This is a genomic window from Ideonella sp., from assembly GCF_044358605.1.
Lineage (GTDB): Bacteria > Pseudomonadota > Gammaproteobacteria > Burkholderiales > Burkholderiaceae_C > Ideonella.
On sequence record NZ_JBIKNQ010000017.1, the window covers coordinates 1 to 56,529 of the forward strand.

General features: G+C 63.5%; 51 protein-coding genes (1 of these 51 only partly in view). 16 read left to right on the forward strand and 35 right to left on the reverse strand.

What is annotated here, in order from left to right:
- Both ACIQ3Q_RS08100 and ACIQ3Q_RS08105 read right to left on the reverse strand, forming a co-directional pair.
- On the reverse strand, positions 1-672 hold a 672-nt coding region (locus ACIQ3Q_RS08100; RefSeq protein ID WP_396268539.1), incomplete at its 3' end, for an amidohydrolase family protein.
- A 42-nt stretch (positions 673-714) separates the two neighbouring features.
- The gene (locus tag ACIQ3Q_RS08105) at positions 715-1,419 is read right to left on the reverse strand and encodes a substrate-binding domain-containing protein (protein WP_396268540.1); all 705 of its coding nucleotides are present in this window, start codon (positions 1,417-1,419) and stop codon (positions 715-717) included.
- A 141-nt stretch (positions 1,420-1,560) separates the two neighbouring features.
- Here ACIQ3Q_RS08105 and ACIQ3Q_RS08110 point away from each other — a divergent pair, with 141 nt between their 5' ends.
- From ACIQ3Q_RS08110 to ACIQ3Q_RS08135, 6 genes are all read left to right on the forward strand, one after another.
- Positions 1,561-1,812, forward strand: coding sequence for a CopG family transcriptional regulator (locus ACIQ3Q_RS08110; protein ID WP_396268541.1), 252 nt, complete (start codon positions 1,561-1,563; stop codon positions 1,810-1,812).
- Between the two features lie 16 nt (positions 1,813-1,828).
- Positions 1,829-2,263: a TA system VapC family ribonuclease toxin gene (locus ACIQ3Q_RS08115; protein ID WP_396268542.1), complete on the forward strand. Its 435-nt coding sequence runs from the start codon at positions 1,829-1,831 to the stop codon at positions 2,261-2,263.
- Positions 2,263-3,183 carry a LysR substrate-binding domain-containing protein gene (locus tag ACIQ3Q_RS08120; RefSeq protein WP_396268543.1) on the forward strand — a complete coding sequence of 307 codons (921 nt, stop codon included), beginning with the start codon at positions 2,263-2,265 and terminating at the stop codon, positions 3,181-3,183. The genes ACIQ3Q_RS08115 and ACIQ3Q_RS08120 overlap by 1 nt, the downstream gene beginning before the upstream one ends.
- 142 nt (positions 3,184-3,325) lie before the next feature.
- Positions 3,326-3,751 (forward strand): HI0074 family nucleotidyltransferase substrate-binding subunit, encoded by a 426-nt coding sequence (locus ACIQ3Q_RS08125; protein WP_396268544.1) that lies wholly within the window; start codon positions 3,326-3,328, stop codon positions 3,749-3,751.
- Entirely contained in the window at positions 3,751-4,080 is a 330-nt protein-coding gene (locus ACIQ3Q_RS08130) for a nucleotidyltransferase family protein (protein ID WP_396268545.1), read from the forward strand. Before ACIQ3Q_RS08125 ends, ACIQ3Q_RS08130 begins: the two co-directional genes overlap by 1 nt.
- Positions 4,081-4,125: 45 nt before the next feature.
- Positions 4,126-4,485 carry a methylglyoxal synthase gene (locus tag ACIQ3Q_RS08135; RefSeq protein ID WP_396268546.1) on the forward strand — a complete coding sequence of 120 codons (360 nt, stop codon included), beginning with the start codon at positions 4,126-4,128 and terminating at the stop codon, positions 4,483-4,485.
- Here ACIQ3Q_RS08135 and ACIQ3Q_RS08140 read toward each other — a convergent pair whose 3' ends face one another.
- From ACIQ3Q_RS08140 to ACIQ3Q_RS08200, 13 genes are all read right to left on the reverse strand, one after another.
- Positions 4,486-4,845: a PspC domain-containing protein gene (locus tag ACIQ3Q_RS08140; protein ID WP_396268547.1), complete on the reverse strand. Its 360-nt coding sequence runs from the start codon at positions 4,843-4,845 to the stop codon at positions 4,486-4,488. It abuts the gene before it with no gap.
- Between the two features lie 146 nt (positions 4,846-4,991).
- Positions 4,992-6,428 carry an ATP-binding protein gene (locus ACIQ3Q_RS08145; protein WP_396268548.1) on the reverse strand — a complete coding sequence of 479 codons (1,437 nt, stop codon included), beginning with the start codon at positions 6,426-6,428 and terminating at the stop codon, positions 4,992-4,994.
- Positions 6,425-7,102: a response regulator gene (locus ACIQ3Q_RS08150; RefSeq protein WP_396268549.1), complete on the reverse strand. Its 678-nt coding sequence runs from the start codon at positions 7,100-7,102 to the stop codon at positions 6,425-6,427. Before ACIQ3Q_RS08150 ends, ACIQ3Q_RS08145 begins: the two co-directional genes overlap by 4 nt.
- Before the next feature lie 1,034 nt (positions 7,103-8,136).
- Entirely contained in the window at positions 8,137-8,598 is a 462-nt protein-coding gene (locus ACIQ3Q_RS08155; RefSeq protein WP_396268550.1) for a cupin domain-containing protein, read from the reverse strand.
- 82 nt (positions 8,599-8,680) lie between these two features.
- Complete coding sequence (locus ACIQ3Q_RS08160; RefSeq protein ID WP_396268551.1) at positions 8,681-9,688, reverse strand: amidohydrolase family protein; 1,008 nt, start codon at positions 9,686-9,688, stop codon at positions 8,681-8,683.
- Positions 9,685-10,257 carry a 3-hydroxyanthranilate 3,4-dioxygenase gene (locus tag ACIQ3Q_RS08165; RefSeq protein WP_396268552.1) on the reverse strand — a complete coding sequence of 191 codons (573 nt, stop codon included), beginning with the start codon at positions 10,255-10,257 and terminating at the stop codon, positions 9,685-9,687. Before ACIQ3Q_RS08165 ends, ACIQ3Q_RS08160 begins: the two co-directional genes overlap by 4 nt.
- A gap of 99 nt (positions 10,258-10,356) precedes the next feature.
- Positions 10,357-10,851 (reverse strand): DNA-deoxyinosine glycosylase, encoded by a 495-nt coding sequence (locus tag ACIQ3Q_RS08170; RefSeq protein WP_396268553.1) that lies wholly within the window; start codon positions 10,849-10,851, stop codon positions 10,357-10,359.
- Positions 10,844-11,665, reverse strand: coding sequence for a TatD family hydrolase (locus ACIQ3Q_RS08175; RefSeq protein ID WP_396268554.1), 822 nt, complete (start codon positions 11,663-11,665; stop codon positions 10,844-10,846). The genes ACIQ3Q_RS08170 and ACIQ3Q_RS08175 overlap by 8 nt, the downstream gene beginning before the upstream one ends.
- Positions 11,665-12,351 (reverse strand): lipoprotein-releasing ABC transporter ATP-binding protein LolD, encoded by a 687-nt coding sequence (lolD, locus tag ACIQ3Q_RS08180; protein WP_396268555.1) that lies wholly within the window; start codon positions 12,349-12,351, stop codon positions 11,665-11,667. Before lolD ends, ACIQ3Q_RS08175 begins: the two co-directional genes overlap by 1 nt.
- Positions 12,344-13,615, reverse strand: coding sequence for a lipoprotein-releasing ABC transporter permease subunit (locus ACIQ3Q_RS08185; RefSeq protein ID WP_396268556.1), 1,272 nt, complete (start codon positions 13,613-13,615; stop codon positions 12,344-12,346). The genes lolD and ACIQ3Q_RS08185 overlap by 8 nt, the downstream gene beginning before the upstream one ends.
- A gap of 51 nt (positions 13,616-13,666) precedes the next feature.
- Positions 13,667-15,838: a hypothetical protein gene (locus ACIQ3Q_RS08190; RefSeq protein WP_396268557.1), complete on the reverse strand. Its 2,172-nt coding sequence runs from the start codon at positions 15,836-15,838 to the stop codon at positions 13,667-13,669.
- Between the two features lie 72 nt (positions 15,839-15,910).
- Positions 15,911-16,312 (reverse strand): hypothetical protein, encoded by a 402-nt coding sequence (locus ACIQ3Q_RS08195; protein ID WP_396268558.1) that lies wholly within the window; start codon positions 16,310-16,312, stop codon positions 15,911-15,913.
- A gap of 161 nt (positions 16,313-16,473) precedes the next feature.
- Positions 16,474-16,794: a hypothetical protein gene (locus ACIQ3Q_RS08200; RefSeq protein ID WP_396268559.1), complete on the reverse strand. Its 321-nt coding sequence runs from the start codon at positions 16,792-16,794 to the stop codon at positions 16,474-16,476.
- A 262-nt stretch (positions 16,795-17,056) separates the two neighbouring features.
- On the opposite strand from ACIQ3Q_RS08200, the gene ACIQ3Q_RS08205 reads away from it, so the two are divergent.
- The 3 genes from ACIQ3Q_RS08205 to ACIQ3Q_RS08215 are packed head-to-tail and all read left to right on the forward strand — an operon-like array spanning position 17,057 to position 20,444.
- Positions 17,057-18,010, forward strand: a complete 954-nt coding sequence (locus ACIQ3Q_RS08205) for a hypothetical protein (protein ID WP_396268560.1) — start codon at positions 17,057-17,059, stop codon at positions 18,008-18,010.
- Positions 18,011-18,036: 26 nt separating this feature from the next.
- Positions 18,037-19,770, forward strand: coding sequence for a single-stranded-DNA-specific exonuclease RecJ (recJ, locus tag ACIQ3Q_RS08210; RefSeq protein ID WP_396268561.1), 1,734 nt, complete (start codon positions 18,037-18,039; stop codon positions 19,768-19,770).
- Positions 19,767-20,444 (forward strand): DUF502 domain-containing protein, encoded by a 678-nt coding sequence (locus ACIQ3Q_RS08215; RefSeq protein WP_396268562.1) that lies wholly within the window; start codon positions 19,767-19,769, stop codon positions 20,442-20,444. Before recJ ends, ACIQ3Q_RS08215 begins: the two co-directional genes overlap by 4 nt.
- 73 nt (positions 20,445-20,517) lie before the next feature.
- Here the strand turns inward: ACIQ3Q_RS08215 and ACIQ3Q_RS08220 are convergent, their stop codons facing one another.
- The 9 genes from ACIQ3Q_RS08220 to ACIQ3Q_RS08260 all read right to left on the reverse strand — a co-directional run bounded on the left by ACIQ3Q_RS08220 (position 20,518) and on the right by ACIQ3Q_RS08260 (position 27,434).
- Complete coding sequence (locus ACIQ3Q_RS08220) at positions 20,518-21,357, reverse strand: hypothetical protein (RefSeq protein WP_396268563.1); 840 nt, start codon at positions 21,355-21,357, stop codon at positions 20,518-20,520.
- 423 nt (positions 21,358-21,780) lie between these two features.
- Positions 21,781-22,182, reverse strand: coding sequence for a type II toxin-antitoxin system VapC family toxin (locus ACIQ3Q_RS08225; protein WP_396268564.1), 402 nt, complete (start codon positions 22,180-22,182; stop codon positions 21,781-21,783).
- Positions 22,179-22,412 carry an antitoxin gene (locus ACIQ3Q_RS08230; RefSeq protein ID WP_396268565.1) on the reverse strand — a complete coding sequence of 78 codons (234 nt, stop codon included), beginning with the start codon at positions 22,410-22,412 and terminating at the stop codon, positions 22,179-22,181. Before ACIQ3Q_RS08230 ends, ACIQ3Q_RS08225 begins: the two co-directional genes overlap by 4 nt.
- 95 nt (positions 22,413-22,507) lie before the next feature.
- Positions 22,508-22,999, reverse strand: coding sequence for a DUF456 domain-containing protein (locus ACIQ3Q_RS08235; protein ID WP_396268566.1), 492 nt, complete (start codon positions 22,997-22,999; stop codon positions 22,508-22,510).
- Positions 23,000-23,073: 74 nt separating this feature from the next.
- Positions 23,074-24,129: a hypothetical protein gene (locus tag ACIQ3Q_RS08240; RefSeq protein WP_396268567.1), complete on the reverse strand. Its 1,056-nt coding sequence runs from the start codon at positions 24,127-24,129 to the stop codon at positions 23,074-23,076.
- A gap of 95 nt (positions 24,130-24,224) precedes the next feature.
- The gene (locus ACIQ3Q_RS08245; RefSeq protein WP_396268568.1) at positions 24,225-24,857 is read right to left on the reverse strand and encodes a nucleoside/nucleotide kinase family protein; all 633 of its coding nucleotides are present in this window, start codon (positions 24,855-24,857) and stop codon (positions 24,225-24,227) included.
- Positions 24,858-25,454 carry a nitroreductase family protein gene (locus ACIQ3Q_RS08250; RefSeq protein WP_396268569.1) on the reverse strand — a complete coding sequence of 199 codons (597 nt, stop codon included), beginning with the start codon at positions 25,452-25,454 and terminating at the stop codon, positions 24,858-24,860.
- Between the two features lie 100 nt (positions 25,455-25,554).
- A complete protein-coding gene (locus ACIQ3Q_RS08255) occupies positions 25,555-27,291 on the reverse strand; it encodes an alpha-amylase family glycosyl hydrolase (protein WP_396268570.1) in 1,737 nt (578 codons plus the stop codon).
- Between the two features lie 83 nt (positions 27,292-27,374).
- On the reverse strand, positions 27,375-27,434 hold the full coding sequence (locus tag ACIQ3Q_RS08260) for a hypothetical protein (protein WP_396268604.1): 60 nt from the start codon (positions 27,432-27,434) through the stop codon (positions 27,375-27,377).
- On the opposite strand from ACIQ3Q_RS08260, the gene ACIQ3Q_RS08265 reads away from it, so the two are divergent.
- Positions 27,433-30,192 carry an alpha-1,6-glucosidase domain-containing protein gene (locus ACIQ3Q_RS08265; RefSeq protein WP_396268571.1) on the forward strand — a complete coding sequence of 920 codons (2,760 nt, stop codon included), beginning with the start codon at positions 27,433-27,435 and terminating at the stop codon, positions 30,190-30,192. The genes ACIQ3Q_RS08260 and ACIQ3Q_RS08265 overlap by 2 nt on opposite strands.
- Positions 30,193-30,297: 105 nt before the next feature.
- Here the strand turns inward: ACIQ3Q_RS08265 and ACIQ3Q_RS08270 are convergent, their stop codons facing one another.
- The 5 genes from ACIQ3Q_RS08270 to ACIQ3Q_RS08290 all read right to left on the reverse strand — a co-directional run bounded on the left by ACIQ3Q_RS08270 (position 30,298) and on the right by ACIQ3Q_RS08290 (position 33,636).
- The gene (locus ACIQ3Q_RS08270) at positions 30,298-30,450 is read right to left on the reverse strand and encodes a hypothetical protein (RefSeq protein ID WP_396268572.1); all 153 of its coding nucleotides are present in this window, start codon (positions 30,448-30,450) and stop codon (positions 30,298-30,300) included.
- The gene (locus ACIQ3Q_RS08275; RefSeq protein ID WP_396268574.1) at positions 30,447-30,860 is read right to left on the reverse strand and encodes a hypothetical protein; all 414 of its coding nucleotides are present in this window, start codon (positions 30,858-30,860) and stop codon (positions 30,447-30,449) included. Before ACIQ3Q_RS08275 ends, ACIQ3Q_RS08270 begins: the two co-directional genes overlap by 4 nt.
- Positions 30,861-31,111: 251 nt before the next feature.
- Positions 31,112-31,360, reverse strand: coding sequence for a hypothetical protein (locus tag ACIQ3Q_RS08280; RefSeq protein ID WP_396268575.1), 249 nt, complete (start codon positions 31,358-31,360; stop codon positions 31,112-31,114).
- Positions 31,347-31,748, reverse strand: coding sequence for a hypothetical protein (locus ACIQ3Q_RS08285; protein WP_396268576.1), 402 nt, complete (start codon positions 31,746-31,748; stop codon positions 31,347-31,349). Before ACIQ3Q_RS08285 ends, ACIQ3Q_RS08280 begins: the two co-directional genes overlap by 14 nt.
- A gap of 25 nt (positions 31,749-31,773) precedes the next feature.
- Positions 31,774-33,636, reverse strand: a complete 1,863-nt coding sequence (locus ACIQ3Q_RS08290) for a phosphoenolpyruvate carboxykinase (GTP) (protein ID WP_396268577.1) — start codon at positions 33,634-33,636, stop codon at positions 31,774-31,776.
- Between the two features lie 762 nt (positions 33,637-34,398).
- Here ACIQ3Q_RS08290 and ACIQ3Q_RS08295 point away from each other — a divergent pair.
- The 3 genes from ACIQ3Q_RS08295 (at position 34,399) to ACIQ3Q_RS08305 (ending at position 37,115) form a co-directional block, all read left to right on the forward strand.
- Complete coding sequence (locus tag ACIQ3Q_RS08295) at positions 34,399-35,241, forward strand: hypothetical protein (protein ID WP_396268578.1); 843 nt, start codon at positions 34,399-34,401, stop codon at positions 35,239-35,241.
- A gap of 731 nt (positions 35,242-35,972) precedes the next feature.
- Complete coding sequence (gene lysM / locus ACIQ3Q_RS08300) at positions 35,973-36,482, forward strand: peptidoglycan-binding protein LysM (RefSeq protein WP_396268579.1); 510 nt, start codon at positions 35,973-35,975, stop codon at positions 36,480-36,482.
- A gap of 66 nt (positions 36,483-36,548) precedes the next feature.
- Positions 36,549-37,115, forward strand: coding sequence for an MOSC domain-containing protein (locus ACIQ3Q_RS08305; protein WP_396268580.1), 567 nt, complete (start codon positions 36,549-36,551; stop codon positions 37,113-37,115).
- A gap of 112 nt (positions 37,116-37,227) precedes the next feature.
- Here ACIQ3Q_RS08305 and ACIQ3Q_RS08310 read toward each other — a convergent pair whose 3' ends face one another.
- A complete protein-coding gene (locus tag ACIQ3Q_RS08310; protein WP_396268581.1) occupies positions 37,228-39,840 on the reverse strand; it encodes a S8 family serine peptidase in 2,613 nt (870 codons plus the stop codon).
- Between the two features lie 220 nt (positions 39,841-40,060).
- A complete protein-coding gene (locus ACIQ3Q_RS08315) occupies positions 40,061-41,164 on the reverse strand; it encodes an alkene reductase (protein WP_396268582.1) in 1,104 nt (367 codons plus the stop codon).
- 83 nt (positions 41,165-41,247) lie between these two features.
- Between ACIQ3Q_RS08315 and ACIQ3Q_RS08320 the strand changes: the two genes are divergently transcribed.
- Positions 41,248-42,135, forward strand: coding sequence for a 23S rRNA (adenine(2030)-N(6))-methyltransferase RlmJ (locus ACIQ3Q_RS08320; RefSeq protein ID WP_396268583.1), 888 nt, complete (start codon positions 41,248-41,250; stop codon positions 42,133-42,135).
- Between the two features lie 48 nt (positions 42,136-42,183).
- On the opposite strand, the gene aqpZ is transcribed toward ACIQ3Q_RS08320, so the two are convergent.
- The gene (gene aqpZ, locus ACIQ3Q_RS08325; RefSeq protein WP_396268584.1) at positions 42,184-42,870 is read right to left on the reverse strand and encodes an aquaporin Z; all 687 of its coding nucleotides are present in this window, start codon (positions 42,868-42,870) and stop codon (positions 42,184-42,186) included.
- A gap of 140 nt (positions 42,871-43,010) precedes the next feature.
- On the opposite strand from aqpZ, the gene ACIQ3Q_RS08330 reads away from it, so the two are divergent.
- Complete coding sequence (locus ACIQ3Q_RS08330; protein ID WP_396268585.1) at positions 43,011-44,195, forward strand: CaiB/BaiF CoA transferase family protein; 1,185 nt, start codon at positions 43,011-43,013, stop codon at positions 44,193-44,195.
- A gap of 53 nt (positions 44,196-44,248) precedes the next feature.
- On the forward strand, positions 44,249-46,282 hold the full coding sequence (locus ACIQ3Q_RS08335) for a M61 family metallopeptidase (protein ID WP_396268586.1): 2,034 nt from the start codon (positions 44,249-44,251) through the stop codon (positions 46,280-46,282).
- A 102-nt stretch (positions 46,283-46,384) separates the two neighbouring features.
- Here the strand turns inward: ACIQ3Q_RS08335 and ACIQ3Q_RS08340 are convergent, their stop codons facing one another.
- The 3 genes from ACIQ3Q_RS08340 to ACIQ3Q_RS08350 form a co-directional block, all read right to left on the reverse strand.
- On the reverse strand, positions 46,385-52,531 hold the full coding sequence (locus tag ACIQ3Q_RS08340; RefSeq protein ID WP_396268587.1) for an Ig-like domain-containing protein: 6,147 nt from the start codon (positions 52,529-52,531) through the stop codon (positions 46,385-46,387).
- 393 nt (positions 52,532-52,924) lie between these two features.
- Positions 52,925-54,922: an ATP-binding protein gene (locus ACIQ3Q_RS08345; RefSeq protein ID WP_396268588.1), complete on the reverse strand. Its 1,998-nt coding sequence runs from the start codon at positions 54,920-54,922 to the stop codon at positions 52,925-52,927.
- Positions 54,912-56,529, reverse strand: the 3' portion of a protein-coding gene (locus ACIQ3Q_RS08350) for an ATP-binding protein (RefSeq protein ID WP_396268589.1). 404 nt of this gene lie beyond the right edge of the window; 1,618 of the gene's 2,022 nt are visible here — the last part of the coding sequence; its start codon lies beyond the right edge, outside the window — the gene reads right to left on this strand; its stop codon occupies positions 54,912-54,914. The genes ACIQ3Q_RS08345 and ACIQ3Q_RS08350 overlap by 11 nt, the downstream gene beginning before the upstream one ends.

Consider the following 56,529-nt stretch of genomic DNA (forward strand, 5'->3'; position numbering starts at 1 on the left):
GCCATGGGGAATCAAGAACTTCAGCGTTGGGAAGTCTTTGAACAAATCAGAGGTGAGGCACTGCATGAAGGCCGTGGTGTCGGCGTTCAAGTAGTGAGCACCCGTGGTGTGGAAGCAGGCGTTGCAACTGGTCGAGACATGGATCATGGCCGGCAGGTCGTACTCCACCATCTTTTCGTAGAGCGGGTACCAATGCCGGTCCGACAGCGGCGGGCTGGTCCAGTGGCCGCCAGACGGGTCAGGGTTCAGGTTCAGGCCCACATTGCCGTATTGCTCCACGCACTTCACCAACTCGGGGATGCAGGTGGCAGGGTCCACACCGGGTGACTGCGGCAGCATGGCCGCCGGCACAAAGTGCTCGGGGAACAACTGGCTCACGCGATAGCACAGCTCATTGCAGATGGCCGCCCAGGTGGCCGAGGTGTTGAAGTCCCCGATGTGGTGGGCCATGAAGCTGGCGCGCGGGCTAAAGATGGTCAGGTCGCTGCCGCGTTGCTTCATCAGCTTGAGCTGATTGGTCTCAATCGACTCGCGAATCTCGTCGTCACTGATCTTCAACTCACTGGCCTTGGGCGCACGGCTGGGGTCTTTGAGGCCGGCGATCTGCAAGTCGCGCCAGGCGCCCAGGGCAGCGGGCGCGGTGGTGTAGTGGCCGTGAACGTCGATGATCATGACGGTGGTGTCCTCTTGTCTTGATGTGTTGGAACCGTGGGCTCAGGCAGGCGTCATGCCCTGGCGCGCTGTGGCCTGGGCCGCAGCGTCCGACGCCAAAAAGCTCAGCAGGGCCTGGGCCTGCTCAGGCTGAGCGCTGGTGCTGGCCACCGCGCCGCTGAAGGTGGAGATGATCTGTGCGCCTTCGGGCATCGTGCCTAAGCGGGTGATGCCCTGCACGGGCAACAACTCGCTGAGCTGCTGAAAGCCCAGGTCTACTTGGCCTGTGGCCAGCATCTGGCCCACGGGCACGCCGGGGGGTGCTTGAATGAGATGGTCTTTCAGCAGCGCCAGCAGCCCCCAGCCCTCCAGCAGCTTGAGCAAGGCCGTGCCGCTGGGCCCGGTGGAGTAGCCGATGCGCGCGGCTTGTGCCACGGCGCGGCGCAGTGCCGCCTCGGTGGAGATGTCCGGCGTGGGCCGACCGGCTGGCACAGCCACGGCCACTGGCGAATGCACCAGCGCGCGCACGCTGCCGGGGCGCACATGGCCTGCCGCAGCCAGCTTGGCCAGCGCATCATCGGCCAAGACCACTAGGTCAAAGGGCTCGGCCGCCTGCACGCGCTTGGCAGCATCCACGCCACCCACCGAGGTCAGCGCCACCACCACGCCGCTGTGCTGGGCATAGGCTGCCAACAACTCTTCCAGCAACAGCCGGGTGGCCATGGAGGAGATGCAGCGCAGCGGGGCGGAGGTGGAAGGGCTTGGCATGGGGGCATTGTTGGCGGCGATGGGCGAAGCTCCAAGCCGGGTCAGACACTAGCTGCTATAACAATTCAGCATAGCTGCTGCGGGTTTACACGGTGATGCGCGATGCATTAGCATCACGCATCACGTTGAAAGGACGCCGCGATGCGCACCACCCTGGACATTGCCGATGACGTGCTCTTGGCCGCCAAGGCCCGTGCCGCACGCGAGAAAAAGTCGCTGGGCCAAGTCATCTCCGAACTGGCGCGGCAGGCCTTTCAAAACCCCACGGTTCCTGGCGCCGTCCATGCCGCCGAGCCGCTGGCGGCCTATGGCATCTGCCCCCTGCCTTCGCGCGGGTCGCCCGTCACCACAGACCTGGTGCAGCGCCTGCAAGACCATGAAGGACAAGGATGATGGAGGGACGCAAGACATGACACGCTGCGCCTTGCTCGACGTGAATGTGCTGATTGCCCTGCACGACCCCGACCACGTTCATCACGCTCGCGTAGTGGAGTGGATGCTGGAGCAAGCCCCCCACGGCTGGGCCACCTGCACGCTGACCCAACTGGGCATGCTCCGCATCATGAGCCAGCCCGCCTACCCCAACGCGCTGCCCCTGGCCCAAGTGATGTCCGCCTTGGCTCGCTCCACGGCCCACGCAGTCCACCACTTCTGGGCCTGCAACCTGAGCGTGCTGGACCCGCAGCGCGTGCGCGCCGACCGCCTGCACGGCCATCAACAGCTCACCGATGTCACCCTCTTGGCCCTGGCCGTCGCCCACGAAGGCAAGCTCGCCACGCTGGACCAGCGCATCCCCTTGAGTGCCGTGCACGGCGCACAAGCCCACCATCTGGAAGTACTCTGATGGACCTGCGCCAACTCCGCACCTTTGTCCAAGTGGCCGAAGCCGGCAGCTTCAGCAAGGCTGCGCTGATCTTGGACGTGGCCCAACCGGCCCTGTCACGTCAGGTGCGCCAGTTGGAGACCGAGCTGCGCGAAACCTTGCTGCTGCGGCATGGCCGGGGCGTGGCCCTGACGGAGGCGGGCCAGCGCCTGCTGGCCCATGGCCGGGCCATCTTGCAGCAGGTGGAGGTGGCCCGTAGCGAGCTGGCCGCCGGGCGCGACGAGCCTGCCGGGCAGATTGCCATTGGCCTGCCGCCCAGCCTGGCGCGGCAATGGACGCTGCCGCTGATCCAGGCCTTTCAGATCCAGATGCCCAAGGCCCGCTGCGCCATCATCGAAGGCTTTTCCATGCACATCAGCGAGTGGCTGATTGAAGGGCGGCTGGACTTAGGCCTGCTCTACAACCCCGAGCCCTCGGCCCAGGTCAGCACCCGGCCTTTGATTGAAGAGGCGCTGTGCTTGGTGAGCCCCTTGGCCGCCGATGTCGGCCAAGAGACCCCTCAGGGGAGCAGCCAAGACATGGCCGGGCCTATCCGCTTTGCCCAGCTCTCTGGCCTGCCCCTGGTGATGCCCCAGCGCGGCCATACTTTTCGCAAGCTGATGGAAACCCAAGCCGCCTTGCATGGCGTGGAACTCAACGTGGTGTGGGAGGTCTCCAGCGTGGGCGTCATTCCCGACCTCGTCCGCGCGGGCCTGGGCCACGCCGCCTTGACAGCCGGTGCCGTACGCGCCCACGGCGCCCTGCAGCACCTGCGCGTGCGCCCCATCGAAGCCCCGCAGATCATCAGCATCCTGTGCCTGGCTGAACCGGCCCAGCGCCGCAGCACGCCGCTGGCGCGGCGCACGGCGCAGTTGCTAGAGGCGATGGCGCGGGCGGGGTGAGCGCCCTTCGCAGACTCTGCACGTAAGATGGTGGCAACGGGAACTCTTTGAAGCAAACGCCGGGCCGCCCCAAGTTTTCTTGCGCCCCCGAGGGGGCCGGGACGGGCAAAGCCCGGCCCTTGGGGGCTCAATAGGAACGGACATGGCCATTGACATCAGCTCCTTCAGGAATGCCATCGCTCAGCTGGAGAAAGCCCTCAGCTACGCCCACTCGCCCATGGCCAAGGCTGACCCTGGCCTGCGTGAACAGTTGCGAAATTCGGTCATCCAGTGTTTTGAGTTCACCTACGAGCTGAGCCACAAAATGCTCAAGAGACACCTGGAGAGCACCGCCGCCAGCCCCGAAGAGATTGACCAAGCGACGTTCCAAAACTTGATCCGCACCGGCAACGAAAAGGGCTTGCTCCGCTCAGACTGGGAGATGTGGCGCACCTACCGGCAAGCCCGGACCGACAGCAGCCACACCTACGACCAAGCCAAAGCAGAGGCGGTGTTTGCCTTGGCGCCTGACTTTCTAGAGGAAGCCAAGTTTCTGGCCGCCAAGCTCACCACGGACCCCACGCTCTGATGCCAGCTCAGCGGCATCACCCCGTGGATCTCTTGCCGCATCACCTGCAAGAGGTCTTACAGATTCTGGCGCGACACGTGCCGAACATAGAAGTCCGCGCCTTTGGCTCCCGCGTCAAGGGCACAGCCAAGCCTTACTCTGACCTCGACCTGGCCTTGATGACCACGCAGCCCTTGCCCTTGGCACAAGAGGCCGCCCTGAAAGAAGCCTTTGACGAGGCGAGCCTGCCCTTCAAAGTCGATGTGCTGGATTGGGCCAGCACAGCGCCCGCATTTCGGCAGCTCATTGCGCAAGATGGCGTTTGCTTGCGGCCAGCGTCTGCGCCGTAACCCATTCGAAACCCACACCCGCGCAGGGCGCCAGACAATGCGCGCATGCACATCGCCCTGATCGCTCACGACCGCATGAAAGACACCCTGGTGGCGCTGGCGCGCGAGTTTGCGCCGCAGCTGGGCCAGCACCGCCTGATGGCCACCGGCACCACGGGTGGGCGGCTGTGCAAAGAGGTGGGGCTGCAGGTGGAGTGTTTGCTCTCCGGCCCTTTGGGCGGTGACTTGCAGATTGGGGCCCGCTTGGCGGTTGGCGAGGTCCAGGCGGTGATCTTTTTGCGCGACCCGATGACACCGCAACCTCATGAACCCGACATCAATGCCCTGCTGCGGGCGTGCGATGTGCACAACGTGGTCTGCGCCACCAACCCGGCCAGTGCCCGGTTGGTGTTGCAGAGCCTTTGATCAGCTGCCCAACTGACGCGGCGTCATGGTGACGACGGGCTCTTCAGGCACAAAGATCCACAGCAGCAGATAGACCAGCACACCGCTGCCTGCGCACAGGGCCAGCAGGGCGAAGCTGATGCGCCAGATCCAGGCGGCCACGCCGGTCATTTGGGCCACGCCGGCACACACACCGCCCAACCAGCGGTCGCTGCGGCTGCGGCGCAGGCCGTTCAAAGCCTGAACCACGACGGCATCGTTGCGCGCTGGCGTCTCGCCACGGCTCAACACCTTGGCTTTGGCTTGCGCAAACTCTTCATCAGACAGGCCACCTTGGCGGTGCAGTTCGTCCAAACGGCTGAGGTCTTCGGCGAGTGACATGAGAGGCTCCGGTGAGTTGATGGCTGGACTGTAGAAGCATTGGGTGCGGCCTACTAGGCCGCTGCGACGAGATGCTGCGGCATGGGCATGAACGGACGATTCGGGCGATGAAGGGCACCGCTTCGAACCGCTGCCACGGCCGCCTCTCACCCCAGCCGCACACTCACCCTCAAGCCACCCAACTGCGCCGAGCGCTGCACCGACAGCTCTGCGTGATGCAGCGCCGCGATGCGCCGCACGATGGACCAGCCCAGGCCGCTGCCAGTTTGCTCGGTGCCCAGCACCCTGAAGAAGCGCTCGCCCAGGCGGGCGATGTCGGCGTCCGTCATGCCGGGGCCGCTGTCTTCGACGCAAAGCACGGCACCACTGGGCAAGGGCTGAATCTGCACTTGGACTTGCGCACCGGCGGGGGCATAGCGGATGGCGTTGTCCACCAGATTGCGCAGCAAAACCTCCAGCAAGGCTTCCAGGCCTTGCACGGGCACGGGAGGCAGCGGTGCGTCTTCATCATCATCGCCGCCCTCACCGACCTGCAGCGACAACTGCTGGGACTTGGCCAGGGCTTGCGGCGCGGCTTGGGCCAACACGCGTTGGGCCACTTGGGCCAGATCGAGCGGCACCAAGCCCGCTTTGCCCGCAGCCTCCAAGCGCGACAAGGTGAGCAACTGCGTCACCAAGTGGGTGGCGCGGTCGCAGCCCTCGAGCGTGGCCAATAGGGCATGGCGGCGCGGTGCGTCGCCCTGCGCCCCCAAGGCCACTTGCGCCTGGGCGCGAATGGCAGCAATCGGTGTGCGCAGCTCATGCGCCGCATCGGCGGTAAAGCGGCGCTCGGCCTCCATCAGCCCGGCAATGCGGCCTAACAGGCCGTTGAGGGAGTCAACCATGGGCCGCATTTCTTGCGGGGCATCGTCGGCCAACACCACCGGGTGCAGCGCATCGGGCGCACGGCCGGCCAAGGTGCTGCTCAGGTCGCGCAGCGGGGCCATCGCGCGGCGAATCACCCACCACAGGCCCAAGCCCCAGATCGGCAAGGCCAGGGCGGCCGGCCAAAAGGCACTGCGCAACACCGCGCGGCCAATGGCGGCGCGGGAGTCGACCATTTCGGCCACATAGACCTGCACGTCTTGCTCGGCGCCACGGGTGGTGAAGACCCGCCAAAGCTCGCCGTCCAAGGTAATGGTGTCGAAGCCCCGAGGGAAGTGCCGACCCTCTGGTCCCATGGGCTGTGCCGGCGCACCAGACGAGCGCAACACCAGTTGCCCCTTGTGCCAGACCTGGAACGCAGCCTTTGGCGCATAGCGGTGCAAGTTGGGCGCGTCGACACCGCGCAGCGAGTGGTACTCCTCTTGGCTATCTTCTAGAAGCTCTTCGATCTCGTGGGTTTGCTGGACCACCAACAGGGCTGCGGCCTGGGCCAAATGGCCATCCAGCAGTTCGTCCAGCTCGTGGCGCGCATCGACCCAAGTGGCCAGGGCCGTCGCACTCCACACCACCACCAGCAAGGCCAGCGCTGCGGCCATCAAGCGCCCCTGTAAAGAGCGCGGCCAAGCCCAACGAGGCGGAGAGAAGGAGGTGCCGATCATGCAGCAGGATTGTCCTCTTTGCGCAGGACGTAGCCCACGCCGCGCACAGTCTGAATGAGCTCACTGCCCAGCTTGCGGCGCAGGTGGTGAACGTGGACCTCGATGGCATTGCTTTCCACCTCTTGGCCCCAGGCATAGAGGTGCTGCTCCAACTGCTCGCGCGAGAGCACGCGGCCGGCGTTGAGCACCATGGCCAGCAGCAGATCAAACTCGCGGGTAGAGAGGGTGACGGCCTGGCCGTCTTTGGCCACACTGCGGGCCGAGGCGTCCAAAGTGACGCCACCCCAGGCGCGCAGCACTTCAGTGGGCTGGCCATGCGCACGGCGCACCAAGGCCCGCAGCCGGGCGGCCAACTCGTCCAGGTCAATGGGCTTGACCACATAGTCGTCGGCCCCCAGGTCTAGGCCCTTGATGCGGTCGGGCACGCCGTCGCGCGCGGTCAGCACCAGCACGGGCAGAGTCACCCCGGCTTGGCGGATCTGCGCCAGCACGTCCAGCCCATCTAGGCGCGGCAGGCCCAGGTCCAGCACGGCGGCGGCATAGGGCTGGGCGCGCAGCTCGCGCTGGGCGGCTTCGCCGTCGCGCACCCAATCCACCTGAAAGCCATGCTGGCGCAGGCCATTGCGCAGGCCATCGCCCAACAGGGCATCGTCTTCAGCCAACAAGATTCGCATACAACCCTCTACCCTCGTCAGTCGTCGCCGTTGCCATTGTCATCCTGCTGCTTCAAAGCGGTCACCGAGCCAAACACGCTCAGCCTACGCAAGGCTGCCCGCTAGGGCGGAGTAGACCACTTGCAGGTCAACCGAGGTAGCTGCCTGCGCTGCCATGCTGGCTGCGGCTAAACCGGCAAGGAGAAGGCGTTGACGCATGACCGGAAAGCTGCAAATGCAGTGAACAGGGTGTCATGGTCGGGGGTCGGGCTGAAGGAAGTCTTAGCGGGTGGATGTGTGGCTGGCTGTGAGGATGCAACTGGGTTTGGGCGTCGGCCCTGGCGGCAGTTGGGCCCGAGGCTCACGGTCGGCTCTCTATGGGAACGCCTTTGGCTGCCTGCTAGCCCTGTCGCGGGGTAGTCTCCAGGGCGGTGAGTGGGGTGGCACGGGTCAGTCTATGGAGGCCAGAGACTCATCTGGCAGGTTACACCACCAAGCGCAGATTCCTCAGATGCAAAGCCCGAGCCATCCGAGCGCTCGCCTCGACAGGCCACCAACGATGGACTTGCGCTGGTGCAGGCCATGGATCGGGGCGATTTTGAGGTGCCGAGGCGCGCAGGGAGATGGCATGGCGCGTGTATTCACGCGCTTCAAGAACATATTCGCCGTCATTGTTTGACCATAGCGAGCCGGGCGACGCCGAAAAAGCCCCCGCAGGTGTGCGGGCCTCGATTCAGGATGGGCTGTTAGGCGCAAAGCGCAGAGATACCAGAGGTATCGCGAGCATTTGCAACGACACAGACCGCCCGAAGTCGAGGATGCGCGCGCTGCGAGGGGCTTATTCGGCGTCGCCTTGTGAGCGGAGGGCGTTTGACGGCGCACGCCCTTGACCGAGCACCGCTGGGAAGTCGGCGCAAGCCGACCACCGGGACATGAGCCCCGGGCCATGGCCTGCGCCAGCGCACGCAGCAACGCAAAAACGCAGACACACAGGCAGGCACGTACGCAAGCACCCCAGCACGCAGGCTGGGAGACAAGCGCGCCAAAGCGCCATCTCAGAACGGACTCTCCACCGCCCTGCCCTGCCCGTCTTCCCACAGATCATCCGGCAAAGACCGATCACGCACGCACACGCGGTCCAGCCCGGGGTAGGTGATGCGGTCTTGCGGTGCGCGGGTGCCCACCACCAAGCAGCGCGTGGGGGCGGCGCTGCGGTTGTGCAGGCAGTGGCCCACGGGCACGCCGGCTTTGAAGGTGGCGGCGTCACCAGGGTGCAGCAGGGTTTCGGTGTCGCCCTCGACCAGGGTGATGCTGCCCTCCAGCACATAGACCATTTCATCTTCGGCGCTGTGCCAATGCGGGCGAGCGGAAACGGCGCCGGGTTGAAGCACTTCCACATAAGCTCCGAACTGCGTCAGGCCGCCGGGCTCGGAGATCCATTGGCAGCGGTTGGGCTCAGCGGGGTTGGGGCTGGGTGAGGTTTCGCAGAGCGACTGCGCGGGCGTGAATGCGGGCATGGCGGGGTGTCTCCACAAAGACCAAATCGGCCTGGGCGGATTGTCCGGCAGCGGCGTGTGCTGAGCCTGCGGCGCAGGCTCGCTACCCCAAGCCAAAGAAGCGCTGTGCATTGCCGCCCAAGATCGCCTCGCGTTCTGCGGGAGTCAGGCCTGGTGTGGCCTCCACCACTTCGCCAATCGGCGCTTCGCCCAAGGGGAAGGGGTGGTCGGAGCCCAGCATGATGCGCTCGGTGCCCATCACGTCCACCAGCAGCCGCAAGACGCGTGGGTCGAAGACGCAACTGTCCACATGAAAGCGCTGCAGGTAATGCGAAGGTGGGTGCGGGCAGTCGGCCCGGACGATGTCGCGGCGGTGCCAGGCGTTGTCGGCCCGGCCCAGCAGGGCGGCAAAACTGCCGCCGCCATGGGCAAAGCACAGGCGCATGTCGGCGGGCAGGCGCTCAAAGCTACCGCTCAAAACTAGCCTCAGCAGGCTCAGGTGAGTCTCGGCGGGCATGCCCACCAGCCAGGGCAGCATCCAGCCTTGCATGCGCTCGGGGGCCAGCATGTCCCAGGGGTGAACCACGACGGGAATGCCCTGCTCGGCGCAGTGGCGCAGAAAGGCCAGCATGTGCGGGCTGTCCAGGTCGCGTTCACCCAGATGGTTGCCGATCTGCACGCCCACGCAGCCGCTGGCCATGGCGCGGTTGGCTTCACAGCAAGCGGCGGTCAGGTCTTGCAGCGGCACTTGGGCCAAGGCCTTGAGCCGGCGCGGCGCGGCGGCACAAAAGGCCAGGGCGGCTTCGTTCATGCGCAAGGCCCACTCAGCAGCCACGCCGGGCGGCAGGACGTCGGCCCACATCACCGGCGTGGCGCTGATGAGTTGCAGGGCAATGCCTTGTGCGTCCATGGCTGCCACCCGGTGCCGGGCGTCCCACAGCTCAGAGGTGACGGGCCGAAAGGCCTGGTCGCCGCGCATGATGTGGCCGGATTGGCCATCGCGGTCGATCTGCAGCCAGGGCGCGTCGGCCCAGCCCGCCCAGGCCACATCGCTGCGGCGCAAGAGTGGAAAGAAATGCGCGTGAATGTCGATGCGGATGGATGGGTTCACGGGTGGCCCGCTTGGGTATAGGCTTGGTGCCAGGCGGCCACGTCGCGGCCGGGGTGGGTGTGGCCACAGCTCAGGCACTGGCGCTCGCACTCGGGCAGTGCGTAGAAACGCTGAAAGGCGGGCGGCAGGTCATCGACCAGGCTTTGCAGTTGCAGGGCCGTGCGGTGAAGCAACTCGCCGCAGTGGGCGCAATGCCATTCAAAGGCATCGCGCTGGCCCACGGGCCGGCGCCGCTCGATCACCAGGCACAGGCTGCTCGGGTCAGGCCGCTGCGGTGAGTGCCGCACATGCGGCGGCAGCAAGAACAAATCGCCTTCGCGCAGGGGCACCCGCTCGTAATCACAGCCGTCGCACAAGATCAGCGAGGCCTCTCCCTTGAACTGGTAGAAGAACTCCTCCAGCGGGTCGTCATGAAAGTCAGTGCGGGCATTTGGCCCGGCCACCACGGTGACCATGAAGTCGCTGTTCTGCCAGACTTGCGCATTGCCCACGGGCGGGCGCAGCAGGTGGGCGTGCTCGGCCAGCCAGCGCGGCAAGTTCAAAGGTAGGCCATAGGCGAGTGCAGCCATAGGTGTCCTCCTGCGGGTTTGTTCTTCCCTAAGTATCGCTGCGGCCCATCTTCTTGAGCCCTGTCAAACCTGACAGCCTCAGGGTCTCTAACGAAATGTTCAGAGACAGGCTTTGAAGGCCATTTCCCAAGCTGCGCGTTTGCGCTCGAAGGACCAACTGGCATTGGCCGGGCTGGTGGAGGGCAGCTTGAAGACCGGCAGGCCCAGGCCTTCGGTGAAGCGCCGCCCGCGTGCGGATTCGGCCCCGTTGTGCGCAATGCCCTTGAGCTGCGGCAACTGGGCCAAGAGACCCGGCAGGTCGTTGAACTCTGCGGCCTTGATGTCGGCATCCAGGCTGCCTTGGCGCTCGCAGGCGGCATAGACATCCCACAAGCCCACACCAGCCGTCAACAGCGCGGCCAAGCGTTGCTCATAGGGCAAGCCTACCAAGTCCTGCCCAAGCAGCGCACTCATCAGCGGCCAGAACTGATTGCGCGGGTGGCCGTAGTACTGCTGCGCCTGCAACGACGCCACGCCCGGAAAGCTGCCCAAAATCAGCAAACGTGTGTGCGGCGCCACCACTGGCCCCAAGCCTGTGAGACGCGGCTCAGCCATGGGCGCACAAGGCGCCTAAGCGCGGCAGCACGCGGCAGGCATTGGCGGTTGTGAGGGCGGCTGTGTGGGCCAGGCTCCAACCGCGCAGGTCAGCCAGAGTCTGGGCGATGCGGGGCAACTCCGCCGGCTCATTGCGGCTGCTCTCGCCGGCTTGGCGCTGGGCGGCGGTGCGATAGAGCCAATGGGGTGGAATATCTGGCGCATCCGTCTCCAGCACCAGCGCGGTGTCGGGCACGCTGCGGGCCAGGTGGCGGATCTGCAGCGCGCGGTCAAAGGTCATGGCACCGCCAAAACCCAAAGCAAATCCTCGGCTCACAAACTGCGTTGTTTGCGCATCGCTGGCATTGAAGGCGTGGGCGATGCCGCCCACCACCTCGTGCCGCCGCAAGCCCTTGAGCAAGCCATCGGCTGAGCGCCGCACATGCAAGATGACGGGCAGGCCATGCTGGCGGGCCAGCTTGAGCTGCGCCATGTAGAAGTGCTCTTGCAAGACTGGGTCCAGGCCCGGCACAAAACAGTCCAACCCGATTTCGCCCACGGCCACCAAGCGCGGGTCGTCCTTCCAGCGGCTCAGGGCCTGGTCCAGTTGCTCCAGCTCATCGGGCGCAGCACGGTGGACATAGAGCGGGTGCACGCCCAAGGCATAGCTCAAGCCATGCGTGTGCGCCAAGGCACGAGCCGCCTCAAAGTGCGCCGCCTGCACAGCAGGGATGACCTGCATACCCACTCCTGCGGCCACTGCGCGCTCCACCACGCCCGAGCGATCAGCGTCGAACTCCGGCGCGTCGAGGTGGCAGTGGGTGTCTATCCACATCAGGCGGCAAGCTGGCCTCGGTCCAGCCGCACTTGGCGGTCGCAGCGGGCGGCCAGTTGGTTGTCGTGGGTGACCAGCACAAAGGCCATGCCGGCTTCGCGGGCGCGCTCCAGCATCAGCGCAAAGACTTTGTCGGCGGTGTCGCGGTCTAGGTTGCCGGTGGGCTCGTCGGCCAGCACACAGGCGGGTTGGTTGACCAAGGCGCGGGCAATGGCCACGCGTTGGCGCTCGCCGCCGGAGAGCTCGGAGGGCCGGTGCTGCACCCGCTCGGCCAGGCCCACGCTGGCCAAGGCGGCTTGGGCCGCTTGGCGCGCTTGCGCTACCGACTGGCGGCGAATGCGCAAGGGCATGGCCACGTTGTCCAGCGCGGTGAACTCGGGCAGCAGGTGGTGGAACTGGTAGACAAAGCCCAGGTGCTGGTTGCGCCAAGCGCCTTGTTGGGCTGCGGTGAGCTGGCTCAGGCGCTGGCCCATCAGCTCGACATGACCTTGGGTGGGCATGTCCAGGCCGCCCAGAAGGTGCAGCATGGTGCTTTTGCCCGAGCCCGAGGCGCCGACGATGGCCAGGGTTTCGCCCCGGCGCACTTGCAGGTCCACGCCGCGCAGCACTTCCACATCCAGCGGGCCTTCGGTGAAGCGCTTGTGCAACTGGGTGGCCGAGAGAACGATGTCGTGCTGATTACTCATAGCGCAGGGCCTCCGCTGGGTTCACGCGGCTGGCTCGCCAACTGGGGTAGAGCGTGGCCAAAAAGGCCAGCGTCAAAGAGATGACGGTGATGGGGCCAATGTCGGCCCACTGCGGGTCGCTGGGCATCTTGGTCACCATATAGAGATTGCCCGGCAAAAAGGCCACGCCCAGCAGACGCTCGATGAAGGGGACGATCACGTCCACATTGAAGGCCACCAGCAGCCCCAAGCCCACACCGGACAGCGTGCCGATGATGCCGGCGGTGGCGCCTTGCACCACAAAAATACCCATGATGGAGCGCGGGCTGGCGCCCAGGGTGCGCAAGATGGCGATGTCGGCGCGCTTGTCCGTCACCGTCATCACCAAGGTCGAGACCAGGTTGAAGGCTGCCACCGCGACGATCAGCGTCAGGATGATGCCCATCATGCGCTTCTCGATCTGAACCGCGTCGTACCAGTGGGCTTTCTCACGCGTCCAGTCCCTGACAATGACTTTAGGGCCGAGCATGTCGGCCAAGCGAAAACCCGTGGCGCGGGCTTCATGCACGTCGCTCAGGCGAAGCTGAATGCCTTGCGGGCCGCCGGTGCGATAGAGCCGAGCAGCATCCTCGATGTGCATCATCACCAAGGTGGTGTCGTACTCAAAGTGCCCGACATTGAAGATGCCCGCCACGGTGAACTTGCGCATGGTGGGCATGCCACCGGCTGGGGTCATTTGAATGCCGGGGGTGATGATGTTGACGGTTTCGCCCACTTTCACGTCCAGCGCGCGGGCCAAGTCCACGCCAATCACGATGCGCCAAGCCCCGGGCTGGAGCTGGTCCAGCACGCCGTCGGCCTTCATTTTGGCGGCCAGGCCCGTGATGTGTTGTTCAGCCTCGGGCAAGATGCCGCGCACCAGCACGCCGTTCATGGTCTCGCCACGGGCCAGCAGCGAGGGGCTGGAGACAAAAGGCGCCGCGGCCTTGACTAGGGGCTCTCGCTTGGCTTCGCGCGCCAAAGCCTGCCAGTCGGCCAGGCCGGTGCCGCTGGATTCACGGACCTCGATGTGCGGAATGGCCGCCAGCATGCGGTCGCGCACCTCCGTCTTAAAGCCATTCATCACCGACAGCACGATGATCAGTGCCGCCACGCCCAAGGCAATGCCGACCACCGAGATCAGCGAGATGAAAGAGATAAAACCATTGCGACGGCCAGCGCGCCCTGCGCGGGTGTAGCGCCAGCCGATTTGCCACTCAAAGGGCAAGGAGGAGAAAAAGCTCATGGGCGGGATGCTACCGGATGCAGCCGCCAGCAAGCCCTTTAGCCCCTTGCTTCAGCGCGAGGCAGGCCATTGAATCGGCGCCAACGATCTTTTGGCCTTTGGCGCAGGGACCCGAGTGGAGGTCATACCGACAGCCGGAACCTCAGGCAAAGGGAAGGCCAAGATGCCGCGTGGACCAAGGATCAATGCATTCCGATCGCCGACCAGAAACTGGACGTGCGCTCTGTGCGAGCAACTCTCGTCGACATCCAGCTTTGTAATGCAGCCGACAGGCGAGGGTAGCGGTATCTCAGACAACACCTTGAAGGTCCCCGCACCTGTAGGGATCTGGCGAAGGTCAATCATCCAAGCTTTGGCATCAGTCGCTTTGAGTTGACCTTGATCTTGAACTTTTCGGTAACCGTAGACCAGTGCAACCCGTCCGTCACCGCTCAACCCGTACCCGCCGACCTCATAACCAAGCGGTACATCGCGCAGCAACTGGCTGGTGCTGGTCCACCCAAACGCTGCCATGCGGATTTGCCCATCCGACTGGACGGCCAATTGACCATCGTCAGACACGGAAATCACGGGGGTCTGAGGAGGAACCTGATAGCTGCTCCCTACAGGCAACTCGCCCCAACCCAAAATGGAGCTAATCGTCCCCGTGGTACCAGTCACCATCACCGTCGTGCCAGACGCGCTCCTAACAAGCGACGGTCCAACCCCTTCAGGGTAACTCCACCATGACTGCCCAGGCGTCCAAATGAACGGGCTTTTCACCAGATTGCTCCACTGAGAAGCCTGGACTCTCGGCCCCTCAATTCCTCTTAACCAGTCAACGCCATGGGACTTGAGATCACCATTTGCACCATGCACCGCCTGCGCTCGGCCATCGTCGGCAAACACCAATGCATTTGCAAGTGTCGGCACAGTCGGATCAAACCAGATCTGCGAATCCGTTAGCGTCGCTTGCGCTTCAACACTCAACGTCGTTGGGGAGAGGGCGATAACGTCTCTCCCTCGCAAGGCGTAGACGGCTGTTTCGGTGGGTGCGATGGCAGCGTCGATCAGGTTCGGCACACTGCGAGACTGCGGCACCTGCCAAGTTCCATCGCGATGCTCCCAACGCCAAACCGCTCCACCGCCGGCAAAATATGCGGACTGACTTAGTCGACCGAAGCTGACTGGGCGGTAATCTGCCCGCGGCAAGGCCGCAAATGCCATGGATACCCTTGGGCGATCAACGACCGGTAAGGAGATTGTTGTCTTTGCCAACGGATTTGTGAATGAAAGCGTGACCGGCCGCCCCACCATTGCCTCGTCTACTTCAAGCCACAAATCCCCCAGAGACCCAGGTATTCGTGGATTCGTCGCATGCTTTGCAGACACGAGTCTTGCGCCATCCACGCGCAGTCGGTCTATTGACGATGCCTCCGGCAACAGATAGCCCGACACATAAAACTTCGATCGGCCTGAAAACACGGCGCTGACAGAAGCTTGGTCGAACACTGGAAGAGTGTTGCTGCCGTAGACCGTGAACTTGCGAGCTAGGGTACCCGGCATATTCGATTTGACGGTCAAGGTCGCCACCTCACTCCAGCCAGGGTCGCCCATCAACGTTTGGTCAAATTGCAAACCCAAGCTATCTTGACCCGTCACGCCCTGGGAACGAGTCAACTTCACCCACGGTTTATCCACAGTTGCGGTCCATGGCACCTTACTGCCGTCCGGACGCAATACCTCGATAGACCTCAGAAAATCACCGGGCACTGTGTGCAAGCCCAGATTCATGCTTGGCGCTTCATCTGACAGCACCACCGCAGGAGCGACGTTACCAAGGATGCTCAGCGAGTACACCTCAGGCATTGCTCTTGATCGAATAACAATCCCGCCTCTGATTTCACCTTCTCGCTGCGACACGGCGTTGATATCGAAGCTGTAGAGATCTCCGCCGAGGGACTGGAGATTTTCGATGAGCGGGGAGTCAACAATTTGAAGCTGCAGGGGTGCGTCGCTCCACGTTGGGGGCGTGGCCTTGAATGTCACCGTCTTTCTAGCCCCTTGTTCAACTGACTCTGTGATGAAGCTCGGGCTCAGCAACAACCCATGCTCACCTCCCGGAACGGGATAAACAGTGTAGGGCACAGTGAATTCGGCGTAGTACCTCGAGTCGTTAGAGCCTCGAATGATCATTGTCGTGTCGTAGTTTCCGGCGGGTACTTGCTTGCCAACGATGACCAAATTGCTTCCGTCGAGCGAGACCTCTACCCCCTGGGTCGTCCGCTTCCCCTCCAATATGACGGGCTGAGCCTCTTACGGAATGAACGCGGACAGTACCTGTACACGCTCTGGCTCAGCGCCTGTTCTAAACATAGGCTCTGGCGCTTGAATCTTGATGTTAGGCTTAACGACATACGTCAACATAGCCTGCACGGGGCTTCCTTGCAGTTCTTGACTGCATTCCGGGTCTGCGCACGCATGCAAAATCAAAGGAGCGGTGTAGGTGCCAGGCTCGCTCATGGCCTTGAGTCGCAAGGAAAAAGAAAACTGGTCGCCATTGAAAGTGGTTTCAGCAGCGGCGATCAATTCCTTAGGGTCCTCCAAGCCTATATAAACGGCGGAGGCGCTCTGCACCGTCACATAGCCTCCGACCACCACATGTCCTTCGCCAGGGTGCAGAGCCTGAGCAGAGTAGTTGGGTATGGTGAAGCCCATACTGATGCTCTTGGGTGGACCGTCCTCTCCTCCGCCGCCGCCGCAGGCAGCAAGTGCCAAAGCGGACAGCCAGACCCCATGACGCACTAGCCTCCTCAGTCTCGCCAACGACATCCCCATAACTTCTCCCGTCTGTTTGACGGGAGTGTACTGTCGGCCGCTCAGCGAATGATGCTGATGGTGCCCGTGGGCGCATTGCTGGCCGCTTGGTTGGTCAAGGTCTGTGGGTTGGCGCCGCCCACCAAGTTGGCGATGTTGGTGTTGATCAGGGGTTTGAGCGCGAAGGGCGCAGGGCTGTTGTCGTGCTGGGGCTCGATGGAGATCACCGCCATGCCGCCCGGCAGCTTGGTGGCCGGGTTGATGAAGTCTTGGCCGGGGAAGGGCGGGGCGGCCAGCAGGCCAGCGGCCGCGCCACCGGAATCACTGTTTGCGCCCATGGCACTGCTGAAGCGGCCGGTGGTGACGGGGGCGCCGTCCACCATGATTCAGCCTGCATAGACAGCGCTGGTGCCCAGGTCTTCCAAGCCACTGAATTGCACGCGCAGTGTGGTGTCACCACCGCCGTAGGCAGTGAGGGCTGCAGCAGCAGCCATGAGGGTCAAAAAGGAAGGGGACGGACACTCATCTGGCGCCCTGCGGGCTGTGTTGAATGTCAGTGCGCTCATGATTCCCGTGTGGGCCGTCAGAGTCCTCACGAAAGCATCACCAAAGGGTCAGGGATTGATGCGCCGGATAATCCGGCCCATGACTGCTTTGCCCCCCCGGCACTTGATCCTGCCCTTTGCCTCGGCCACCTCTGAGGCTGCCGTCCACACCCTGGGCACGCTGCAGCTGCCGCACCTGGAAGCCTTGCTCGCACGCCTGCAGGCCCAAGCCCTGGACGAAGGGGACGAATACACCCTGAGCCCCCCGCAAGAGCGCGCCTTGGCCCAAGCACGCGGCTGGCTGCTGCAAGATGGCCTGCTGCCCTGGGCGGCCCTGGCGGCCCAGCGTGCAGGCCTAGCACCCGCCCCCGGCAGCGGCTGGGCGCTGGTCAGCCCCACCCACTGGCATGTGGGCACCGAGCAGTTTTCGCTGCTCAACCCGGCCGAGCTGCAATTGGACGAGACCGCATCGCGCCAAGCCTTCGAGGCCATTCGGCCGCTGTTTGAGGATGACGGCATTCGCCTGCATTGGTGCAGCCCGCTGCAGTGGTTGGCCGAGCATGACGGTCTCGCCACCTTGCCCACGGCCTCTTTGGACCGGGTGATCGGCCGCAATGTCGATTTGTGGCTGGGCCCGCCCGAGGCCGCGCGCCGGCTGCGCCGCCTGCAAGCCGAGGTGCAGATGCTGCTGCACGGCCACCCCTTGAATGAGGCCCGCGAGGCCCAGGGCTTGCCGCCGGTCAACTCTTTTTGGCTCAGTGGCACCGGCGCAACCCCGCAGGCCTTGCCAGAGACCACGGAGGTCGTGATGGACGAGCGCTTGCGCGCGCCCTTGCTGGCCGAAGACTGGCTGGCTTGGGCAGAGGCCTGGGCGGCCTTGGACACCGAGGTCTTCAAGCCCTGGTACGCGCGTTTGGAGACGGGTGAGGCCCTCAAGCTGACCCTGTGCGGAGAGCGCCATGCGCAGCGCTTTGAGCCCGCCCAGCGCGGCTGGTGGCAGCGTCTGACTACCCCGCGCCGCACGGCCGCCCTGCCCGTGCTCACCGCCCTTTAAGTGCTGATTGACCAGAACACCCCGCTGTGAACGCCCCCACCCTGCTGACCCGCGAGACCGCCCCCCGCACCGCCTTTGCCCTGGAGCAAAGCGGCCTTCACCCGCTGCTGGCCCGCTTGTTTGCCGCACGCGGTATCAAAAGTGCCGACGACCTGGACGACAACTTGGCGCGCTTGCTGCCGCCCTCACAGCTCAAGGGCTGCGACGCCGCCGCCCGCCTGCTGGCGGATGCCGTTCAACAAGGCCTGCGCTTGTGCGTGGTGGCCGACTACGACTGCGACGGCGCCACCGCCTGCGCCGTGGCCTTGCGCGGCTTAGGCCTGCTGGGTGCCCAGCCGCAGCACCTGCACTATGTGGTGCCCGACCGTGCCGTGCACGGCTATGGCCTGACACCCACCATCGTCGACCTCGCCCAGGCCCAGTGCCAGCCGCAGGTCTTGATCACCGTGGACAACGGCATTGCCAGCCACGCAGGCGTGGCACGCGCCAAGGCATTGGGCATGCAGGTGCTGGTGACCGACCACCACCTGCCTGCCTTGGTCGAGGGTGCGGTGCTGTTGCCGGACGCAGATGTGATCGTCAACCCCAACCAACCCGACTGCAGCTTTGAAAGCAAAGCCCTGGCCGGTGTGGGCGTGATGTTCTATGTGCTGCTGGCCACCCGGGCGGAGCTGCGCACACGCGGCGCGTTTGATGCGGCCCAACAACCCCGGCTCGATGCCCTGCTGGACCTGGTGGCCCTGGGCACCGTGGCCGATGTGGTGAAGCTGGATGCCAATAACCGCCGCTTGGTGGCGCAGGGCTTGAAGCGCATTCGCAGCGGCCGCATGCAGCCCGGCGTGGCAGCGTTGTTCCATGCCGCCGCGCGCCGCATCGAGCGGGCCTCGGCCTTTGACTTTGGCTTTGCCTTAGGCCCGCGCATCAATGCCGCCGGGCGACTGGCCGACATGACGTTGGGCATTGAATGCCTGCTGACCGACAGCCCCGGTCGCGCCCAAGAGCTGGCCCAGCAACTGGATGCCATCAACCGAGAGCGCCGCAATGTAGAGGCGGGCATGCGCGAGCAGGCCGAAGCCGCGCTGGAGCACTTGATGCCCGAAGGCGACCCACCCCCGGCCCTGGTGCTGTTTGACCCCGAGTTCCACGAAGGCGTGGTGGGCATTGTGGCCGGGCGGCTCAAAGACCGCCTGCACCGGCCCACCTTTGTGTTAGCCCTGGGCAGCGATGGCTTGTTGAAGGGCTCGGGCCGCTCCATCCCCGGCTTTCATTTGCGCGACGCGCTGGACCTGGTGACCAAGCGCCACCCCGGCCTGCTCAAGCGCTTTGGCGGCCATGCCATGGCTGCGGGCTGCACCCTGGCCGAAGAAGATGTGGACACTTTTGACGCCGCCTTGCAGCAGGTCGCCCGCGAATGGCTGGACGCCGCCGCGCTGACCCGCACCGTGGCCACCGATGGCCCGCTGCCCCTGCAATACTTCAATGCCGAAACCGTGCAGACCCTGGACGATGTGGTCTGGGGCCAGGGCTTTCCGGCGCCGGTGTTTTGCGACGAGGTGGACGTGGTGCAGCAGCGCCTGGTGGGCGAGAAGCACCTGAAGCTGCGCGTGCGCCACGGCGGCCCGCAAGGCACGCTGCGCGACGCCATTTGGTTTGGCCACACCGACCCGCTGCCCGACCGGGTGCGCTTGGCCTATAGGCTCAGCGTCGATGAGTTCCAAGGCCAACAAAGAGTGCAGATGGTGGTGGAGGCCGCGCAATGATCAAACCCGGATTGCGCCGCTTGGCGAATGTGTTTTTGACCGGCCTGCTGGCCGCCCTGCCCTTGGCGGCCACGGTGGCCATCCTGGTTTGGGCGGTACGCCTGCTCTATGCTTGGCTGGGCCCGACCAGCTTGTTTGGCAAGGCCTTGATCAGCCTGGGCCTGGACGTGAGTGGCTCCGAAGTGGTGGGCTATTTGCTGGGCCTGGGCCTGGTGCTCGTCAGCATCTTGGCCTTAGGCCTGCTGGTGCAAACGCGCTTGCAGCCGGTGCTGCTGGAAGGCCTGAACGCGGTGATGCAGCGCATCCCGGTGGTGCGTCACATCTACGACATGGCCCAAAAGCTGGTGGGCCTGATGGCGCAACGCGACGAGCAAGGCACCCGCTCCATGAGCCCCGTCTGGCTGCACTTTGGCGGCCCCGGCCAAGCCGCTGCGGTGCTGGGCCTGCTGTCCTCCCCCGAGCCGGTGCTGGTGGGCGGCGCGCCCTATCTGGCCGTGCTGGTGCCCACCGCCCCGGTGCCGGTAGGCGGCGCCCTGATCTATGTGCCCGAGGCTTGGGTGCAGCCCGCCGATGTGGGCGTAGACGGCCTGACCAGCATCTATGTGTCGATGGGGGTGACCTCGGGGCAGCATTTGCCGGGGGTGGGTGGGGTGAAGGAGCCTGCAACGCTTTAGAAGTAGGCGTTTTGTTCAAGCACCCTAGCGCACATGCTCTTCAGCCTAGGTGACTGTCGGCCGCGCTGGATCTTCATTCAAGACATTGCTTGAGCAGCACGCCTCGATATCGTGGAATGTCATTGCCAGGCACCGACTGCTTCACGGTGGCCAATATGGTGCCTTGATCGGTGACTGAATCTGCCCACTCCAACCTTTGGCCGGAACTGACAAAGGACGCAGGCAGCATGGTGTTGAGGTCACGCATTACACCTGCGGACCACACAAACGCCGAATCTTTCCCCAAAGCGTTTTGCGACATACCGACGACCACTTGCTGGCTATTGACCGCTGCGCCTACCCCAAAAGTGCCGCCAAGCGATCCCAAGTCGACAGGCACAAGGTCGGCCGCACGCCAGAGTGTAGGTCTGGTTGCATGGGTAGTGCTGCTGCTACTTCCAACGGCATCGCCGCGGTCATTCCCCCCGACGGCATGTCCATGCAAGCCGCCCAGCGAGGGCAGCCGCGTCGGCTTTCCAGCCGAACTCCAACGAACGGCGTGGGAAATCCGCTCGGCATCTGCGATACGCCCAAACGACTGGCCACGGCGGTTGATATGGTTCGCCACACTATCGCGATGTCCACCTCCCGCCATGTAGCTGAACCAGCCAGTAGAGTCCCATTTCACGGCTAAATAGGTCAACTTATCAGCCAAAATAGACTGGCCCACGGAAACACCTTGCCTGTTCACCGACAAGGCGTAGCTTTGGTAGTCTGAGCGCATCGGGATCAGGGGGGTCCCGTACTCCCAACGAACTGCTTGAAGGGGATGCTCATAGGAGATCTGCCTCCAGCCGACGTGCACACCAAAATCATTCGACGCCGACACGACCGTGATCTTGAACTCGGAGTCGTAAGGGAGCAGTGTCTTCAAGCGACCACTGCTGTCCCAAATTGCGGGTCGAGAGAGCTGACCGTCGTCGGAGTAAAGGCTGCCGCTGACCAACCCTTTGGTCGAAAGACTCCTGCCTATGGGTCTCCACCCCACCTGACTCTCGAGCTCAATCATCTGACACTGCGCAAATGTCGACAGTGGAGAAGAGAGCAATAGCCCCGCGGATATGGCCGTCAGAAATCGCATCATGATGCTCACCTAAAAAGTTAGCTATCTTCTGATGGTAACTGCATGGTGAGAACTGATGGCGCCGACTGCGTGCACCGCACAATGATGGCGTGCAGGAGACTCAAGACCTGCAATCCAGCGGATAGGCCGTCGGTGGCAAGTCGTTTTGCGGCTTGGAGCTCGCCTCCATGCGTTCGGTCACCGCCATGGTGGCCATGACGATCATCAACTCGATCAGTCAGGCTCGGCCCAGTTGTCCAGCAAAAGCCCAGGCACCTTCGCAAACTCACGGGTGTTGTTGGTGACCAGCGTGGCGCCCAGGCTCAATGCGTGGGCGGCGATCAGCGTATCGAGAGACCCGATCGGGGAGCCCTTGCGTTCCAACGCTGCCCGCAGGTCCGCATAGGTCCATACGGCGGCCTCATCAAACGGCAAGATACTCAGCGGTGCGAGAAACATCTCCAAGGCCTGCCGGTTGCGGGTAGAGCCACTCTTGGCCACCCCAAAAGCCAGCTCCGCTGCCACCACACTGCACAACCCCACCTCACCCAGTCTGTATTGCTTGAACCTTGCCAGTACTTTGGCGGGTTTGGTGTTGATGATGTAGATGCAGATATTGGTGTCGAGCAAGATCACGGCTTGATCTCGTCACGCTCCTGCGCTGCGGGCTGTTCGCGGCTGAGGACAAAACCCGCCTCGAACGCCGCCAAGCCGTCCTCCATGGTTTGCCACGGATCATTCACGGGCAACAGCAGCACACCATTGCCGAAATGCTTGACCGCCACTTCGGTGCCTTCAAAGCGGTACTCCTTGGGCAGACGAACGGCCTGACTGCGACCGGATTGGAAGATGCGTGCAATGTCCATGGGCGCCCTCGAGATGGTAGATATCAATGGTATACACCATCGTGACCGCTGTCCAAGAGTTCTTGTCGGTGATCAGGTCGCCCACACGCCGTGTCTCACCAAAGGTAAGCCGTCACCGCCACACCGATCATCACAAAAGCCAGCACGAACTTGGCCAGCATGCCCACCAGCATGCTCACCCAGGTGCCAACGCCGACCTTGAGGGCTTGGGGGGCAGCGTCGGGCTGGTCGCGGCGGGCCAGGTATTCGCCCACAGCCGCGCCGACCAAGGGCATGAAGAACACGCCGATCAGGCCCATGAACAGGCCCACCACGGTGCCGAGTGCCGCGCCGATCAAGGCCTGCTTGCTGGCGCCCAGGTGGCGCGCGCCCATCAGGCCTGCGACATAGTCCAAAGCCCAGGCGATGAGGGCCATGACCGTGATGGCGGCCATGGGCCAGCCGCCGATGCGCTGGAAGTCGTCAATCCAAGCCGCCAGCAGCAAGCCGGCCCAGACCAACAAGGTGCCGGGCAAAGCGGGCAAGACAATGCCCGCAAAGCCAAGGAGGACAAGGCCAGCGCTGAGCGCCCAAAGCAGCAGGGTCATCACTTATCGAGGCAATGAGATTCGTTCATGCGGGGGCTCATCAATAACAAAGGTCTCCATTTATCCCATGATGATTATTGATTCCCAAAACAGCCTCTCAGCAATACTGAACCATCAAGATCATTTGGCCCTCCTCTATACTTAGCCAGCACTTCGGACTTGTCGTTAATGTCAGTGAGCAATGTCACTTGATAGCCCTTTTTATGCCACATTGCCGGCATTAGTTTAGCAATGAGAAGGACTTTGTCATTTTTGTAAATAGCGGGCCACCAATTTTTCCCTGTACGCCCAATAATATGCCCTTGTCGATTGATGTGCGATGGCGTGAAACCGAGAGGCAACTCCTTGACTTTACCCTCAGACCACCACAGGCCGGATGACGGCCGCCGACCAACGTATCCTTGCCCCACAATATCACCATTGCTGGAAGCCGATACAGCGCGACCGGCGGTAAACCCCTCAGGCAAGGGCAGCCTTTCAATTATTCCCGACCTCCAAGCAATCGGCACCGATCGAAAATTTCGCACATCGGTAGAAGCTTGCCCGACCACTAGCCCACTGGTATTTCCGCCGTTGACGAAATGCTGTAAACCGCTTTGTAGCACCGGAAGCTCAACGGCAACCCCATTATCTCGCCAAACAACGGCTCGATTTCTAAGTGTGCCCCGGTCTGGAACTGAAGTATAGACCCAGCCTTTATCATCAATCACTGTAGCACGCGATAGATAGGTCGCAGAGAAACCCTCTGGAAGTTGAAAGGGTAGCGGTTTTAGGCAAACTTTCGTACCCTGCTCCCAATTCCAGATCATCATGTCTGTACTGTAGTCTCTGAACTCTGGCCAGCACCATGATTCACTATTAACGATGGCCTGTTTTTTGTTATTGATTGAAGGCTGAAATGCTGCGTCTGTCGGCTCCGGCGGAGATACCGCTACAGTCGAGCCATCCGCCCCCCAAACATTCATACCGAGGTATGAGAAATTCCCATATGAATTCCCATTTTCATCCACAGCAAGTGGATAACTACCTGTTTGATGATCGGTTACTTCCCCACCCAAATAGGTGACGTTGCATTGACTTGCTGCAACAATTGGCATCAATGCGCAAAGAGTTAAAACTGCTTTCTTCATGTACTCCTCCTGAATCTAATGGTGAAACTAAGTGGACTCAAAGAGTTTGCCAATGTACCCAATTTACGCTGAAACAGACGAATTTTCCATTCCTCTCAGCAGCGCAACACCCAATCCGCCCGCCCCTGGCTCGCCGCGATGCGCCGCGCATTGGGCTCGTCCGTCTGCGCAGCCCAGGTGCGGGCGTCGGCCTCGCTGCGGCCAAAGTGGCGGTGGCGGGCGACCAGGCGTTCGGTGCGCAGGGCGTCGTTCACATCGACATACCAAGCTTCGTCTAGCAGAGCGCGGCAGGGGGCCCATGGCGCGTCTTCCAGCAGCAGGTAATTGCCTTCGACGATGAGCACCGGCACCTCGGGCGGGATGGCGATGGCACCGGCAACGCCTTCTTCGATCTCGCGGCGGTACTCGGGGGCGTAGACCACGTCGCCGCCCGGTGCGCGCAGGCGCTGCAGCAGGGCCACAAAGCCGGCGGCGTCGAAGGTGTCGGGCGCGCCTTTGCGCTGGCTGCGGCCCAGCGCGGCCAGCACGCTGTTGGCCAGGTGGTAGCCGTCCATGGGCACCACTTGGGTCAAGGTCGGTCTGGCTTGGTGAAGGGCCGCCGCCAAGGTGGACTTGCCGGCCCCCGGCGCGCCCACCAGGCCCAGCAGGCGGCGCTGGCCGCTGGCCTGGGCCTGCTGGATGAGTGCGTCCAAACGGGCCAAGGCGGCAGCGGGCAGCGCGGTGGCCATTCAGGCCTCGAAGCTGAAGCCGCCCTCGGCCACCATGGCGGACAGGGGCTGGCGGGGGCTGGGGCCTTCGCGCTGTTGCAGGGCTTCGGGCAATTGGGCTTTGTCGCCCAGCTTGCCCACGGCCACCACCGCATGGATGGCGTAGTCCTCGGGCACGTTCAGGGCTTGGCGCAAGGCCGCGTTGTCAAAGCCGCCCATGCCGTGGGCATACCAGCCCAGCAGCGAGGCTTGCAGGGCGAGGTTTTGCCACGCCGCACCCGCGTCAAAGGCATGCCAAACGTTGTCGACCTTCTCGGTCTTGCCCGGCGGCGTGGAGCGCACGCGCGAGACCACGGCGATCAGCACCGAGGCCTTGGCCGCCCAGCTTTGGTTAAAGGGCACCAGGCTGTTGAAGATCGGCTGCCAAGCGGCTGTGCCGGCCTTGCCATAGAGGAAGCGCCAAGGCTGCAGGTTAGAGGCCGACGGCGCCCAACGGGCCGCCTCGAACAAGCGCATCAGCGTAGCGTCGTCGATAGGCTCACCGCTGTAGGCGCGGGGCGACCAGCGGTTGGTGAACAGTGGGTCGACGGGATGTTCGGTCTGGCGATCAACAGTCATGAGGGGCTCCAAGGGAAGATGAAGCCATTGTGGCGGCTGAGCGCTTGAGGCGCGTGTCAAAGGTTTTGAAGGGAGTCGCTGTGCCCACTGCACGCACGGCTCAAGGCGAGACCACCTGCCACACCTGCACCCCTTGCGCCGGCACGGTGACGCGCCCGCCTTGCGCCTGCGAAGACTGGGCCTGGAACAGCGGCTGCAGCCGCGCCCCAGCGGGCAGGCCGGGCACGTCCACAGCCTGCGGCTGCGTACCGTAATTGATCAGCACCAGGGTGCGGTCTGCCGCATGGCTGCGCTGGAACACCAAGGCTTGGCCCTGCACCGCGCTGTGCTCAAAGCGCCCTTGGGCGATGGACGGGTGGGCGCGCCGCAGCGCGATCAAAGCCTTGTAAAAGCTGCGGATGGACTGCGGGTCGGCCGACTGGCTCTGCACGTTGTAACGCGCAAGATTGGGGGCCAAGGGGCGGAAGGGTTGGCCGGTGGTGAAGCCTGCGGTCTTAGCGTCAGGCGTCCAGGAACGGGGCGAGCGCAGCGGCAGGTCGCCCGGCAAACCCGGCACGCCGGCCTGGCCGATCTCCTCACCAAAGTAGATGAAGGGCGTGCCCGGCTGCAGCAGGTAGCTGGCGGCCGCCAGCTTGTAGCGGGCCTCGTCACCTTTGACCTGGTCCCACAGCCGCTCACCCGCAAAGATGTCGTGGTTGGAGATCATGGTGGACATGCCAAAGCGCTCGGGCGGCGCCTCGCGCCAATAGCGGGCCAGCTCTTGGATGGACGCCGTGTCGCCCTGAGCGGCTTTGACAAAGTGGTGCACATAGCCAAAGGCAAAGGCGCTGCCGCAGACTTGCGGGTGGCCCCAATCGTTGGGCTCGGCCGTGGCCTCGCACACCACCCAGCGCTTGTCATACGCGGCGATCAGGTCTTGCAGGCGCTTGGTGAGTTGGCGGCTTTCGGGTTGGTCGTTCCAGTTGACCGCATCGCGCTCGATGAGGTGCGGCACGGCGTCTAAGCGAAAGCCGTCCAAGCCCCGGTTGAGCCAAAAGCGCAGGCTGTCCTCGTGGTACTGCAGCACGCGCGGGTGGCGCATATTGAAGTCGGGCATGTGCGGGCCAAAGGTGCCGAAGTAGAAGTCGCGCGCACCGGGCGGGGCTTTGGGCAGGTCTTTGGGTTCGAGCTTGCTGTTCCAGTGCTGGGCGCTGCTCAGGTACCAAGGGTTCTTGCCCCAGATGTCCCAGCCTTGTGGCTCGGTGTCGGCAAACACAAACCAGTCGCGCCAGGGGCTTTTGGGGTCAACCACAGCGGCTTGGAACAGCGGGTGCTGGGCGGCCGCATGGTTGATGACGTAGTCCATCACCACCCCAATGCCGCGTGCATGGGCCTGGCGAAGCAGCTCGTCAAAGTCTTGCAGCGTGCCGTACTCGGGCGCAATGGCGCGGAAGTCGGTGGTGGCATAGCCGTGGTCGCCGTCGGCATTGGCGGTGATGGGCATCAACCAAATGCCGCTGATGCCTAAATCTTTGAGGTCGTCCAGCTTGGCGGTCAGGCCTTTGAGGTCGCCCACGCCGTCGCCATTGCTGTCGGCAAAGGCGCGCACAAAAATCTCCATGAACACGCCGTGGTGCCAGCCTGCGGGCAGGGTGCTGGGGCGGTGCACCGGGGGCACGGGCGAGATGTCCACCTGGGCCGCCTGCGCAGCCAAGGCCTGCGGCGTGGGCGCAGCCACCGCCCCTGCGCCTGCAGGCCAGAGTGCGCTTGCGCCCAGCAGCGCAGCCATCAAGGTCGGCAAGAACGGCCGGGCCAGCCAAGGGGCCAAAGCCTGTGCGGCAGGGGAGAGAGAAGGCATGATGTGTCCTGAAGCGGCAGCAGTATGTAGCCAAACTACATTTTGCATGCTTTGCAAGCGGCCGATGGTTAGATGTAACCCCGCTATGCCGTAGCGCACTGACGCCCAGACAATGTAGTTTCATTACACACCGCACACCTTATGTCCTTCGCTCCACATCTGAGCCGATTGAGTTTGCTGCTGGCCTTGGGCGCCTCCTGCGCGCCCCTCTGGGCTCAGCCCCTGGCCAAAGCCCCCACCGCGCAAGACTGCGATGGCCCCTTTAGCAGCGTGCTCAATGCCGCCGCCAGGCTGCCCACCGCAGAAGGCATTTGGCTGGACGGCATTCGCCTTCAGTGGCCCGGCCACGCGGCCGCCCCTGGCGTGCGCTGGCGTTTGGCCTACTCCCACAGCGCAGGCCTGGTGGCCAAGCTGGGCGAGCCCCTCAGCGGCGCCGACGGCGTGCTGGAGCTGAGCATCGACGACTCGGACCTGCCGCCCGTCACCGCCCAGCGCTTTGCCTATGTGAAGCCCGGCGTGCGGCTGCGCGTGTCCGGCCGTGATGCCATGAACCTGGCGCAGACCTGGACCGCGCAGATGTGGCTGTTGAAGGAGGACGCGCAAGGCCGCATCCTGGCCGCCACCGCGACGCAGTTGCCCGGTGCGCTGGATGATGCTTATGCGCTGGCTGAGTCTTCCGCCGAGCTGGGCGCCATCGTCACCCCGCAGCGCAGCACCTTCCGCCTGTGGGCGCCCACCGCCCAGCGGGTGATGCTGTGCCTGCACCCCGGCAAACCCGGCGACGGCAAAGCCTCGGTGCTGCGCCCGCTGCAGCGCGAAGACGCCACCGGCCTGTGGACCACGCAGCTGCCGCAAGACCTGCACGGCCAGCGCTACAGCTACTTGGTGGACGTGGTGACGCCCAACGCCGGCCTGGTGCGCAACCGTGTGACTGACCCGTATTCGGTCAGCGTCACCGGCCACTCGCGCCAGAGCGTGGCCCTGCGCCTGGACCACCCCGACACCGAACCTGCCGGCTGGGACAGCACCCCGCGCCCGCAAACCGTGGCCCACGCCACCGACCTGGTGGTCTATGAGCTGCATGTGCGAGATTTCTCGCGCGATGACGCCAGCGTGCCCGCCGCACACCGCGGCAAGTACCTGGGCTTTAGCCATGCGCAATCGCAAGGCATGCAGCACCTGAGGCGCTTGGCCCAGGCCGGCCTGACCGATGTGCACCTGCTGCCCATTTACGACCTCAGCAGCGTGCCTGAAACAGGCTGTGTCACCCCCACGACCACGGGCCCGCGCGACGGCAAAGCCCAGCAAGCCGCCGTGAACGCCAGCCGCGACGCCGACTGCTACAACTGGGGCTATGACCCCTACCACTACAGCGCCCCCGAGGGCAGCTACGCCACCCAGCCCGACGATGGCGCAGCCCGTGTGCGCGAGCTGCGCACCATGGTGCAAGCTCTTCACCGGGCCGGCCTGCGCGTGGGCATGGACGTGGTCTACAACCACACCTTTGCCTCGGGCCAAAGCGAGATGTCGGTGCTGGACCGCATCGTGCCCGGCTACTACCACCGCCTGAGTGCAGCCGGCGAGATCGAGCGTTCCACCTGCTGCGAGAACACCGCCACCGAGCACCGCATGATGGCGCGGCTGATGAGCGACTCGGTGCTGCTGTGGGCGCGCGACCACCACATCGACTCCTTCCGCTTTGACCTGATGGGCCACCAGCCCCGCGCTGTGATGGAGGCCATGCGCGCGCGCCTGAAGCGCGAGCTGGGCCGCGACATCCACTTCATTGGCGAGGGCTGGAACTTTGGTGAAGTGGCCAACGGCGGGCGCTTCATGCAGGCCAGCCAACTGAGCCTGAATGGCAGCGGCATTGGCAGCTTTAACGACCGCCTAAGGGACGCCGCACGCGGCGGCAGCGCCGGTGACAGCGGCGTGGCCCTGCTGGCCCGCCAAGGCTGGCTCAACGGCCAGTTCACCGACCCCAACGCGCAGGCCGAGCCCAGCAGCGCCGCAGCCTTGATGCGGGCGGCCGACCTGATCCGCCTGGGCCTGGCCGGCACCTTGCGCGACGTGCGCTTCACCACCGCCGACGGCAGCACCAAGCGCGGCGCCGAGATGGACTATGGCGGCCAGCCCGCAGGCTTTGCCAGCCAGCCCGCCGAGGTGGTGAACTATGTCGAGAACCACGACAACCAAACCCTGTTCGACACCAATGCCATGAAGCTGCCCACCAGCACCTCGCCGCAAGAGCGGGCGCGGGTGCAGGTACTGGGCAATGCGCTGGTGGCCTTCAGCCAGGGCGTGGCTTACTTTCATGCGGGGCAGGAGCTGCTGCGCAGCAAGAGCCTGGACCGCAACAGCTACAACTCGGGCGACGCCTTCAACCGCTTGGACTTTTCAGCCACCACCAACCACTTTGGCAGCGGCCTGCCGCCCGAAGGCGATAACGGCAAAGATTGGCTGCTGATGCAACCTTTGCTGGCCAACGCGCAGATCAACCCCCGCCCCGAGGACATCCGATTCACGCGAGACGCCACGCTGGACCTGCTGCGCATCCGCGACAGCTCCGTGCTCTTCCGCCTGCGCAGCAGCGCCGACGTGCAGCAACGCCTGAGCTTTTTGAACACCGGCCCGCAGCAAAACCCGGCGGTCATCGTGGCCCTGCTCAATGGCCAAGGCCTGAAGGACGCCAACTTCAACGAGGTGCTGGTGGTGCTGAACACCGACAAACAGACTCAGCGGCTGAGCTTGCCCGCCCTCAGCGGCAAGCGCTGGGCCTTGCACCCGGTGCACTTGAGCCCCACCGCCGCCGACAAGCGCGTGCGCGAGGCCAGCCTGGACGCCAAGACGGGCGAGCTGCAGGCGCCGGGGCGCACGGCGATGGTGTGGGTGGTGCGGTGATTCGGCGGCCGGATCGCAGAGGCTGTCATTGAGAAGCGTATTGGTGCTCTGCGGCATCAACGTTCGAGGTGAGGGGTTGAGCGTGTTCCGGGCAGGCACTGAAACCTACTCCTTCTTGTCCATCCCGAAGAGCTTGATAGCGCCGATGGAGACGGCGCCGCACAACAGGCCACCAGCAAGAGCTTGCGATGCATCGAATTTCGCCGACATCAGAAACATCGCAGCATAGACAGCGGAGACAACAATCCATCGAATCATGATTGGCTCTCCGGCTTGGCATTCTGCGCGGCCTGCCTCGCGTCGCGTTCCGCCACATATTCGGCAATTGCTTTCTCTTGGGCTTCACTCTCAGGCATGCCTTGTCTCATCAGTTCGTAGGCTCGCTGCATAGCGGGAGCAAGTGACTCGTCTTTCTTGCCGTGGCGCGTGTTCAGTTCAAGCATCAACTCCATGATGTAGCGCTGCTTTTCGTCATGTTGCTTCTTGAGACCCTCGCCCGGCGGATGGTCGAACGGTAAGGCTTGATAGCGCTTGATCCAGTCGTTTTCGCTCTGGAGTCTTGCCATGATAGCTTCGTCAGTCATCTCTTTCGGAGAAGGTGCACCCTTGATCTTGCCCAATAGAATGATGACCACGACGAGGGCGAGAAGCCCCAAGAGAATGTCCACAGTGCGACTCCGATTTGTGTGAATTGAAATGGGACAGGGCTCAACGTTTCAAAGACGCCTAACGTAATGTCCAGAGCAAATTCTGCTCTATAACTTGGGCGCTGCTCCATAAGTTGGTCATCTGTACCTCCCGGAAAGTGGCGTGAATGCTGGCTGTGCGTCGAATGTACTGTATGCCTGAGCAGCATTAAAAGTTCCGACAAACCCGGCAGCCCAGTTCGGCAGCCCAGCCGGACTTTGGATCGATGGTGTCAGCGCATCGGCACACGCGCTGGCGTGGGCGTGGGCGTGGGCGTGGGCGTGGGCGTGGCAGTGGAGCAAAGCCTATGCTTGGCGGTGCAGTGCCAGCAAGCGCAGCGCTGGGACTTGTTCTCATCATCCAAAACTCGGGTGTCTCGCATGCGGGCCTGCACCAGCCCCAGCGCAATCAGTTGCGCCTTGCCGCCCGCTTCAATCCAGCGCAGGTCGCGCGGCTCGCCTCGGGCGTCATGGGGCCTCACCGCCTCCCAAGGCTTGAACCCAAGGTGAGTTCTGCCGCAAGGCCTCTCCCCAGCCGTCGGCATCGCCCGTCATGGCCAAAGCCAGTTGGGGCAAAGGCAGCGCCAGCAGAGCCGTCCAGCGTTGCACGTAGTCGGCGCTGCACAGGCCTTCTTCGGCCCAGTGACTGACGACAGCCTGGGCATCGGCCACCATGGCCCGTGCTTGGGCTGGCGGGGCGGTCAGCAGCGTCTCGGCCACTTCTTGATGGCGCATCAGGCGACGTTGGGCCACCTGGGCCTGCTGTTGGCGGGCGGCGCGGCGGGCGTCCAGCTCTTGTTGATCGCCCTGCTGCGGGGCCAAACAAAAAGCCACCGCATGCGGTGGCTTTTTGCCGGGGCGGTACGCCATGGGGCCTGCCGCAATGCTCAGCCTATCAGGCCGCCAACTTAGCTTGCAACTGAGCCTTGGTGGCCTTCAGCTCTTCAGGCAGGTGGTAGGCCAGTTGCGTGAACAGCTCGTCGTGCAGCTTGAGCTCTTGCACCCAGGCTTCGTGGTCCACGCTGGTGACGCTGGCGAACTGTTCGCGGCTGAAGTCCAAGCCGTCCCAGCTCAGTTCGTCATAGGTGGGGCTCACGCCGAACAGGCTTTCGGTGCCGCCTTGTTGGCCTTCGATGCGCTCGATCATCCACTTCATGACGCGCATGTTGTCGCCATAGCCCGGCCACACAAACTTGCCGTCTGCGCCCTTGCGGAACCAGTTGACGCAGTAGATGCGCGGCAGCGTGGCGCCTTGGGCTTGCAGCTTGGCGCCCAGGTTGAGCCAGTGCTGGAAGTAGTCGCTCATGTTGTAGCCCATGAAGGGCAGCATGGCGAAGGGGTCACGGCGCACCACGCCTTGCTGGCCAGCCGCAGCAGCGGTGGTTTCAGAGCCCATGGTGGCGGCCATGTAGACGCCTTCGGTCCAGTTGCGGGCCTCGGTCACCAGCGGCACGGTGGTGGAGCGGCGGCCACCAAAGATGAAGGCATCGATGGGCACGCCAGCGGCGTCGTCCCAGGCGGCGTCCAGCGCGGGGTTGTTGGTGGCAGCCACGGTGAAGCGGGCGTTGGGGTGGGCGGCCTTGGCGCCGGTTTCTTTGGCGATGGCGGGCGTCCAGTCCTTGCCTTGCCAGTCGATGCAATGGGCCGGGGCGTCGCCCATGCCTTCCCACCACACGTCGCCATCGTCGGTCAGCGCGACGTTGGTGAAGATCACGTCCTTGTTCAAGCTGGCCATGCAGTTGGGGTTGGTCAGCGTGTTGGTGCCCGGGGCCACGCCAAAGTAACCGGCTTCGGGGTTGATGGCGCGCAGGCGGCCATTGGCGTCGGGCTTGATCCAGGCGATGTCGTCACCGATGGTGGTCACGCTCCAGCCGCCCAAAGCCTTGGGCGGAATCAGCATGGCGAAGTTGGTCTTGCCGCAAGCGCTGGGGAAGGCGGCTGCGACGTGGTACTTCTTGCCGGCGGGGCTGGTGACGCCCAGGATCAGCATGTGCTCGGCGAGCCAGCCTTGGTCGCGGCCCATGGTGGAGGCGATGCGCAGCGCAAAGCACTTCTTGCCCAGCAAGGCGTTGCCGCCGTAGCCGGAGCCGTAGGACCAGATCTCGCGGGTCTCGGGGTAGTGGACGATGTACTTGGTGGCATTGCAAGGCCAGGACACATCCTTCTGGCCTTCGGCCAGCGGAGAGGCCACGGTGTGCACGCAGGGCACGAACTCGCCGTTCTCGCCCAGCAGCTCCAGCACCTTGCGGCCCATGCGGGTCATGATGCGCATGTTGACGGCCACATAGGGGCTGTCCGACAGCTCCACGCCGATGTGGGCGATGGGCGAGCCCAGCGGGCCCATGCTGAATGGCACCACATACAGGGTGCGGCCCTTCATGGCGCCCTTGAACAAAGCCTTGTCGCCGGTTTGCAGCAGCTCGCGCATCTCGGCCGGGGCCATCCAGTTGTTGGTGGGGCCGGCGTCTTCTTTCTTGGCGCTGCAGATGTAGGTGCGGTCTTCGACACGCGCCACGTCGGAAGGGTCAGAGCAAGCCAGGTAGCTGCCCGGGCGCTTGGCGGGGTTGAGCTTTTTGAAGGTGCCGGCGTCCACCAATTGCTGGCAGAGGCGGTCGTATTCTTCTTGGGTGCCGTCGCACCAGTAGACGTCTTTGGCCTCGGTCAGGGCGGCGATTTGGCCGACCCATTCGATCAGACGTGCGTTTTTGACGTAAGCCGGGGCATTGACCCGCAGGGCTTCCGTGACAGGACGGTTCATGACAAGACTCCAATCTAAGGTTCAAAAATGGGATTGGGCGAGCGCCCGGCCATAGGCCAGAGGCTCGCCCAATGCCCACCCTGAAGAGACCAGGACCAGCAAGGTTCGACAGCCTGAGGGATGAAGCTGTCATGCAGGTTACGGCGGGTTTCGGCGGCGGATAGGCCCCCAAGCCCCGCCACCTGCGGAGGGCTTGACCGGGCAGTGTAACGGCGTGGTAACTCCGCAAGCCATCCCCATGATGCATTTGTGACATGAAGGGATGCGCAGGAGTTCTCGGGTCGGGCGGATTTGCGGGGGCGGCAAGGGGAAGTAAGCAGAGGGCTGGTGTCGCTGTCGAGACTCAGGTCTAGATCCGCTGAGTTTAGAGCTTCACATCGACCTAACTGTTTGTTTTTAAACGAATTTTCAGAATCTGACTGGGTTGCACTCTTCGGTGCGATTCGTGAGCGGCAGCAGAAGGCCGTTGCCTACTTCTGGCACCAAAGGTCATAGAAGAAAAGCTGGGCCTGATTCGGAGATCGAGGGCCAATCGGCCGACTGCATTGCAGCGGGTGCCGACGGTCGAGATGCCGGTATTGAGCGCCCGCTCTCGGCCAAGAGCGGCCGGTCGCAGGTGACCGCTATGCGTCGATCCGTTTCGCCCTGGTACGCTCATGGGCGTGATCTGATTCGCCGCTTTGGACAGCGGTGTGAAGGCGACGGCCGCCCGGTCTGACTTCCGTAGACTGTCGGATCGATCTGCCACTGATATACAGGCTTATGAAGAATCCTTTTAATCATATTATTGATGCTGCTCGGGAGGGACTCCTTGCTGATGAGATGGAGTTCGAGGAAGCTTACAAGCAGCCAGCCTATCAGGTATCCCTTCAGAAGATGCGAAAGACAGTGCAGGCCCTTCATCAGACTCTTGGTCTTTGCGATTTCGCTGCGACGCGTTGGGCGGACTATCACGAGAAATATCTTCTGCCCCGCCACAAAGACGAGATTGGCGAAGCTGCTGTAATGGCAAAGCTAGCAATTGAGAATGGAGCTCTCAATTCCTCACGGCGCGAAATGCGATACATGCTTGAAGTCGCCGTGAACACCGCGTTTATCGATGAGACGGCCGCTCCCCAGGATCTAGAAGGAAGAATCCAGTTCTATCGGGGAAAGCAGGTCTGTAAGAACAATGTCGATCACGTGAGGCAACTTCCGCTGCGCATGCTCACAGAGTCTCAGCGACAAGCGTTTCGAGAGGCGACGAGCGCTGCTTGGGTGGATGCCTCCAACTATGTCCATCTGACCAAGAGGCGCATCGACGAAAAAGTCAAGCAGCGAGCTGAAGGGGTGCGTTTGGGCTTCGAGACACCGGAAATGCTCGCAGGCGTTGTTCATAGCCTGCATGACGCATGCAGCATCGTCGTCGTCCTAGCTTTTGAGACGATTGGACCTGATCTCACAGGTGACCTACTAGTTGACGGACGCCTGGACACCTTCGACGACTGGCCGTTTCATCAAAATCGGTTCGTGGCGGCCCTCGATGCGCATTTTGACTACAGGCATGAGCGGCAGTCTGGCTTGCAGGAGCACATAGCCAGGCGCCAGCGTCGTCTTGCTGCGTAAGGGACGGGGTTGACAGCCGCCGGTGGTTTACCAGCAGTAGGGTGCAGTGCCGACATGGATCGCTTTGAACATTGCCGTCGCGTCTTCACACTCCTGGCAAGCCTGCTCGATGGGCGGAGGGGAGGTCTGTTCCAACCACACGCTGGATTGGACATTGGGTGACCGCTTCGCTGCATGCCAGGTCGTGAGGCTAGGCGACGGCTCAGGGTCGGAAGCGGTCACTCGGTCGGCATACGCCGAATGGCAGCAACCAGCCTACACCCACCCTCCAGTCGCCCCATGAGGCCTCACATCTCCACTACTCCGAGTTCCTGCACCGGCCCCTTCCGCAATCGCCCCCTCCTCACACCCCCAAGCCTTGCTACGGTCCGTCGCTCCATCCCTTCAAGTCAGCTCGCAATGGCTTGCCGTGCGCCCTGGGTCTTGAGTCAGATGCCGGTGTTTGCCGAGACGGTGGCCATGGTGACGTTGGCAACTGTGTGGTGGCAACAGGCCTGCGTTGGGCGGCCATCACCTGGAGCTGGCGCTTGCCAGCCCAGCAGGCCTGCGGCCGGGGCTGAGCGCTGGTGGGTCGCCCAAAGAGTCAAAACTCACTGAATCTCGATACTGCGCCACCACAGCGGCATTGAAGTTTGCCAAGAATGTCCGCTCGGCCTTGCGCCAGTCACCGGTATTGAAATGTGGCTTTGTATGGTGCGATCTTCATCATCACTGACATGAGGGATCACTCCATGGGAATCGTTAGTTTTTTCAAGGCCGCAGGCGAGAAGTTGTTTGGGAATGACGAAGCCGAGAAGACCGCTCAAGCTGCGGCCGCTGCGCCCAGCGACGGCGACCTGCAGCAGAAAGTCGCCCAACTGAACGCACGGGCCGCCGACGCCATTGCCACGTATGTGGCCGGCCAAGGCCTGAGTGCCGACGGCTTGGCCATTGAGTTTGACGGCGCCACCAGCCATGCCACCGTCAGCGGGCAAGCCGCTGACCAGCCCACCCGCGAGAAGATCGTGCTGTGCTGCGGCAATGTGACGGGCGTGACGGGCGTGAACGACATGATGACGGTGGCCCAGCCTGCCGATGAGTCGCGTTGGTACACCGTGGTGAAGGGCGACAACCTGTCCAAGATCGCCAAGGAGCACTATGGCAATGCCAATGAGTACCCCAAGATTTTCGAGGCGAACCGTCCGATGTTGGGCCACCCGGACAAGATCTACCCCGGCCAGTTGCTGCGCATTCCAGCCTGACCCTGTTGCCCGCTGAGGGCAGCCTGCAGCCCAGCACTGGGGCTGCAGCGCTGCACAATGGCGGGCATGAAAATTCTGAGCGTCAATGTGGGCCGGGCCGTGCCGGTTCAGATCAATGGCCGTGAGGTCCTCACCGCCATTGGCAAGCAGCCGCAAAGCGGCGCCGTCGCCTACGGCCCCATGGGTTTGGCGGGGGACGAGCAGGCCGACCTGTCGGTGCATGGTGGCCTCTCCAAAGCCATTTATGCCTACCCCAGTGAGCACCTGGCGTTTTGGCGCACCGTGCGTGCGCAAGCCCGTGCAGGCGCATGGGACCAAGACCTGCCCCCAGGCATGGTGGGCGAGAACCTGACGCTGCAAGGTGTGACTGAGCGCGAGCTTTGGATTGGCGACCGGCTGTGCTTTGCCGATGGCGGCGTGCTGGTGGTGTCAGAGCCGCGCCAACCCTGCTTCAAGTTCAATGCGGCCATGGGCTTCAACAAGGCGGCCAAGCTGATGACAGAGTCGGGCTACTGCGGCGCCTATTTGGCGGTGCTGGTACCCGGCAGCGTGAGCGCCGGAGAGGCCTTTACGCTGGAGCCGGGTGAGCGCCACCTGAGTCTGCTGGACGCCTTCAGAAGCCGAGCGCGATGAAAAAACCCCCGCCAGCCGTTACGGCTGTGCGGGGGTGAATGCTCGCTTGGTGTGAGAGGGAACCACACCGATCACCGGGCAGATGCCTGGGTGATCGGTGACGCTGGCGACCTCAGTTGGTCGGGGTGCGCAGGATGGTGACTGTCGGCGAGGCCCACTTCTCCCAATGGGCTTCATTGGTGGAGTCGCCCAAGGCCTTCAGGACCGACACATCCAGGGTGTAGGTGCCATCGGGCACGGTCAACACGGTGCCATTCTTCTTGGTGGTTGTGCCATCCCAGTTGAAGGCAAAGAAGCCCGTAGCGGTGGCGTTGCGCGGCAGGTAGTCATCAGAGATGGCGGTGTACCAGTTCTTGCCGGTGGCCGTTTCTTTGACCGTCACGCGGACTGCCCGGGCATGGTGGTCAAAGTGCATCAGCAGATAAGGCACGTCCGACCCAGCCAAGGAGTAGGTGCCGCCTGTGGGGCGGTTTTGGTAGCTGGTGCCCACCAATTGCGCCAACCAGGGGAAGCCATTGGCCGTCGGAGTCAGGACCTGAATGGCCTGGTAGTCGCCCTTGAAGCCGGTGTAAGGCACGCGCATCGTTTGGCCGCCTTCAGCTTGGTCGGTCAGCACCAGATAGCCACCATAAATGCCCTTGTCCGCCAAACCGGCCGGTGCGGTCACCGTCACGTCCACCTTGGCCGTGCCACGGGCAGGCACTGTCACTGTGGCAGCGCTGAAGGCCACCGTCGCAGGCGTGTTGAACATGCCAACCGTGAAGGTGTTCGGACCCGAGGCCAGCGCACCCGCATGGGTCAGGTTGTAAGTGACAGCTGCCCCGCTGGTGTTCTTGATGCTCAAGGTACGGGTCTGCGGACCCGCTTGGCTCTCGCCCAGCGCCAGCTTGCCCGGAGTCACCAGGGCCTTGTTTTGGACAGCCTGGACGATGTCCAGCATGCCCGCACCTTGGCGGTGAGTCGCATCCAGGAAGCCCGTACCTGGGTTGCCGCTCCAGACCTTAGGATCGGCCGCGTTTTGCAGTCGGTCACGCACTTGGCTGGCCTTCAGGGTGGGACGAGCTTCCAAGAGCAGCGCCACGCCACCGGCCGTGTGCGGCGAGGACATGGAGGTGCCGGACAGGTTGGCGTAACCACCCGACTCCAACGGGTAGCTGGAGACGATCAGGCCGCCAGGCGCGCCGATATCGGGTTTGAGGCTCAAGTCGGCCGCCAAGCCCCAAGAACTGAAGCTGGAGATCAGGTTGCCCGTCACGTTGAGGAAGGTGCCCGAATTGGGCGTCCAGGTCATGGTCGTGGCACCCGCAGCGATGCGGTTGTTCATCTCGACGCCCAGGGCGTCAGACACCGTGACCACGGGGATGGTGATCGGCGCACCGCCAGCGACAGTGCCGCCAAAGTGACCCGCCACGTTGTTGTAGATCACCAAGCCTGCCGCACCGGCGTTTTGAACGTTCAGTGCCTTCTCAAGGAAGGTGCAACCGCCACGACGCACCAACGCGACTTGGCCCGTCAAACTGCCAGCAGCCGGGGGCGCCACATTGCAGGCGTCAGTGGCCGAGGCTGTGGTGCCGGTGCGAGCCATCGGGAAGGTGCCCGAGGTCGGTGCAGTCGGCGCTGCGGTCGCGTCTTGATAGCCTGCGGTCAAGGGGGCGCCCGAGACGGTAAAGGTCTTGAGCTTGATGCCCACATTGTCGTAGGAAGCAACGCCGATCACGTCTTTACCCACGCCCGGTGCACCTGCGGCATAGAGGCCGGAAGTGCCGCTGTTGCCGATGGAGGCGACCATGACGACGCCGTCGCGCACCAAGCGGTCAGCCGCCTGTGCGGTGGGGTACTGAGGCCACTGGAAAGAGGCGCCCAAGCTTTGGTTAACGACCTGCATGCCGTCAGCCTTAGCGCGCTCCATGGCGGCCAGGATGATGTCAGAGGTGGTGGAGCCTGCGCAGCCGAAGACGCGGTATGCGCCGAAGGTCACGTTGGGGGCCACGCCCTTGAAGCTGTCAGCCGCACTGTTGCCGCCGATGATGCCGCCCACGTGCGTGCCATGGCCACCGCAATCGTCGGGGTTGGCATCGGGGACTGCGACGGGGTTGTAGGCTGGGCTGGCAGGGTCTGCATTGAAAGCGTCACCCACAAAGTCGTAACCGAACTTGATGCGGGGATGGCCTGCAAACGAAGTGCCGCCAGCCACACCGCCACCGCCGAAGGCAGGGTGGTCGATGTCCATACCAGTGTCAATGACGCCGACCTTGATGCCCGCGCCGGTCAAACCCAGGCTGTTTTGTGCAATGTCAGCACCGGTCATGCCCAAGGCAGTGCCCATGTCCGGCACGGTGCCGCCATCGACCTTGTCGACCTTGGGCGCATTGATGACCATCACCGGGTACATGGCCTTCACAGACGCCATCTTGGCAATCTTGGCGCGCTCAGACGGGGTGGCCTCAATGGAGACACCGTTGAAGAGGTTGGTGAAGGTGTTGCGCTTCTTGAACTTGATCTGAAGATTAGAGGCTTCGCGCAAGAACTCTGCCTCGTCGGCCTTCACGGCGGCCGCCAAGCGACCATCGGCCACGGGAGCACCAGCGAACTCGACAAACCAGAGATTGGGAGCCGCTTCAGCAGACTTGGCCGCCACAGCCTGATTGGCTTGGGCCGAGGCTGCGAACAGCGACAAGGCAGCGGAGACAGCGCTGGCAACCAGCGTCAAACGAACCTGTTTCATTCCGACAAACTCCTCAAGAGGTGGGGGGATGAGGTGCATCCCATCTGGTGTGTGGCGCTTCTGGCACCGCACGGGTCTCTATGCTTGGGCCATGTGCGCGGAAAACGCACGCGACTTCAGTCACGAAAGAGATGCATGCTCGACAAAGCCAGGGCTCTCGTCGATAGAGGTTTCCCTCGGTGGCTGCCTCACAGCTGTTCTGAGGCAAGGTTCACGCCAATCACCCCCCTAGAACGGCATAGTCCACATAGCCTTCTGGCCCACCGCCATAGAGTGTCTTGGGGTTGAGTGCGTTCAGCGCTGCGCCCGCTTTGAGACGGGCCCCCAGGTCGGGATTGGCAATGAACGCCTTGCCAAAAGCCACTAAGTCCGCCGATCCGCTGGCAATGGCGGCCTCGGCCATGGCGTCGTCATAGCCGTTATTGACCATCCAAGGGGCCTGGGCTTGCGCCCGCAGGGCCTTGTAGTCAAAGGGCGACACGCCTTGGTCCGTCAAGTCACGCGGGCCGCCTGTCGCCCCTTCGACCACATGGACATAAGCCAACTTCAGCGGGGCCAAACCCTGGGCCAAGAGGCCGTACAGGCCTTGGGCATCGCTGTCTTGGGCAGCGTCGTTGGCGGGGGTGATGGGGGAGAGCCGGATGCCCGTGCGCCCGCCGCCGATTTCGTCCACGATGGCCTGGGCCACTTCCAGGGCAAAGCGCACCCTGTTCGCCGGGCTGCCACCATAGGCATCGCTGCGGTCGTTGATGCTGTCGCGCAAGAATTGCTCAATCAGATAGCCATTGGCGGCATGGATCTCCACGCCGTCAAACCCGGCATCCATGGCGCAGCGGGCGGCGTGGCGGTAGTGCTGCACCAGCGCCGGGATCTCCTCGGTGTGCAGCGCGCGAGGCGCAGACACCGGCGCAAAACCACCTTCGATATAGGTCTTGCCGCGCGCCGGGGTGGCGGTGGCGGACTCGGGTGCTGCGCCGCCAGGCAGCAGCGAGGTGTGCGAGATGCGGCCCACATGCCAGAGCTGGACCACGATCTTGCCGCCCTCGGCATGCACCGCATCGGTGATTTGGCGCCAGGCTTGCACCTGTTCGGGGCTGTAAATGCCCGGGGTGTCCAAATAACCATGGCCCATGGGGCAGACCGGGCTGGCCTCGGTGATGATCAATCCGGCCCCGGTTGCCGGGTTGGCCCGTTGGCGGTAGTAGGTGGCCATCAGGGCGTTGGGGATGCCGCCAACGGCACGGTTACGGGTCAGGGGCGCCATCACCAGGCGGCTGTCCAGCGCGATATCGCCCAGCTGGAAGGGACTGAAAAGTGTGTTCATGGGCGCAAGCGTATCCGCCCACGCGGTCAGCGTCTGTCAACACGGCTACAGTGCAGGCCTGCGACAAAGAGAGAAAGACCGCCATGTTGGCCTATAGACACGCCTTCCACGCCGGCAACCATGCCGACGTGCTCAAGCATCTGGTGCTGACCCAGGTGCTGCGCTACATGGTGTCCAAAGACAAACCGCTGCGCTTCATCGACACCCATGCGGGTGCCGGTGGCTATCTGCTCAAGGGCAAAGACGCCCAAAAGAAGGCCGAGTACCGCGAAGGCATTGGCCGCCTCTGGAGCCGCCCCGACCTGCCCCCCGCCCTGGCCGACTATGTGCAGCTGGTGCAGTCCTTCAACCTGCAGCCCGACGAGAACGGTGTGGTGCCCGAGCTGGAAAAGGGCATGACCCCGCCGCTGGCGCTCTACCCAGGCTCGCCGTCCATTGCCAGCATGCTGCTGCGCAAGAGCGACACCATGCGGCTGTATGAATTGCACCCCTCAGACGTGCGCACCCTGGCCACGCACTTTGGCCATGAGCGTCGCACCAACATCATTGGCGGCGATGGCTTTGCCGGGCTGAAGGCAGAGCTGCCGCCCTCCCCCCGCCGCGCGGTGGTGCTGATGGACCCGTCGTACGAAACCGTGGGCGACTACGGCAAGGTGGTGGCCGCCATGCGCGACGCGGTGACCCGCTTCGCCGAAGGCGTCTATATTGTGTGGTACCCGCAGGTCAGCCGGGTCGAAGCGGTGCAGCTGCCCAAGCGCCTGATGGCTTTGGCCCCCAAGGGTTGGCTGCATGTCTCCATGACCGCCAACAAGGCGGACGGCCACGGCTTTGGGCTGATGGGCAGCGGCATGTTTGTCATCAACCCGCCTTACACCCTGCACAACACCTTGGCGACCGAGATGCCGGTGCTGCTGGAAGCCCTGGCGCAGTTTGATGAGGCGAGCTTCCGTATTGAGGAACAGCCCGCCTGAATTCAAAGGGGGAGAGCGCAAGACGCCCTCCCCCGCCCATCACAAAGATCAGGCTTCTTCGGCCACGGCCTTATAGGCCAGTGCACCAATGGCTGCACCCACGATGGGGGCGACCCAGAACAACCACAACTGCGACAGCGCCCAGTCGCCCACGAACAAGGCCACGCCGGTCGAGCGCGCTGGGTTCACCGAGGTGTTGGTCACGGGAATGCTGATCAAGTGGATCAAGGTCAGGCACAGGCCAATGGCGATGGGTGCAAAGCCGGCAGGCGCACGCTTGTCGGTGGAGCCCATGATCACGAACAGGAAGAAGGCAGTCAGCACCACTTCGGTGACCAAGGCCGCCGTCATGGAATAGCCGCCGGGCGAGTGCTCACCAAAGCCGTTGGACGCAAAGCCGCCGCTCAGGCTGAAGCCGGCCTTGCCGCTGGCGATCAGATAGAGCACGCCTGCTGCAGCCACCGCACCCAGCACCTGGGCCACGATGTAGGGCAGCAATTTAGAGCCGTCAAAACGCCCACCGACCCACAGGCCGATAGAGACCGCTGGGTTCAAGTGGCAGCCGGAGATGTGGCCGATGGCATAAGCCATGGTCAGCACCGTCAGGCCAAAGGCCAGCGACACGCCATGCAGGCCAATGCCCACACCGGGAAAGGCCGCAGCCAGCACGGCACTGCCGCAACCGCCCAAAACCAACCAGAAGGTGCCGAAAAACTCGGCGCCGTATGCTTTCATAAGAAACTCCTCGTCAAACTAAAGAGTGCGCGATCCTAGAGATCCGCGCTGGCCCGGCCACCCCCAAGCCGTTAAGGGCGTGGATGATGTCACCCTCTGCCTGCAGACTGTGTTCCCCAGCCCCCAAAATGCCTGCTGATATGTCGACTGTTCCCTCACCCGCCGCACTGCAAGGCCTCAAAGTCCTGGAACTCGGCCAACTGATTGCCGGCCCCTTTGCGGGCAAAACCTTGGCCGACTTTGGGGCCGAAGTCATCAAGATCGAGCCACCCGGCACGGGCGACCCGCTGCGCCAATGGCGCCTGCTGCATGAGGGCACCAGCGTCTGGTGGCAGGTGCAGAGCCGCAACAAGCAAAGCGTGGTGCTGGACTTGCGCACGCCCGAAGGCCAAGCCCAGGTGCGACGCCTGGCGCTTGAAGCCGATGTGCTGATCGAGAACTTCAAACCCGGCACGATGGAGAAATGGGGCCTGGGCTATGAGACGCTCTCTGCCACCAACCCAGGTCTCATCATGCTGCGCCTCTCAGGCTACGGCCAAGACGGCCCCTACCGCGACCTGCCCGGCTTTGCCGTGGTGGCCGAGGCCATGGGCGGCCTGCGCCATTTGATGGGCGAGCCAGGCCGCCCGCCGGTGCGCGCGGGTGTGAGCCTGGGCGACACCCTGGCCGCCTTGCATGGCGTGATCGGGGTGCTGCTGGCCCTGCAAGCCCGATCACACAGCATCAGCCCTGAAGCCCCCAAAGGCCGGGGCCAGGTGGTGGACGTGGCGCTGTATGAAGCCGTCTTCAACTGCATGGAAAGCCTGCTGCCCGAGTACAGCGCCTTTGGTGCGGTGCGCGAGCCTGCGGGCTCGGCCCTGCCCGGCATTGCGCCCAGCAACGCTTACCGCTGCGCGGATGGCCAAGTGGTGATCGGTGGCAACGGTGACTCCATCTTCAAGCGCCTGATGGCCGCCATCGGCCGTGACGACCTGGGCCAAGACCCTGGCTTGGCCAGCAACAGCTTGCGCGCCGCCCGGGCGGATGAATTGGATGCCGCCATCACCCGCTGGACGCTGGAGCGCCCCGTGGCCGAGGTGGTGCAAGCCCTGCAAGCGGTGAGCGTGCCGGTGGGCCGCATCTACACCGTGCGCGACATTGCCCAAGACCCGCACTTCAGAGCGCGCGGCATGATCGAGCGCATCGTCACCGCCCAAGGCCTGCAGCTCGATGTGCCCGGCGTGGTGCCCAAGCTCTCGGCCACCCCAGGCAGCCTGCGCAGCTTGGCGCCTGCCTTGGGCGAGCACACACTAGCCGTGCTGGGGAATCTGCCGAGCAGCGACTAGCCCACGGCGCGTTATCGTCAAGGGTTCTCCAAAACCAATTCGGGAGCCCCCTCATGACCCCACGCTTGGCCCACAAGGCCTCCACGGGCAAGCCTGCCGCTGCAACCTCAAGCCTGCTGCGACCTCTGTGTTTAGCCCTGCTCTGCGCCTGGGCCACCCATGCCAGCGCACAGGCCCCCGCCCCCACGGCCGAGACCGCCGGCGTGGCCGCCCTCCCCGCCCCCCGCGATGAAGCCTGGCCGGGCACCATCCAGTTGCAGGTGGACAGCACCGAGATGGGCCAGCGCATCCAGCGCGTTCGGCAAACGCTGCCGGTGAGCAAACCCGGCAAGCTGACCCTGCTCTACCCGCGCTGGTTGCCCGGCACGCACGGCCCCTTTAACGACATTGGTGGGCTGACGGGGCTGATCATTCAAGCCGGCTCGCAGCGCGTGGCGTGGGTGCGCGATGTGACCGACCCCTATGCCTTCCATGTCGAGGTGCCTGCGGGCGCCAAAGAACTGACGCTGCAGTTTGAATACCTCTCGCCGCTAGGCCCCGACCAAGGTCGGGTCAACATGAGCCGGGCCATTTTGGGCGTGCAGTGGAACCAGTTGCTGCTCTACCCGGCCGGCCACTTTGCCAGCGGCATCAAGGTGCAAGCTCGCCTGAAGCTGCCCGAGGGCTGGCAGCAGGCCAGTGCGCTGCGCGATGCCAAGGGCCAGGTGCCGCAGCCTGGCAAAGACGGCTGGGTGGACTTTGCCCCGGTGTCGCTGGAGACCTTGGTGGACTCGCCCCTGTTTGCGGGCAAGCATGCCAAGCGCATTGAGCTGGACCCGCCCAAGACCGACAAGCCCGTTGCGCTGAACCTGCTGGCTGATGAAGCCTCGCAGCTCGAAGCCACCCCCGCCCAGATCGAAGCCCATCGGGCCTTGGTGCTGCAGTCGAACAAGCTCTTTGGTGCGCGTCATTGGCGCCACTACGACTTCCTGCTGTCGCTGTCCAAAGACTTTGGCGGCATTGGCCTGGAGCATCACGAATCGAGCGAGAACGGCGTGCGCCCGGACTACTTCAAGGACTGGGACAAGTCCGTGCGCGCCCGCGAGTTGCTGCCGCATGAATACGTGCACTCCTGGAACGGTAAGTTCCGCCGCCCGCAAGACCTCTGGACGCCGCAGTACAACGTGCCCATGCGCAACTCGCTGCTGTGGGTCTATGAAGGCATGACGCAGTACTGGGGCCATGTGCTGGCCGCGCGCTCGGGCCTGACCACCCCCGAACAAGCGCGCGACCGCCTGGCCCATGTGGCCGCCTACTTGAACGCCCGCGTGGGCCGCACCTGGCGCAACCTGCAAGACACCACCAACGAGGGCACCATGGCCTCGCGCCGCGACAAGGCCTGGCGCGACTGGCAGCGCAGCGGCGGTGACTACTATGACGAAGCCACGCTGATCTGGCTGGATGCCGACACGCTGATCCGCGAGAAGAGCGGCGACACCAAGTCGCTGGACGACTTTGCCCGGGCCTTCTTTGGCATCGCCACCACGCGCCACGCCGACGGCAGCATCAAGCCCGCCGCCTACACCTTCGACGACGTGGTGCGCACGCTCAATGAGGTGCAGCCGCATGACTGGGCCAAGTTCTTGCGTGAGCGCCTGGACACCAACAACCCCGGTGCGCCGCTGGACGGCTTGGCCCGCTCCGGCTGGAAGCTCGGCTTTGCCGACAAGGAAAGCGAGTTCGCCAAACATGCCGACAGCAGCCGAGGCGGGAGAGAACGCGCGGCCAACTATCAACACTCCTGGGGCCTCAGCGTGGCCGCCGACGGCAAGCTGGAGCAGGTGGTCTGGGGCAGCCCCGCATTTGCTGCCAAGTTGGCACCCGGCATGGTGCTGGTGGCGGTGAACATGGAGACCTACAGCGCCGAGCGCCTGAATGCCGCCATCACCGCCAACAAGGGCGGCAAGGCGCCCCTGCAGTTGCTGCTGCGTCAGGACGAGCGCTTTCGCAGCGTGACCCTGGACTACCGCAATGGCCTGCGCTATCCAGTGTTGGAGCGTGTGGATGCGAGCAAGGACAGGCTGAGCACTATTCAAGCCGCTCGCTGAGACGAGGCCTGCCCTCGTGCCTGAATGACAACGGCGCCCCGAGGGGCGCCGTTCCTATGTGGCATTGCAAACCCTGGGCCGAGGCCCAGGGTTTGCACGTCATCAGAAGTGCGCTTGCTCCACCAGCCTGTCATGGTGGAAGCCCACATGCAGGCGGGCTGCCGACAAGTCCGCAGCAACATCAGCGGCAACCGACACCACATCTACCGAGGCCTTGGCTTCGCCCAACACGGCGTCCAGACCAGCTTCAGGCTGCAACAAATCTGCGGCTTGCAAGCTGGCCGCCTGCTCGTGGTCGACTTGGAACAGCACGTCCGTCATCTGATGCGACTGACCATCGGCCGTCGTGTAAGAGCCCAGCAGCGCCAGTGGGTTGTTGTTCTGCACCTCTTGGCCCATCACAAAGTCGAGGTTCAGCGCGGTGATGTTCAACTGACCCAGGCTCAGCAACTCGCTGGCTTGCGAGACGCCGTCTTGGTTGTCATCACGCCAGACCTGCAACTGGGCAAACAAGGCGTCGTTAGCATCCACCTGACCGTCAGCATTGCTGTCGAGGGCGGCCAAGGCGTCGAAGCCTTCTGCCGCTGTCTCACCAGACGCATTCAAGGTGTTGGTGCCGAACAGTTCGCCGCCATGGTCAATGCTTCCATTGCCGTCGCGGTCCAGCACCAGCAAGCCGTCGTCTTTGGAGACCCAAGCGCTGCGCTCGGCACTGCCGTCCTTGTTGTGGTCAAAGTAGACACCGTTCTCAATGGCCGTGGTCTGCACGCCGTCGCCGTTGAGGTCCAGCACCAGCGGGCTGTCGTAGGTGATGACCTTGGTGCCCGTGCCCTTCTGTGCCAACACTTCGCCAGCGCCATTCACCTCTTGGCGATAGCTCGCGTAGGTGAAGCCGCTGCCGCCGCCGCCGCAGTTGAAGCTGGTGACCAAGATCTCCGTGCCCGGCTTGACCCAGATGATGCCGTCGGCACCCGGCAGCAATGGCGTGCCATCAGCCAGGTAGATCTTGTGCTGGGCGGAACGGACGGCGGTGATGCCGATCATGTTGCGCTCGCTGCCATCCGTGTCGGTGGAGGCCGCACCAGAGAAGTCGAAGGTGTACTTGTCCCAGGTGTAGACACCAGGAATCGACACCCCCACTGGCGCGCCTGCATTGAACTGGATCATGCGCGCGGTCACATCCTGAACAGCATCCACCACCGGAGCGATGTCGATGGCCAGACGGCCGCCGGCATAGGTGTTGCCATTCGTGTCGTAAGCGGTGAACTGCACTTGCGCATAGTCGTTGAGCTTGTTGCCCACGCCTGCGGCGTTGTAGGCATCAGCGCCAGACTCGTTGGCATCCGGCGTGAAGCGCAGCTTGCCTGCGTCAATGTCAGCCTTGCTGATCTCTTGGTTGACGGTGGCGGCCTTCCAAGTGCCGTTGTCGTTGAACTCCAGCTTGCCATCAGCGGGCAGGCCCGAGATCACCAGCTTAGGTTGAGCGTTCGGCAGGTTGTTGAGGTTGAAGTCGCTCCACTTCAGGGCCAAGGCCGTGTCTTCAGTGCCCTTGGCGGTGTTGCCCAACAGGTCGTTGTCCAGAATCGTCACTTCGGCGCTGGCGGTGCTGCCGGTGGCCGAGGTGACCTTCAGGCTGACGGTCTCATTGGGCTCAATGGCCGCGTCGTCCACGGTCGGCACACGCACCTTGAAGTTGGTGGTGCCCGGTGCCACGGTGACGGTGCCACCGACCACATTGACCCAGCCCTTGCCGAAGTCCACTTGCAGAGGGCCGGTGGTGTCCACATCGGCCGTGCCGGTGCCGCTAACCACTTGCAAGGTCACCGGGGTCTGCACCGGAGAGGCCGTGGTCACCACGGTGAACTCCAGCGCACCGCCCTCGACCACACCTTGGTTCGGGCCGGTCACGCTGCTGATATTGGCCAGCGCCGGGTCCACATTGAAGGTCAGCTTGATCGGCGTCGTGCCATTGGCACCGCCGCCGTCCTTGGGCAGGTAGTAGAAGACATCGGTGTCAGGCGTGGTCACACCGGCTGACTTGTCGGCCACATAGGTGTAAGTGCCATCGGGGTTGACGGTCAGATGGCCGTACTTGCCCTCAATGGGTTGACCCAGGTTCTCGCCAGGAGCGACATCGGGGTTGTTGTCGGCGCCAGCGACGCGCAGGTCAGCCTTGTTGCCATCGGGGTCGGTGTCGTTGGTCAACACATTGCCCGTGGAGGTCGGGAAGGTGGTGGTTTGTGCGGGCACGCCAGGGTCGGCGGGCACCTGCACCTTCAGGCCTTGCTGAGCCAACACCTGCGCTGAATGCGTGGTGTGGTTGAAGACGTTGTAGGTGATGCCGTTGACCACGGTGGTGCCAGCAGAGACCCAGTTGCCGGTGTCACCGCCGTTGTCGAGCAGGTGGGTCAGGCTCAGGGAGTCAGAGCCATCGCCGTTGACCATCACTTGCGTGCGGCCATTGACTTGGAAGGCGTCGGTGCGGCCTGCGGCCAGCACGTCGTTGACGCTCATGACCAAGGCATTGCGACCACTGCCCACGACCAAATCAAACTTCTCGAAGTTGTTGACATCCTGCGCCACGCCAGGGGTGCTGGTGTGGTTGGTCAGGTCCAGACGCAGGCCGTCGCCGCTCAAGCGCAGGGTGTCTGTGCCTGCGCCGCCATCGAAACCCTTGGCCAGCGCGGCATCCAGCGCGGCTTGCGTGCTGTAGAACACCGTATCGTCACCGTTATTGTTAGTGGCGGGAGCGGCACCAGGCACGATGGAACCGTCATCAGCCGGGAGCACGGTGCCCCCAGTGACGGTCTTCTGGGCGATCTGGTAGTAACCCCAGTACCCACTGTTGTTCGATGCAATGGTGATGCTCTTGATGTCGCCGGCCAACTCGATCACGCCCTGCGCGTTGCCCGCTCCCGTCACCACATTGCCCGCGATGTTGGTCAGTGCCGGATAGTTGTCCGGCGTGTTGTCCACGAAGGACAGGGCCGGATTGAAGGTGGTGCCATCGGCACGTGTGGCCGTGATCGTCACCGGGCCGTAGATGCTGGACAGCAGCAAGTTGGGATTGCTCACCACCTTGTCGAAAGCAATCGTGGCGCTGTAGCCTGGGTAGATGCCCAGCATGGTGTCTTCTGTGCCATCCGCTTTGCCGCCAGGGAACAGGCCCTGAAGGCCCGAGGCCACGGCGGAATCGGCTTGGACATATCCATAGCCCAAAGTCGCTTTGACATTGACCAAACCATCCGTGGTTTGGAGGGTTCCGTTGGCGACGACGTTGCTTCCTTGGGCTGAGCTGGTTGCACCAAAGTTGGCCCAGTTCTCGACACTGCCATTGACAGAGTTGATGGTGACGGCGGCCTTGTTCGACCAAGCACTCACATTGCCGGAACCATCAGACTCGCGGGCATAGAAGCTGTACTTGGAGCCGCCGTCGGCCAAGCGGGTGCCGGTCAGGTCCAGGCTCCAAGAGCCATCGGCCTTGACGGTGGTGGCCCCCAGGAAGTTGCCCGTGCCGTTGGAAAACACTTCAATGGTGTTACCGGCGCTGGCAGCACCATCGGCGCTGCGGCCATTGACCACCAAGGTTTGGTCGGTGGTGCTGGCGCCCAGCGCGATGCTGGTGTTGCCAGCCTGGGTGCCGAAGCTTTCAATCACGGGAGCGCCCGAGGCCTGGTTGTCCAGGTCCACCGATTGCGCAGCGCTGGTCGACAGCACCGTGCCTGCCGCATTCACCAAGCGTGCGGTGTAGGTCCAGTCGCTGGTATGGGTAACGTTGTCCACGGCGGTCCAGCGCAGGCCGTCGGAGCTGACGACTGCGTCGATCCACACGCCGGGCTTATCGGAGCTGGAGATCTGCACCTTCATGCCGGGTGTCAACAGGGAGCTGAGCTGGCCATACACAGCGCGACCGGCATCGCCGTCCGCCGTCACCCAGGTTTGGCCGGCCGGAGCCACAGCGCCAGAGTCTTGGTTCATGGCCAAGATGCTGACCATGGGCGTGGCGAAGGCGCGCACGGTGGCCACATCGTCGGTGCCGATGGGCGAGAAGTTGCCGTCAAACACCACGCGGTCTTCAGCGATGGGCGAGACGTTGTTGGAGATGTCGGTGACCTTGGCGGTGACGATCAGGTTGGCACCGGCGGCAGGCAGCGGGAAGGCATCTTGGAAGCTGATGCTGCCGGCCGTCAGATCGGCTTGCACCACGCGCTTGCTGACGCCATTGCCAGCGTTGTCGTTCACTTCAACCAAGTCACCCACACGGATGGTGTTGGGCAGGTCGATGCGGATGTCTACGCGGGTGGCACCGGCCAACTCATTGCGGGTCAGGGTGCCATCGTTGTTCTTGTCATCCACGATGTTGACCGTCACCGTGGGGGCGGCCAGGTTGATGGTGGCACTGTCGCTGCCTGTCGGCGACGCATTGCCAGCCGGATCGATGACCACAGCGTTCAAGGTCACGGGGCGGCCATCAGCAGGCACCAGGAAGGCGTTGTCCAGGGTCACGCTCTTGGCGGCAATGTCGGCAGCGCTCAGGGTGCGCTCGACCTTGTTGCCGTCTTGATCGGTCACCACCAGCTTGTCACCGGCCTTGGCATCAGCCGGGATGTCGATCTTGGCGTCCACACCGCCGGCGGCGTCGAGCTCGGCCTTGCTGATGCGGCCGTCGTTGTTGCCATCGGTGGTCAAGGTCACCGTGGGGCGGCCCGCAGCAGTGGTGTCCACCACGGCGCTGTCTGAACCTGCGGGCGAGGTGGCGCCGCCGGGTGGCGTGAGGGTGGCGGAGACGGTCAAGGTCTGGCCATTGGCGGGCATCGCAAAGGCGTCGGTGAAGGTCACCTTGCCTGCGGCAATGTCGGCAGCCGTCAGGGGGCGGCCGGTCAGATTGCCGTCTTGATCAGACACCTTGAGCACATCGCCCGCTTTGGCGCCTTGGGGCAGGGTGATGACCACGTCTGCACGGGCATTGGCTTCGGCCGCGTTGATGTAGCCGTCATTGTTGGCGTCGTCGGCCAGTTGCACCACCGGCGCGCCCAAAGGGGCATCGGGGCCGACGTTGACGACATAAGGGTTGCTGTTAGCCGCAGCGCCGTCGGCGGCCGTGGCGCGCACGGCCAAGTTGTGGCCGCCGTTGCTCAGTGGGTCGGCGGGGGTCAGCGTCCAGTTGCCGCTGGCGTCAGCGGTGGTCTCACCAATCTTGGTGCTGCCGTCATAGACCTCCACCTTGGCACCGGCTTCAGCCGTGCCCTTCAGGGTGGGGCGGCTGTCATCGGTGCTGCCACCGTTGGGAACATTGCCTTGGTTAGCGCCCACATCGTCCACCACCGTGGTGATGGTCGGTGCGACCATGCCGGCCGTGACGCTCAAAGTCACGGTGCCCTTGGTGGCATTGCCTTGGGCATCCACCACGGTATAGGTGAAGCTGTCGGCGCCCACAAAACCCGCCTTGGGGGTGTAGGTCAAGGTGCCATCGGCCGCACGCTCCAGCTTGCCGTTGGCGGGCTGGCTGTAGCCGTCAGCCTTCAAGGTCAGAGCGCCACCTTCAGGGTCACGGTCATTGCCCAGCAAGAGGCTTTCAGGCGCGCTCACGACGGTGCCGGAGCGCAGGCTAGCGAACTCACCTTCGACCACCGGAGGCAGATTGCCGGCCGGCGGGCAGACATTCAGGTGCACCGTGCCCACCGTCACGCCACCCTGGCCGTCGCTGACTTCATAGGTGAAGCTATCTTGGCCAACGTAGTTGAGGTCTGCGGTATAGGTCAAGGTGCCATCGGCGGCGCGGGTCAGGGTGCCGTGGGCCGGCTTACCCAAAGCGCCAATGGACAAGACTCCGCCATCGGTGTCCTTGTCATTGGCCAGCAGGATGCTCTGATGGGCGCTGACGGCCACACCCGCCGTCACATTGACAAACTCGTCCACCACCGTCGGAGCTTGGTTGGGGATCGCACCGCCGCAGGTCACAAAAACGGTTTCCGTGCAGATGTTGCCGTGCTGGTCTGTGACGGTGTAGGTAAAGCTGTCAGCGCCGACATAGCCGTCTTTGGGCGTGTAGGTGTAGCTGCCGTCGGCATTGGTCACGATGCTGCCGTGGGTCGGCTGGTTCACCTGCTTGAGGCTGATGATGGAGCCGTTCAAGCCCACATCGTCGCCGGTCAGGTCGGCGGGCAGGATGCGCTGCGTCTGACCTTGGGCAATGGTGAAGCTCTCATCTTGAGGGCGGATCCAGGATTCGATGGGGGTGATGGGCATGGTGCTTCCTGTCGAGAGTTGATCTTGAACCCGCGCTTAGCCGCCGGCTCACTTGCAAAAGTTACAACTTGATTCTAGAGAGCACCAGCCATTCAAGAAACCCATCACCGATCTCACAAAGGCTATTTTCCGTGATTTGATTGACGAATTTCGAAACCATTTTTCGGCCGCACGAAGCCTCAACAACAATCACTAAGCTGTTGTTTTTATTGAGTATTTTTCATTCAACCTAATCCAATCGAGAGAGTATTTAAAATCACTCTCAAACCCATCGAGAATACGCTCACCCAAGATACAAAGCGGCGCACATTACTACTCAAACTCGCGCTGGCGAGATGAACGAGAGTGTGAGCTTGTTACTTTTTGCGAGAGCTAGCAGTGCCACCCTGTGACTCAGCGATGCGCGTCTTTGGCGCGGGGCAACACCATCCAGAAGCGCGCACCGTGCGGCTGTGCGTCCGCCACGCCGACTTGCCCGCCGTGCAAGCGCACCACGGAGGCCACGATGGACAAGCCTAGGCCATGCCCTTGGCCAGAGGTTCGCCCGCTGACAAAGCGCTCGAAGACCTTGCCCTTTTCTGCGTCTGGCACGCCCGGGCCGTCGTCAGCCACGGACAACTCCACCGTGTTGGAGAGCAGCTTCAGACTGACCTGCACGGCCCCCCTGCCCTTGGAGCCGTGAGCCAAGGCGTTGTCGATCAGGTTCTGCAGCGCGATACGCAAGAGCACTGGATCCGCCGTGATCTGAGCGTCCGCATCAGGCAAGGTGAGCGTGACCGGTGGCCCAGCCTCATAGTCGCGCATCAACTCCAGCATCCAGGCCCGCACCCACAGCGATTTAGTTTGGGGTTTGACACTGAGCTCCCGCCAGCGATCGTGGGTGATCAGCTTGTTGGCCAAAAAGATCAGCCGGTCCGACGCGGTGCGCAGATTGTCCAGCCGCTCCTGCACGTCTGGTGGCACGGGCTCGTTAAGGTCCTGCAGGGCATCCAAGGTGCTGCGAATCTTTGAGGCGGGCGTTCGAAACTCGTAAGACGCCAGCGACAGCAACTCTCGCTGGTGCGCCTCCGCTTCCATCAACTCAGCGTTGGCGGCCCGTAGCGCGACCGTGCGCTCTTGCACCCGCTGCTCCAACTGCTCTGCCTCTTCAACCAGCAAGCCATGCAGTACTTCGCGTTCGCGCTCGCTGGCTTGCCGGTCACGAACGGTGCGCCAAGTCAGGTCGCCCAGCAAGGCCAAATAGCCGATCAACAGCACCCATTGCCAGATGTACAGGCTGGAGGCCCCCAGCGGAATCCAGCCGCTGGCCGCCGCAAAGTAATAGCCGATGCTGTAGATCAGGCCCTGGCCAATCAAGCCATAGCGCTTGGCGTTCGGGTGGCCACGCTTTAACTGAATCAGCATCAAAGGCGCATAGCTGATGGCCATGAGCACAATGATGACGTTGACCCCGAAGCCGGGCTGCAGCCCCAGCAACCAGACCAGCACAGCGGCGGGTAGGGGCGCCCAGGCCATGGTGGTCAAGGAGGCCTGCACAGAGGGGTGAACCTCGCCCAGAGCGAAGAAATCTCGCGTGAAGAGCCCTGTGGTTGTCACCATGGCCGCCGCCGCCAAGGTGTTGAGCCATAACTGGGCGCGCACCGTCATGGGTGGCAGCCACTGGGCCAGCATGCCATTGAGCACCAACAGATAGAAGATGCCACTGACGGCCAGCATCACCCAGCTCATGAACTCACGCTCCCGGGTGGTGGCAGCCAAAGCGAGCACGGCAATCAGCATCAACACCGCCGCCGTCGTCAGCACACCCAACAACAGCCCATCGCGCCAAAGCACTTCATCACGCTGGCCGGCCGACTCCAGGCTCACGGAGGCTGCGGCCATCACGCCGGGCTCCACTCGGATGCGCAGCATCACGGTGGAGGTCCAACTGGGCTCGTCCGTCAGCACAAAGTGCGACTTGCCCGCCGTGCCCACGCGCTGCGCGACGGGCACGGCCAGGCCGGTGGAGCCGACTTTGACGGGCCGACCGGCCCAATCCACGCGATACAAGTCCACCCATTGCAGCACGTGAGGCTCCACCGCCAAGAAGCGCAATGCACCTGGGTAGGGCGGGCGGGGCAGCTCCGCCATCAGCCAGAGGTCTTCGTCGCTGAAGCCACGCCCAACGCCGTGGGTGACCTGCGGCACCACGCGGCCAACACGGTACAGCGCCAACGCCACCTGGGCGTCAAACACATCGGCCCCCTCGGGCAGGGCATAGAGTGACCAACGGGGCGAATCGTTGTCGCTGACGTAGTCCCGCCAGGCCACCGACAGCAACAACACCAAGGGCAGGAGCAATACGACCGCGATACGCAGCCACGCAGCACGCGCGCTGTACTCAGTCGCCATCATCGTCCTCCGATGGCGTCCGCAGGCCCAGGTGCGGCAGCGTCAAGTGAAAGCACGCACCGTGCGGCTGAGCATCACTGATCGTCACTTGGCCGCCATGCATGCGCGCCACCGCCGCCACAATGGACAGCCCCAAGCCGCGCGACTGGTCAGAGCCCACGCTAAAAAAGCGCTCGAAGACCTGCGGCTTGTCCTCATCAGCAATGCCCGGTCCCGCGTCGACCACCTGGATCTCCAACTGCCGCGGCAAGACCACCAAGTTCACCCGCACCATGCTCTGCCCATCGGCACTGTGCACCAACGCGTTATCGATCAGAGTCTGCAAGGCGATACGCAAGAGCACGGCATCGGCACGTAGCTCAACGTCATCGGGCGGCAGCTTCAAGCGAACCGGCACCTCGTCTTCGTAGTCGCCGAGCACCTCCAACAGCCATTCCCGCACCCCCATCGAGCGCAGTTGCGGCTTGACCGACAACTCGCGCCAGCGGTCATGCGCGATCAGCTTGTTGGCCAGGAAGATCAGGCGGCTGGAGGCTGTCCGCAGCGCGTCCACCTTCAGGGCCACCCCGGCAGGCAAGGGTTCGGACACGCACTCCATGGCGTCCAGCGTGCCCTTGATCATCGCCGCCGGGGTCCTGAATTCATGTGAGGCCAGCGACAGCAATTCCCGCTGACTTGACTCCGTCAGGCGCAGCGCCTCATTGGCATTGCTCAAGGCCAGGGCTCTATCGCTGACGCGCAACTCCAGTTGCGACTTTTCATGCAAGAGCATGGCATGCAGGCAGTCACGATCTGCGCGCGCCAACTGCCGCTCATCCATGGCGCGCGTCAAGAGGTCTAGCAGCAAAGCAAAGCACGCGACGGCCAGTGCGATCAGCCATCCATAGGCCGTGCCCGAGGTGTAGGGCAGCACGCCGCGCTCAGCCAAGACCTTGATCGCCACCAAGACTGCAGCGATCAGCGCAAACAGCAGGTACATGGGGGACTCGATGCGATGCCGCCTGATCTGGGACGCAATACCCGCAAACACCACCACCATCATGGCGCCCGCCGCCGCCACCGCCCCCAACAGCGGTGACCAGCCCGCCATGAAGGCCACGGCACAGGCCGGCAAACACATCAGCGCCACCAACTTCATGGCCCAGGTCAGCCAAGGGGTGTAGCGCTTCATGCTCATCATCGACGACGCCCAACGGTAAAAGGCCCACAGCGTGCCTGAGGCCACCACAGCGTCCAGGGCGCTGACGGCCACGGTAGAGTGCCAATCCAGCCAGAGGCGCAGATAGCCATGCCACATGCCCATCAAGGCCACAAAGCCCAGCACCATCCAGGAGAGGTTCAAGGCATGTCCGTCAGGGGACCAGTAGCGGACCACCAAGGACAGCGCCAGAGACACCAGTCCAAACAGCACGACCACGCCGACCAAAAAGCCCTCTAACAGCTCACTTTGCTGGTGTTCGCCCATGTCCTGCACCGACACCAAGGCGGCGGTGTAGAGGCGCGATTGCACACGGATCAGCCAGGTCGATGCCCGGCGCTCATCGGCTTCGATGTCGAACTCAGCTTGGCGCAGCGACAAGGGCCGCAAAGAGGGCTGAACCCTGTAA

Bases quoted from the DNA above. Each gene is read 5' to 3' on its own strand.
- ACIQ3Q_RS08105 (WP_396268540.1), bottom strand. From the start codon at position 1,419: ATGCCAAGCCCTTCCACCTCCGCCCCGCTGCGCTGCATCTCCTCCATG.
- ACIQ3Q_RS08110 (WP_396268541.1), top strand. From the start codon at position 1,561: ATGCGCACCACCCTGGACATTGCCGATGACGTGCTCTTGGCCGCCAAG.
- ACIQ3Q_RS08115 (WP_396268542.1), top strand. From the start codon at position 1,829: ATGACACGCTGCGCCTTGCTCGACGTGAATGTGCTGATTGCCCTGCAC.
- ACIQ3Q_RS08120 (WP_396268543.1), top strand. From the start codon at position 2,263: ATGGACCTGCGCCAACTCCGCACCTTTGTCCAAGTGGCCGAAGCCGGC.
- ACIQ3Q_RS08125 (WP_396268544.1), top strand. From the start codon at position 3,326: ATGGCCATTGACATCAGCTCCTTCAGGAATGCCATCGCTCAGCTGGAG.
- ACIQ3Q_RS08130 (WP_396268545.1), top strand. From the start codon at position 3,751: ATGCCAGCTCAGCGGCATCACCCCGTGGATCTCTTGCCGCATCACCTG.
- ACIQ3Q_RS08135 (WP_396268546.1), top strand. From the start codon at position 4,126: ATGCACATCGCCCTGATCGCTCACGACCGCATGAAAGACACCCTGGTG.
- ACIQ3Q_RS08140 (WP_396268547.1), bottom strand. From the start codon at position 4,845: ATGTCACTCGCCGAAGACCTCAGCCGTTTGGACGAACTGCACCGCCAA.
- ACIQ3Q_RS08145 (WP_396268548.1), bottom strand. From the start codon at position 6,428: ATGATCGGCACCTCCTTCTCTCCGCCTCGTTGGGCTTGGCCGCGCTCT.
- ACIQ3Q_RS08150 (WP_396268549.1), bottom strand. From the start codon at position 7,102: ATGCGAATCTTGTTGGCTGAAGACGATGCCCTGTTGGGCGATGGCCTG.
- ACIQ3Q_RS08155 (WP_396268550.1), bottom strand. From the start codon at position 8,598: ATGCCCGCATTCACGCCCGCGCAGTCGCTCTGCGAAACCTCACCCAGC.
- ACIQ3Q_RS08165 (WP_396268552.1), bottom strand. From the start codon at position 10,257: ATGGCTGCACTCGCCTATGGCCTACCTTTGAACTTGCCGCGCTGGCTG.
- ACIQ3Q_RS08170 (WP_396268553.1), bottom strand. From the start codon at position 10,851: ATGGCTGAGCCGCGTCTCACAGGCTTGGGGCCAGTGGTGGCGCCGCAC.
- ACIQ3Q_RS08175 (WP_396268554.1), bottom strand. From the start codon at position 11,665: ATGTGGATAGACACCCACTGCCACCTCGACGCGCCGGAGTTCGACGCT.
- lolD (WP_396268555.1), bottom strand. From the start codon at position 12,351: ATGAGTAATCAGCACGACATCGTTCTCTCGGCCACCCAGTTGCACAAG.
- ACIQ3Q_RS08185 (WP_396268556.1), bottom strand. From the start codon at position 13,615: ATGAGCTTTTTCTCCTCCTTGCCCTTTGAGTGGCAAATCGGCTGGCGC.
- ACIQ3Q_RS08195 (WP_396268558.1), bottom strand. From the start codon at position 16,312: ATGGGCTTCACCATACCCAACTACTCTGCTCAGGCTCTGCACCCTGGC.
- ACIQ3Q_RS08200 (WP_396268559.1), bottom strand. From the start codon at position 16,794: ATGGTGGACGGCGCCCCCGTCACCACCGGCCGCTTCAGCAGTGCCATG.
- ACIQ3Q_RS08205 (WP_396268560.1), top strand. From the start codon at position 17,057: ATGACTGCTTTGCCCCCCCGGCACTTGATCCTGCCCTTTGCCTCGGCC.
- ACIQ3Q_RS08215 (WP_396268562.1), top strand. From the start codon at position 19,767: ATGATCAAACCCGGATTGCGCCGCTTGGCGAATGTGTTTTTGACCGGC.
- ACIQ3Q_RS08230 (WP_396268565.1), bottom strand. From the start codon at position 22,412: ATGGACATTGCACGCATCTTCCAATCCGGTCGCAGTCAGGCCGTTCGT.
- ACIQ3Q_RS08235 (WP_396268566.1), bottom strand. From the start codon at position 22,999: ATGACCCTGCTGCTTTGGGCGCTCAGCGCTGGCCTTGTCCTCCTTGGC.
- ACIQ3Q_RS08240 (WP_396268567.1), bottom strand. From the start codon at position 24,129: ATGAAGAAAGCAGTTTTAACTCTTTGCGCATTGATGCCAATTGTTGCA.
- ACIQ3Q_RS08245 (WP_396268568.1), bottom strand. From the start codon at position 24,857: ATGGCCACCGCGCTGCCCGCTGCCGCCTTGGCCCGTTTGGACGCACTC.
- ACIQ3Q_RS08250 (WP_396268569.1), bottom strand. From the start codon at position 25,454: ATGACTGTTGATCGCCAGACCGAACATCCCGTCGACCCACTGTTCACC.
- ACIQ3Q_RS08255 (WP_396268570.1), bottom strand. From the start codon at position 27,291: ATGCCTTCTCTCTCCCCTGCCGCACAGGCTTTGGCCCCTTGGCTGGCC.
- ACIQ3Q_RS08265 (WP_396268571.1), top strand. From the start codon at position 27,433: ATGTCCTTCGCTCCACATCTGAGCCGATTGAGTTTGCTGCTGGCCTTG.
- ACIQ3Q_RS08270 (WP_396268572.1), bottom strand. From the start codon at position 30,450: ATGATTCGATGGATTGTTGTCTCCGCTGTCTATGCTGCGATGTTTCTG.
- ACIQ3Q_RS08285 (WP_396268576.1), bottom strand. From the start codon at position 31,748: ATGGCGTACCGCCCCGGCAAAAAGCCACCGCATGCGGTGGCTTTTTGT.
- ACIQ3Q_RS08290 (WP_396268577.1), bottom strand. From the start codon at position 33,636: ATGAACCGTCCTGTCACGGAAGCCCTGCGGGTCAATGCCCCGGCTTAC.
- ACIQ3Q_RS08295 (WP_396268578.1), top strand. From the start codon at position 34,399: ATGAAGAATCCTTTTAATCATATTATTGATGCTGCTCGGGAGGGACTC.
- lysM (WP_396268579.1), top strand. From the start codon at position 35,973: ATGGGAATCGTTAGTTTTTTCAAGGCCGCAGGCGAGAAGTTGTTTGGG.
- ACIQ3Q_RS08305 (WP_396268580.1), top strand. From the start codon at position 36,549: ATGAAAATTCTGAGCGTCAATGTGGGCCGGGCCGTGCCGGTTCAGATC.
- ACIQ3Q_RS08310 (WP_396268581.1), bottom strand. From the start codon at position 39,840: ATGAAACAGGTTCGTTTGACGCTGGTTGCCAGCGCTGTCTCCGCTGCC.
- ACIQ3Q_RS08315 (WP_396268582.1), bottom strand. From the start codon at position 41,164: ATGAACACACTTTTCAGTCCCTTCCAGCTGGGCGATATCGCGCTGGAC.
- ACIQ3Q_RS08320 (WP_396268583.1), top strand. From the start codon at position 41,248: ATGTTGGCCTATAGACACGCCTTCCACGCCGGCAACCATGCCGACGTG.
- aqpZ (WP_396268584.1), bottom strand. From the start codon at position 42,870: ATGAAAGCATACGGCGCCGAGTTTTTCGGCACCTTCTGGTTGGTTTTG.
- ACIQ3Q_RS08330 (WP_396268585.1), top strand. From the start codon at position 43,011: ATGTCGACTGTTCCCTCACCCGCCGCACTGCAAGGCCTCAAAGTCCTG.
- ACIQ3Q_RS08335 (WP_396268586.1), top strand. From the start codon at position 44,249: ATGACCCCACGCTTGGCCCACAAGGCCTCCACGGGCAAGCCTGCCGCT.
- ACIQ3Q_RS08340 (WP_396268587.1), bottom strand. From the start codon at position 52,531: ATGCCCATCACCCCCATCGAATCCTGGATCCGCCCTCAAGATGAGAGC.
- ACIQ3Q_RS08345 (WP_396268588.1), bottom strand. From the start codon at position 54,922: ATGGCGACTGAGTACAGCGCGCGTGCTGCGTGGCTGCGTATCGCGGTC.